Annotated in this window: 49 protein-coding genes and 2 tRNA genes (1 of these 51 only partly in view); 31 read left to right on the forward strand and 20 right to left on the reverse strand. The window is 68.8% G+C overall.

Features of this window, described 5'->3' with window-relative positions:
* The first annotated feature begins 462 nt into the window (after positions 1 to 462).
* Positions 463 to 1,521, forward strand: a complete 1,059-nt coding sequence (locus tag AW271_RS19710; RefSeq protein ID WP_245653110.1) for a M15 family metallopeptidase — start codon at positions 463 to 465, stop codon at positions 1,519 to 1,521.
* A 129-nt stretch (positions 1,522 to 1,650) separates the two neighbouring features.
* On the opposite strand, the gene AW271_RS38010 is transcribed toward AW271_RS19710, so the two are convergent.
* The 5 genes from AW271_RS38010 to AW271_RS19735 form a co-directional block, all read right to left on the reverse strand.
* Positions 1,651 to 2,241, reverse strand: coding sequence for an SAF domain-containing protein (locus tag AW271_RS38010; protein WP_063818054.1), 591 nt, complete (start codon positions 2,239 to 2,241; stop codon positions 1,651 to 1,653).
* A 1,001-nt stretch (positions 2,242 to 3,242) separates the two neighbouring features.
* Positions 3,243 to 4,049 (reverse strand): S-methyl-5'-thioadenosine phosphorylase, encoded by an 807-nt coding sequence (locus AW271_RS19720; RefSeq protein WP_062338856.1) that lies wholly within the window; start codon positions 4,047 to 4,049, stop codon positions 3,243 to 3,245.
* A gap of 78 nt (positions 4,050 to 4,127) precedes the next feature.
* Positions 4,128 to 4,418: an FmdB family zinc ribbon protein gene (locus AW271_RS19725; protein WP_062338857.1), complete on the reverse strand. Its 291-nt coding sequence runs from the start codon at positions 4,416 to 4,418 to the stop codon at positions 4,128 to 4,130.
* 88 nt (positions 4,419 to 4,506) lie between these two features.
* Entirely contained in the window at positions 4,507 to 6,015 is a 1,509-nt protein-coding gene (locus tag AW271_RS19730) for a potassium/proton antiporter (RefSeq protein ID WP_369408443.1), read from the reverse strand.
* Between the two features lie 18 nt (positions 6,016 to 6,033).
* Positions 6,034 to 6,618, reverse strand: a complete 585-nt coding sequence (locus AW271_RS19735) for a 5-formyltetrahydrofolate cyclo-ligase (protein WP_062338858.1) — start codon at positions 6,616 to 6,618, stop codon at positions 6,034 to 6,036.
* Positions 6,619 to 6,642: 24 nt separating this feature from the next.
* On the opposite strand from AW271_RS19735, the gene galU reads away from it, so the two are divergent.
* From galU to AW271_RS19785, 10 genes are all read left to right on the forward strand, one after another.
* Positions 6,643 to 7,551: a UTP--glucose-1-phosphate uridylyltransferase GalU gene (galU, locus tag AW271_RS19740; RefSeq protein WP_062338859.1), complete on the forward strand. Its 909-nt coding sequence runs from the start codon at positions 6,643 to 6,645 to the stop codon at positions 7,549 to 7,551.
* A complete protein-coding gene (glp, locus tag AW271_RS19745) occupies positions 7,535 to 8,740 on the forward strand; it encodes a molybdotransferase-like divisome protein Glp (RefSeq protein ID WP_062338860.1) in 1,206 nt (401 codons plus the stop codon). The genes galU and glp overlap by 17 nt, the downstream gene beginning before the upstream one ends.
* Entirely contained in the window at positions 8,737 to 9,204 is a 468-nt protein-coding gene (moaC, locus tag AW271_RS19750; RefSeq protein ID WP_062338861.1) for a cyclic pyranopterin monophosphate synthase MoaC, read from the forward strand. Before glp ends, moaC begins: the two co-directional genes overlap by 4 nt.
* Positions 9,201 to 9,677 carry a MogA/MoaB family molybdenum cofactor biosynthesis protein gene (locus tag AW271_RS19755; RefSeq protein WP_245653112.1) on the forward strand — a complete coding sequence of 159 codons (477 nt, stop codon included), beginning with the start codon at positions 9,201 to 9,203 and terminating at the stop codon, positions 9,675 to 9,677. Before moaC ends, AW271_RS19755 begins: the two co-directional genes overlap by 4 nt.
* Before the next feature lie 36 nt (positions 9,678 to 9,713).
* Complete coding sequence (locus AW271_RS19760; RefSeq protein ID WP_083976888.1) at positions 9,714 to 10,352, forward strand: GNAT family N-acetyltransferase; 639 nt, start codon at positions 9,714 to 9,716, stop codon at positions 10,350 to 10,352.
* 122 nt (positions 10,353 to 10,474) lie between these two features.
* Positions 10,475 to 11,068: a divisome protein SepX/GlpR gene (sepX, locus tag AW271_RS19765; RefSeq protein WP_062338863.1), complete on the forward strand. Its 594-nt coding sequence runs from the start codon at positions 10,475 to 10,477 to the stop codon at positions 11,066 to 11,068.
* Between the two features lie 53 nt (positions 11,069 to 11,121).
* Positions 11,122 to 11,195, forward strand: a tRNA-Ala gene (locus AW271_RS19770).
* Positions 11,196 to 12,737: 1,542 nt separating this feature from the next.
* The gene (locus AW271_RS19775; RefSeq protein ID WP_062338864.1) at positions 12,738 to 13,139 is read left to right on the forward strand and encodes a hypothetical protein; all 402 of its coding nucleotides are present in this window, start codon (positions 12,738 to 12,740) and stop codon (positions 13,137 to 13,139) included.
* A gap of 660 nt (positions 13,140 to 13,799) precedes the next feature.
* A complete protein-coding gene (locus tag AW271_RS19780; protein ID WP_157554407.1) occupies positions 13,800 to 18,374 on the forward strand; it encodes a hypothetical protein in 4,575 nt (1,524 codons plus the stop codon).
* Between the two features lie 5 nt (positions 18,375 to 18,379).
* A complete protein-coding gene (locus AW271_RS19785; protein ID WP_157554409.1) occupies positions 18,380 to 18,985 on the forward strand; it encodes a hypothetical protein in 606 nt (201 codons plus the stop codon).
* A 51-nt stretch (positions 18,986 to 19,036) separates the two neighbouring features.
* On the opposite strand, the gene AW271_RS41110 is transcribed toward AW271_RS19785, so the two are convergent.
* The gene (locus tag AW271_RS41110) at positions 19,037 to 19,342 is read right to left on the reverse strand and encodes a hypothetical protein (RefSeq protein ID WP_062338867.1); all 306 of its coding nucleotides are present in this window, start codon (positions 19,340 to 19,342) and stop codon (positions 19,037 to 19,039) included.
* Positions 19,343 to 19,555: 213 nt separating this feature from the next.
* Between AW271_RS41110 and AW271_RS19795 the strand changes: the two genes are divergently transcribed.
* Positions 19,556 to 20,614, forward strand: a complete 1,059-nt coding sequence (locus tag AW271_RS19795) for a calcium:cation antiporter (RefSeq protein ID WP_218008104.1) — start codon at positions 19,556 to 19,558, stop codon at positions 20,612 to 20,614.
* Between the two features lie 4 nt (positions 20,615 to 20,618).
* Here the strand turns inward: AW271_RS19795 and AW271_RS19800 are convergent, their stop codons facing one another.
* The 4 genes from AW271_RS19800 to AW271_RS19815 all read right to left on the reverse strand — a co-directional run bounded on the left by AW271_RS19800 (position 20,619) and on the right by AW271_RS19815 (position 25,273).
* A complete protein-coding gene (locus AW271_RS19800) occupies positions 20,619 to 21,692 on the reverse strand; it encodes a hypothetical protein (protein ID WP_062338868.1) in 1,074 nt (357 codons plus the stop codon).
* Positions 21,689 to 22,186 (reverse strand): sigma-70 family RNA polymerase sigma factor, encoded by a 498-nt coding sequence (locus AW271_RS19805; RefSeq protein WP_245653113.1) that lies wholly within the window; start codon positions 22,184 to 22,186, stop codon positions 21,689 to 21,691. Before AW271_RS19805 ends, AW271_RS19800 begins: the two co-directional genes overlap by 4 nt.
* A 53-nt stretch (positions 22,187 to 22,239) precedes the next feature.
* Positions 22,240 to 23,568, reverse strand: a complete 1,329-nt coding sequence (locus AW271_RS19810; protein ID WP_062338869.1) for a hypothetical protein — start codon at positions 23,566 to 23,568, stop codon at positions 22,240 to 22,242.
* Positions 23,569 to 23,668: 100 nt separating this feature from the next.
* A complete protein-coding gene (locus AW271_RS19815; protein ID WP_062338870.1) occupies positions 23,669 to 25,273 on the reverse strand; it encodes a dolichyl-phosphate-mannose--protein mannosyltransferase in 1,605 nt (534 codons plus the stop codon).
* Between the two features lie 297 nt (positions 25,274 to 25,570).
* Here AW271_RS19815 and rsmI point away from each other — a divergent pair, with 297 nt between their 5' ends.
* Positions 25,571 to 26,398 carry a 16S rRNA (cytidine(1402)-2'-O)-methyltransferase gene (gene rsmI / locus AW271_RS19820; RefSeq protein WP_083976892.1) on the forward strand — a complete coding sequence of 276 codons (828 nt, stop codon included), beginning with the start codon at positions 25,571 to 25,573 and terminating at the stop codon, positions 26,396 to 26,398.
* Here the strand turns inward: rsmI and AW271_RS19825 are convergent.
* Positions 26,395 to 27,888: a hypothetical protein gene (locus tag AW271_RS19825; protein WP_062338871.1), complete on the reverse strand. Its 1,494-nt coding sequence runs from the start codon at positions 27,886 to 27,888 to the stop codon at positions 26,395 to 26,397. The two genes, rsmI and AW271_RS19825, sit on opposite strands and share 4 nt — an antisense overlap.
* A 113-nt stretch (positions 27,889 to 28,001) precedes the next feature.
* Here AW271_RS19825 and AW271_RS19830 point away from each other — a divergent pair, with 113 nt between their 5' ends.
* The 4 genes from AW271_RS19830 to AW271_RS19845 are packed head-to-tail and all read left to right on the forward strand — an operon-like array spanning position 28,002 to position 32,876.
* A complete protein-coding gene (locus AW271_RS19830) occupies positions 28,002 to 29,219 on the forward strand; it encodes a glycosyltransferase (protein ID WP_063818037.1) in 1,218 nt (405 codons plus the stop codon).
* A gap of 24 nt (positions 29,220 to 29,243) precedes the next feature.
* Positions 29,244 to 31,025 carry a methionine--tRNA ligase gene (metG, locus tag AW271_RS19835; protein WP_062338873.1) on the forward strand — a complete coding sequence of 594 codons (1,782 nt, stop codon included), beginning with the start codon at positions 29,244 to 29,246 and terminating at the stop codon, positions 31,023 to 31,025.
* Positions 31,025 to 31,873, forward strand: a complete 849-nt coding sequence (locus AW271_RS19840; RefSeq protein WP_062338874.1) for a TatD family hydrolase — start codon at positions 31,025 to 31,027, stop codon at positions 31,871 to 31,873. The genes metG and AW271_RS19840 overlap by 1 nt, the downstream gene beginning before the upstream one ends.
* 55 nt (positions 31,874 to 31,928) lie before the next feature.
* A complete protein-coding gene (locus AW271_RS19845) occupies positions 31,929 to 32,876 on the forward strand; it encodes a ubiquitin-like domain-containing protein (RefSeq protein ID WP_083976894.1) in 948 nt (315 codons plus the stop codon).
* Positions 32,877 to 32,880: 4 nt separating this feature from the next.
* Here the strand turns inward: AW271_RS19845 and AW271_RS19850 are convergent, their stop codons facing one another.
* Together AW271_RS19850 and AW271_RS43165 are read right to left on the reverse strand one after the other, a co-directional pair.
* A complete protein-coding gene (locus AW271_RS19850; protein ID WP_062338876.1) occupies positions 32,881 to 34,053 on the reverse strand; it encodes an FG-GAP repeat protein in 1,173 nt (390 codons plus the stop codon).
* Positions 34,050 to 35,522 (reverse strand): serine/threonine-protein kinase, encoded by a 1,473-nt coding sequence (locus AW271_RS43165; protein ID WP_062338877.1) that lies wholly within the window; start codon positions 35,520 to 35,522, stop codon positions 34,050 to 34,052. The genes AW271_RS19850 and AW271_RS43165 overlap by 4 nt, the downstream gene beginning before the upstream one ends.
* A gap of 121 nt (positions 35,523 to 35,643) precedes the next feature.
* Between AW271_RS43165 and rsmA the strand changes: the two genes are divergently transcribed.
* From rsmA to AW271_RS19870, 3 genes are read left to right on the forward strand one after another with little or no spacing between them, the layout of a single operon-like run.
* Positions 35,644 to 36,486: a 16S rRNA (adenine(1518)-N(6)/adenine(1519)-N(6))-dimethyltransferase RsmA gene (gene rsmA, locus AW271_RS19860; RefSeq protein WP_157554411.1), complete on the forward strand. Its 843-nt coding sequence runs from the start codon at positions 35,644 to 35,646 to the stop codon at positions 36,484 to 36,486.
* 14 nt (positions 36,487 to 36,500) lie between these two features.
* Positions 36,501 to 37,364: a 4-(cytidine 5'-diphospho)-2-C-methyl-D-erythritol kinase gene (locus AW271_RS19865; protein ID WP_062339121.1), complete on the forward strand. Its 864-nt coding sequence runs from the start codon at positions 36,501 to 36,503 to the stop codon at positions 37,362 to 37,364.
* Between the two features lie 16 nt (positions 37,365 to 37,380).
* The gene (locus tag AW271_RS19870; RefSeq protein WP_062338879.1) at positions 37,381 to 39,171 is read left to right on the forward strand and encodes an ABC-F family ATP-binding cassette domain-containing protein; all 1,791 of its coding nucleotides are present in this window, start codon (positions 37,381 to 37,383) and stop codon (positions 39,169 to 39,171) included.
* A 105-nt stretch (positions 39,172 to 39,276) separates the two neighbouring features.
* Here the strand turns inward: AW271_RS19870 and AW271_RS38015 are convergent, their stop codons facing one another.
* Positions 39,277 to 40,785 (reverse strand): trypsin-like serine peptidase, encoded by a 1,509-nt coding sequence (locus AW271_RS38015; protein ID WP_063818038.1) that lies wholly within the window; start codon positions 40,783 to 40,785, stop codon positions 39,277 to 39,279.
* 302 nt (positions 40,786 to 41,087) lie between these two features.
* Positions 41,088 to 41,597 (reverse strand): MarR family winged helix-turn-helix transcriptional regulator, encoded by a 510-nt coding sequence (locus tag AW271_RS19880; protein WP_062338880.1) that lies wholly within the window; start codon positions 41,595 to 41,597, stop codon positions 41,088 to 41,090.
* 140 nt (positions 41,598 to 41,737) lie between these two features.
* Here AW271_RS19880 and AW271_RS19885 point away from each other — a divergent pair, with 140 nt between their 5' ends.
* The 3 genes from AW271_RS19885 to AW271_RS19895 are packed head-to-tail and all read left to right on the forward strand — an operon-like array spanning position 41,738 to position 44,355.
* Entirely contained in the window at positions 41,738 to 42,493 is a 756-nt protein-coding gene (locus AW271_RS19885) for a trans-aconitate 2-methyltransferase (RefSeq protein WP_062338881.1), read from the forward strand.
* Positions 42,490 to 42,843 (forward strand): VOC family protein, encoded by a 354-nt coding sequence (locus tag AW271_RS19890; protein WP_062338882.1) that lies wholly within the window; start codon positions 42,490 to 42,492, stop codon positions 42,841 to 42,843. Before AW271_RS19885 ends, AW271_RS19890 begins: the two co-directional genes overlap by 4 nt.
* 27 nt (positions 42,844 to 42,870) lie before the next feature.
* On the forward strand, positions 42,871 to 44,355 hold the full coding sequence (locus tag AW271_RS19895; protein WP_063818039.1) for a CYTH and CHAD domain-containing protein: 1,485 nt from the start codon (positions 42,871 to 42,873) through the stop codon (positions 44,353 to 44,355).
* Here AW271_RS19895 and AW271_RS19900 read toward each other — a convergent pair.
* From AW271_RS19900 to AW271_RS19915, 4 genes are all read right to left on the reverse strand, one after another.
* Positions 44,348 to 45,199 carry an NUDIX hydrolase gene (locus AW271_RS19900; protein WP_062338883.1) on the reverse strand — a complete coding sequence of 284 codons (852 nt, stop codon included), beginning with the start codon at positions 45,197 to 45,199 and terminating at the stop codon, positions 44,348 to 44,350. The genes AW271_RS19895 and AW271_RS19900 overlap by 8 nt on opposite strands.
* Complete coding sequence (locus tag AW271_RS19905; protein WP_062338884.1) at positions 45,196 to 47,283, reverse strand: RNA degradosome polyphosphate kinase; 2,088 nt, start codon at positions 47,281 to 47,283, stop codon at positions 45,196 to 45,198. The genes AW271_RS19900 and AW271_RS19905 overlap by 4 nt, the downstream gene beginning before the upstream one ends.
* A 63-nt stretch (positions 47,284 to 47,346) precedes the next feature.
* On the reverse strand, positions 47,347 to 48,192 hold the full coding sequence (locus tag AW271_RS19910) for a TetR/AcrR family transcriptional regulator (RefSeq protein WP_245653114.1): 846 nt from the start codon (positions 48,190 to 48,192) through the stop codon (positions 47,347 to 47,349).
* 66 nt (positions 48,193 to 48,258) lie between these two features.
* Positions 48,259 to 49,203, reverse strand: coding sequence for an acyl-CoA desaturase (locus AW271_RS19915; RefSeq protein WP_062338886.1), 945 nt, complete (start codon positions 49,201 to 49,203; stop codon positions 48,259 to 48,261).
* A 234-nt stretch (positions 49,204 to 49,437) separates the two neighbouring features.
* Between AW271_RS19915 and AW271_RS19920 the strand changes: the two genes are divergently transcribed.
* From AW271_RS19920 to pth, 8 genes are all read left to right on the forward strand, one after another.
* Positions 49,438 to 49,513, forward strand: a tRNA-Gln gene (locus AW271_RS19920).
* A 95-nt stretch (positions 49,514 to 49,608) separates the two neighbouring features.
* Positions 49,609 to 51,042 (forward strand): bifunctional UDP-N-acetylglucosamine diphosphorylase/glucosamine-1-phosphate N-acetyltransferase GlmU, encoded by a 1,434-nt coding sequence (glmU, locus tag AW271_RS19925; protein ID WP_062338887.1) that lies wholly within the window; start codon positions 49,609 to 49,611, stop codon positions 51,040 to 51,042.
* A 65-nt stretch (positions 51,043 to 51,107) separates the two neighbouring features.
* Positions 51,108 to 52,085, forward strand: a complete 978-nt coding sequence (locus AW271_RS19930) for a ribose-phosphate diphosphokinase (protein WP_062338888.1) — start codon at positions 51,108 to 51,110, stop codon at positions 52,083 to 52,085.
* Positions 52,086 to 52,226: 141 nt separating this feature from the next.
* Complete coding sequence (locus tag AW271_RS19935; RefSeq protein WP_062338889.1) at positions 52,227 to 53,348, forward strand: DUF262 domain-containing protein; 1,122 nt, start codon at positions 52,227 to 52,229, stop codon at positions 53,346 to 53,348.
* Positions 53,345 to 54,445 (forward strand): DUF3696 domain-containing protein, encoded by a 1,101-nt coding sequence (locus tag AW271_RS19940; RefSeq protein ID WP_062338890.1) that lies wholly within the window; start codon positions 53,345 to 53,347, stop codon positions 54,443 to 54,445. The genes AW271_RS19935 and AW271_RS19940 overlap by 4 nt, the downstream gene beginning before the upstream one ends.
* Positions 54,426 to 55,382, forward strand: coding sequence for a hypothetical protein (locus tag AW271_RS19945; protein WP_062338891.1), 957 nt, complete (start codon positions 54,426 to 54,428; stop codon positions 55,380 to 55,382). The genes AW271_RS19940 and AW271_RS19945 overlap by 20 nt, the downstream gene beginning before the upstream one ends.
* A 105-nt stretch (positions 55,383 to 55,487) precedes the next feature.
* Positions 55,488 to 56,117 carry a 50S ribosomal protein L25/general stress protein Ctc gene (locus AW271_RS19950; RefSeq protein ID WP_062338892.1) on the forward strand — a complete coding sequence of 210 codons (630 nt, stop codon included), beginning with the start codon at positions 55,488 to 55,490 and terminating at the stop codon, positions 56,115 to 56,117.
* A 66-nt stretch (positions 56,118 to 56,183) separates the two neighbouring features.
* Positions 56,184 to 56,774 carry an aminoacyl-tRNA hydrolase gene (gene pth, locus AW271_RS19955; protein ID WP_062338893.1) on the forward strand — a complete coding sequence of 197 codons (591 nt, stop codon included), beginning with the start codon at positions 56,184 to 56,186 and terminating at the stop codon, positions 56,772 to 56,774.
* Here the strand turns inward: pth and AW271_RS19960 are convergent.
* Positions 56,758 to 57,671, reverse strand: the 3' portion of a protein-coding gene (locus AW271_RS19960; RefSeq protein ID WP_062338894.1) for a LysR family transcriptional regulator. It continues 10 nt past the right edge of the window; 914 of the gene's 924 nt are visible here — the last part of the coding sequence; its start codon lies off the right edge, out of view; it ends in the stop codon at positions 56,758 to 56,760. The two genes, pth and AW271_RS19960, sit on opposite strands and share 17 nt — an antisense overlap.

Raw genomic sequence — 57,671 nt, forward strand, 5'->3', positions numbered from 1 at the left:
CCCCGGTCCTCATGGCCCCCACCCAGCTGCCCCGCCCGGCCACCCCGGACCGCCTCTACGAAGGCCGCATCCCCGCCCCAGCAAAGAAGCACCGCCCCAAGCCCGCGCAGCCCCCCATCCAGGCAGCAGCAGCAGACACCACCACAGCTCAAAAGCAAGAGCCCAGAACCACCCCGACAAGACAAGCCACCCCCCCAAGGCCGCACCCGAGACCAGTCAGTAGGCAGCCCTGCCCCGACGAATGGACCGACACGTGGCTCTGGGAGATGTGCCAGGAGGAAGCGCGCAAGCCGGCCTGAAAACCTCGCGCCAACCCATGCGAACGGTCCACAAGGCACACATGGAACAAGACACGCCAATCGGTATGTAACGGCTCCTACGACTCGGCCACGACCACGCATCCTGCTGTAGTAACGTGCGTCCCTGACCGAGGTCACGAATTCGCAAACGGAGGAGTCGAGCGTGCGATCAGCGGGACTGGTCGCGGCCGTCATGCTGGTGCTCTCAATGGCTGCGCCAGCACAGGCCGCGCCGGCACGGACCTCGCCGGCGCAGCAGACCACTCCGAAGAAAGATCCGGCCACGCTGACCGAGCTCCGGCGGGATGCCGAGGAGGCGGCCAAGGGGATCGAGGCCGCCACGAAGGCGCTCGTCGCGCGGCAGAAGGAGTTCGACTCCTCCAACAAGCAGCTCGAGGCCAAGCTCACCCAGCTTCGCGCCGCCGACCAGGAGCTCGCGAAGATCCGGCAGCCGCTGTCCGACCTGATCGAGGTCATGTACCAGAATCCGGCCAGCCGGAACATGGCGTCCATGCTGACCAGCTCGAACGGCGAGGCGTCGCTGCGGGCGATGAGCGACGCCAACCAGCTGATCGCCGGGCGCAACATCGTGGTCGTCGACGCCACCCGCCTCTTTCAGGACCGCGAGCAGCTCGCCGCGGAGGCGCAGGAACTGAGGGCCACCAAGCTCCTCCAAGAGGCCCAGCTCACGTTCGAGATCGACACGCTGCGCAAGCAGTCGCAGAAGACGGTCAAATCCCTCACCACCGCGCTCGCCAAACTCGGCGTGAAGCGCGGCGGTGGCGCGTGCGACCCGACGCGGGTCGTGCTCGCGGAGGAGTACGCCAACGGCCTGCTGCCCACGAACGTGCTCTGCCCGCTGCCCTTCAAGGGTGAGGAACTCCGCGCCGACGCCGCGATCGCCTTCGCCGACCTCAACCTGGCGTACAAGAAACGCTTCGGCCAGCCCCTCTGCGTCGTCGACAGCTACCGCAGCCTCCGCGACCAGCAGATCGTCTACTACCAGCGCCCCGGCCTCGCGGCCATCCCCGGCCGCAGCAACCACGGCCTCGGCCTGGCGATCGACTTCTGCGGCCCGATCCGCGTGTACAAATCAACCGAATTCGTCTGGCTCGAACAGAACGGCAAGAGATTCGGCTGGATCCACCCCGACTGGGCCTACGTGAGCCCCTTCGAACCCTGGCACTGGGAATACGACCCCAAGATCGGCTCCCTGCTCTAAAAACCTTTCTCCGTTACGGCTCCGCCCACCCCGGCCCCGCCCGCTGTCGGGCCAAAGCGCCGTCCCCGGCGCCAACCGGCCGCGCCAACCCCGCCCCGCAACGCCGTGAACCGCCCCAGAACCGGGCGTCTAGCGTGGATGAATGGTGATCGACAACCGTGCCCCGGCCTGCGCCCGAGCCAGCGAGGTGGCCTGACCAGTCGTCGTGGCCAACACGAGCAACCCACCCTCCTCCGACTGCGCCCTGGTCAACACGGTCACCCGCTCGGCCGCGGTCTCCGCATGCGTCTCATAAGCGGCCAGAACATCGATCACATCCCCGGCCGTTACGAGCCCGGCCGCATCGGCATCCTCAACCCGCACCGGCGTGGCCACCACTCCGCGCGCATCCGAGCCGAGCAACCCACCTCCAAGCAACCGGGCATCGGTGAGCACCTCCCCTCGCCGTGCAGGCGCGGTCAACACCCTCCCAACCACGGCGGATCCGGCCGCCAGATACCCGTCAGGCAACACCGACGAAGGCACCCGAACCGTCGAGACATCCCCGGCCGCAAGACGCCCGCCAGAAAGATCGCGCTCCGCCACGAGCACGGCCACACCAGACGGAGACCGTACAGAAACCAGAACCCCGGCCACCGCCAGCCCGAGCAGAACAGCCGAGATCACCCGCCGCCGCCGGGCAAGCACACGAGCCCACCGCGCCGACACCACAAGCCGCATGACAGAACTCCAGGCAAAGAGAAGAAGCAGCACTCGACGCCGAGCACGCTCCACAGAAACGGACCGCCCGCCACCGCAGGCCGAACACCAAAGAACAAGGTCAGGCACAATCACGCCGAACCTGTCCCGGGGGGTAGATGGCGGCAACACATGTCGTCAATCAGGTGAGACCCGCCCAGGGGAAGGCGGTAAGCCATCGATCACACAGGACCTGCCGTGGATGACGGTGACTGAGCCATCGGCTTGCAGGGCCCGCCAGCGGAAGTCGGTGGCCGAGCAGATCGCCCAGGACCGACCCCGGGACGTGGTGGATGAGTCATCGACCAAGGTCAGGCACAATCACGCCGAACCTGTCCCGGGGGGGTAGATGGCGGCAACGCATGTCGTCAATCAGGTGAGACCCGCCCAGGGGAAGGCGGTAAGCCATCGATCACACAGGACCTGCCGTGGATGACGGTGACTGAGCCATCGGCTTGCAGGGCCCGCCAGCGGAAGTCGGTGGCCGAGCAGATCGCCCAGGACCGACCCCGGGGACGTGGTGGATGAGTCATCGACCATGGAGAAGCTGCCCCGGGAAGGCCGTGGCTGAGCCGTCGATCTTCTGGGACCGGCCGTGGAAGGTGGCGGCTGAGTCTGTGGGAAGGCCGTGGCCGAGCCATTGATCACCTAGGACCCACCCGGAAGACGGCGGCCAGGTCATCGATTACGCAGGACATCCACCCAGGGGAGGCGGCGGCCAGGTCATCGATTACGCAGGACATCCACCCAGGGGAGGCGGCGGCCAAGTCATCGATTACGCAGGACCGGCCCCGTGGAGGCGGTGGCTGGGCCATCGATCGCGCAGGGTCCGCACAGGGGAAGGCGGTGACAAGGCAAGTCATCGATCAGGCAGGACCTCGCTCCTCAAGGTGGTCGCTGACTCATCGATCACCTAGGACCCACCTTGGGAAGGCGGCGGCTGATTTGATCAAGGGAAACCCGCCGCCCGCCCACACCGCCGATCAGGGCAGTTCGAACGGCAGCTTGATCCCGTCCAGCGCGTCCCCGCAAGCACAAGCCCGCTCTTCGGGAAGCGCCTCCACGACCCGCCCCACCAGCGTCCGCATCCGCTCCACGTTCGCCGCGAAGAAGGCCATCACCTCTTCATGGGTGACCCCTTCGCCGGCCTCGACCCCCGCGTCGTGGTCCGTCACCAGCGACATCGACGTGTAGCAGAGGGCCAGTTCCCGAGCCAGCACCGACTCGGGGAACCCCGTCATGCCGACGATCGAGCACCCCATGCTCGCGAACCACTTCGACTCGGCCCGGGTCGAGAACCGGGGGCCCTCGATCACCACCAGGGTGCCGCCGTCGGACACGTCCCAGCCCGAGGCGCTCGCGACCGACACGGCGGCGGTCCGACCGTCAGGGCAGTAGGGGTCGGCGAAGGAGACATGGACGGCGCCGCCCGCGTCGTAGAAGGTCTGGACGCGGCCGGAGGTGCGGTCGATGAGCTGGTCGGGGACGACCAGGGCGCCGGGGCCGAGTTCGGCGCGGAGGGAGCCGACGGCGCTGGGGGCCAGCACCTGGCGCACGCCGAGGGAACGCAGCGCCCACAGGTTGGCCCGGTAGGGGATGCGGTGGGGCGGGAAGCCGTGGTCCCGTCCGTGGCGGGGGATGAAGGCGACGGTCCGGCCGCCGATGCGCCCGACCGTCACCTTGTCGCTGGGAGTCCCGTAGGGGGTCGCGACATCGATCTCCTCGGCGTCGTCGAGCAGGGAGTAGAACCCTGAACCGCCGATGACACCGACGTCTGCACGATTGACCATGGCGCCGACACTAGCGCCCCCGGCCCGACCCGGTGAGGCCCTATACGCCTTCCTGTGGACAACCCGCTTCGTCGCAGGTCAGGCCGCTGGAGTGCTCGCAGGGGCCGGGCTCGCGGGGGTGCTCGTCTCGGCCGGCTTGCTCTCGGTGGCCGGCTTGGACGCCGACGTCGAGGTCGTGGACGACGACGTGGACGAGCGGTTGTCGGTCCGGTAGAAGCCGGAGCCCTTGAACACGATGCCCACCGCGTTGAAGACCTTGCGGAGGCGGCCCTGGCACGCGGGGCACTCGGTCAGGGCGTCGTCGGTGAACTTCTGGACGACTTCGAGCTGCTCACCACAATTGGTGCAGGCGTACTGGTAGGTGGGCACGCGGTCCTCCTCAGTGACTTGGCACTCGACCCAAGTGACTGCTAAATGATAAGGCAATCGGCAAGCTGCAACGTTGCCGTGGGGGAGTTTAGTCCCCTGTCTCCCCATACCAACCTGCGAGTTTGCCTCTGCGAGAGACCGCGCGCAGGCGCTTTTCGACGGTGCGGCGCTGGGCGGCCGTGGTCACGACGAGCAGCTGGTCGTCGCGGCGCAGGCGGGTGCTGGCGTCGGGGACGAACGAGTGGCCGTCCCTGACGACCATGGTGACGGCGGCGTCGGAGGGCAGGCGGAGCTCGAAGACCTCGACGCCGTGCAGCTTGGAGGCGGGCGGGATCCGCACCTGGAGCAGGTCGGCGTTCAGCTCCTCCAGCGGGGCGGCCTCGACGTCGAGGTCGCGGGCCTCGCCGTCGTTCGACAGGCCCAGCACGCGGGCCAGGAACGGCAGGGTGGGGCCCTGGATCAGGGTGAAGACCACCACGATCACGAAGACCTCGTTGAACAGCTCCTTGGCGCCGGGCACCCCGGCCGCCCAGGGGATGGTCGCCAGCACGATGGGGACCGCGCCGCGCAGCCCGGCCCACGACAGGAAGACCTGTTCTCGCCAGCTGACCCGGTCGACGCGCGTCACCCGTACCGCGAAGGACGACAGGACCACCGAGATCGGGCGGGCCAGCAGCACCAGTGCCAGGCCGGCGACCAGGCCGGGGATGATCTGGCCCGGCAGCTCGCCGGGGCTGACGAGGAGGCCGAGGATGACGAAAAGGCCGATCTGGGCCAGCCAGGCCGCCCCTTCGGCGAAGCCTCTCGTCGCGGCCCGGTGGGGGAGCTGGCTGTTGCCGATGATGAGCGCGGCGAGATAGACCGACAGGAAGCCGGAGGCGTGCAGCAGGACCGCGCCGCTGTAGGCGATGAACGACACCGCCAGGACCGCGATCGGATAGAGGCCCGAGGCGGGCAGCGCGACCCGGCGCAGCGCGTAGGCGGAGATCGGGCCCACGGCGCAGCCGACCGCCGCGCCCGCGGCCAGTTCCCACAGGGCGGTGCCCAGAACGTTCCACCCCGACGGCATGGGCGCGCTGACCTGGCTCAGCATCACGACGACGATCACCGTGGGGGCGTCGTTGAAGCCCGACTCGGCCTCCAGGGTGCCGGCCAGGCGGGGCGGCAGCGGGAGTCGGCGCAACACGCTGAAGACCGCCGCGGCGTCGGTCGAGGCGAGGATCGCGCCCAGCAGCATGGCCATGCGCCAGTCCATGCCGAGGAAGCCGAACACGGCCAGGGCCAGCACGATGATGCTGATCGCGACGCCCAGCGTCGCCAGCACCATCGCTGTCGGCACGGCCTTGCGCACGTGTTCCCAATTGGTGGTCAGGCCGCCTTCGGCCAGAATGATCGCGAGCGCGATCAGGCCGATCTGCTTGGCCAGTTCGGCGTCCTCGAAGTGGATGCCGAGGCCCGACTCGCCGAGGGCGACGCCCAGGGCGAGGTAGAGGAGCAGTGAGGGCAGACCGGTGCGGTGGGCGACTCTGACCGACACCACGGCCGCCAGGACGATCACGGCGGACAGGAGGAGCCATCCGTCGATGTCCAGGCGCACCAGGTCCCCTTTCGTGATTTATGTAGATTCTTTCACAGGAATAACACGGATCCCGGACGGCAACGCCGCGTACCTGACACGCTGATCATGCGGTTCGGCGGGCACGCCCGGACGCAGTTCCCCCTCGTTGAGGAGGGCCACGGTCGGGACGTTCGGGCCCACTCTCGCCAGGGCTCGGTCGTAGGAGCCGCCGCCTCGCCCCAGGCGTACACCCGAATGAGGATCGACGGCGAGCGCCGGCACGATGACCAGCGCGGCGGTTCTGATCGTGTCGACGCCGCGCCTGGTGTCGACCGGTTCCATGATCCCGTGGCGGCCGGGCGCGAGGGTGTCGGGACCGTCGTAGACGGCCCAGTCGAGGTCGTCGTCGTCGCGCAGCACCGGCAGGATCACGGTCGCGCCGTGTTTCCACAGGGCGAAGATCAGGCCCTCGGTGGCGGGTTCGGTTCCGGTCGACCAATAACAGGCGACGAGGCCGGCCATCTGGACCCATGGCTGGTCAAGCAGGGTCTCGCGGACCCGGCGAGCGCTCTCACGGCGATCGTCGGCGTCCATGATGGAACGTTCACGCAGAATTTCACGCCTCAGCTCGAACTTGTCCAAAGAGCCCTCCACTAGCCTTCATCCATGGGTGCTGACTTCGACTCCGTAACCAAAGCCGTTGTCCCCGCCGCCGGTCTCGGGACGCGATTCCTGCCCGCGACCAAGGCCACTCCGAAGGAGATGCTGCCGATCGTCGACAAACCGGCGATCCAGTATGTCGTCGAGGAGGCAGTCTCCGCGGGGCTGCTCGACGTGCTGATGGTCACCGGGCGCAACAAACGATCGATTGAAGACCACTTCGACGTGGCCGCGGAGCTGGAGGGCGCCCTCAGGGCGAAGGGCGACGAGAAGCGCCTCTCGCAGATTCAGGAACCCGTCGACCTTGCGACCATGCACTACGTCCGCCAGGGCGAGCCGAAGGGCCTCGGCCACGCCGTGCTCTGCGCCAAGCAGCACGTCGGCCACGAGCCGTTCGCCTGCCTCCTCGGCGACGACATCATCGACCCCAACGACCCGCTGCTCAAGCGCATGATCGAGGTCCGCCAGCAGCGCGGCGGCAGCGTCATCGCGCTGATGGAGGTGCCCGAGGAGCAGGTCAGCCAGTACGGCTGCGCCGCCATCGAGGCGACCGACGAGGACGACGTCGTGCGGATCACCGACCTGGTGGAGAAGCCCCCGAAAGAGGAGGCGCCGTCCAACTGGGCCATCATCGGGCGATACGTGATCGACCCGGCCGTCTTCGAGGTGCTGGAGAAGACCCCGCCCGGCCGCGGCGGCGAGATCCAGCTCACCGACGCGCTGCGCACGCTCGCGTCGAGCACCCCCGAGGAGGGCGGCCCGGTCTACGGCGTGTTGTTCCGGGGCCGCCGCTTCGACACCGGAGACAAGCTGCAGTACCTGCAGACCGTGGTGGAGTTCGCGGCGCGGCGGCAGGACCTCGCGCCCGAGTTCCTGCCCTGGCTGCGAGAATTCCTGGATGAGGCACAGCCCTAGCGATCTCAAACCGGTCGATCGGCACCTCGCCGACATCCTGGCGACCGTCCGCCCTCTCGCGCCGCTCGAGCTCGATCTCGAACGGGCGCTGGGGGCGGTGCTCGCCGAAGACGTGACCGCGCCGGTCGACCTGCCGCCCTTCGACAACTCGGCGATGGACGGCTACGCGGTGGTCGCCGCCGACCTCGCCGGCGCGCCGGTCACGCTGCCGGTGACCGAGGACGTCGCGGCGGGGGACCCGTCGGTGCACGCGATCGGGCCGGGCCTCACCGCACGCATCATGACCGGGGCGCCGCTGCCGGCGGGCGCCGACGCGGTCGTGCCGGTCGAGTACACCGACGGCGGCACCGCCCGCGTGGTTGTCCACAAGCCGGTCGAGCGCGGCAACGCGATCCGCCGCGCGGGCGAGGATGTGCGCGTGGGAGACGTGGTCCTGGCCGCGGGCGCGCGCATCGGCGCGGCCCAGATCGGCATCCTGGCCGGGGTCGGGCGGCGGCGCGTGCTGGTGCGGCCGGTGCCCCGGGTGGCCGTGCTCTCGACCGGCGCCGAACTCGCCGAGCCCGGCACCCCGCTCGGCTACGGCCAGATCTGGGAGTCCAACAGCTTCATGCTGGCCGCCGCGGTCCGCGAGGCCGGCGGCGAGGCGTTCCGTGTGGGCTCGGTGACCGACGACCCGCGCGTCTTCATGGAGACCCTCGACGCGCAGCTCGTCCGGGCCGACGCCGTGATCACCAGCGGCGGCGTCTCGATGGGCGCCTACGAGCCGGTGAAAGAGGGCCTGAGCCCGCTCGGCACGGTCAGGTTCGAGAAGGTCGCCATGCAACCCGGCATGCCCCAGGGCTTCGGCGTGGTCGGCGACGACCAGATCCCGATCTTCACCCTGCCGGGCAACCCCGTCTCGTCGTATGTCTCCTTCGTCCTGTTCGTGCGCCCGGCCCTCCGGCAGTTGCAGGGCCTGCCGGTCACGCCGCCGGCGTCCGTGCGGGCCGTGTGCACCGACCGGCTGCGCTCACCCCAGGGCCGCCGCTCCTACCTGCGCGCCGTGCTGGCCGGCGACCGGGTCACCCCCGCGCGCGGCCAGGGCTCCCACCAGCTCGCCGCGCTGGCCGCCGCCGACGCGCTGATCGTCGTGCCCGAAGACGTGACCGAGGTCCCGGAAGGGACGACTGTTGAGGTGATCCCGCTGTGAATCTCACCCATCTCGACGAATCGGGCCAGGCCCGCATGGTCGACGTGTCAGAAAAGCCCGTTTCTGCCCGTACGTCCACCGCCTCCGGTCGTGTGCTGCTGTCCGAGGAGGCCGTGGCGATCCTGAGGTCGGGCGACACCCCGAAGGGCGACGCGCTCGGGGTGGCCCGCATCGCCGGGATCATGGGCGCCAAGAAGACGCCCGACCTGATCCCGCTCTGCCACCCCATCGCCCTGCACGGGGTGAAGGTGGAGCTCACGGTGGTGGACGAAGGCGTCGAGATCAGGGCCGTCGTCAAGACGGCCGACAAGACGGGCGTCGAGATGGAGGCCCTCACCGCCGTGACCGTGGCCGCCCTCGGCCTGATCGACATGATCAAGGCCGTCGACCCCGCCGCCGTCATCACCGACGTGCGGGTCGAGGAGAAGACCGGCGGCAAGACCGGCGACTGGCGGCGGCCGTGATCCGCGCCCTGGTCGTCACCGCCTCCAACCGCGCCGCCGAGGGGGTGTACGAAGACCGTTCCGGCCGCGTCCTCCGTGCCCTCCTGGAGGAGCACGGCTGCACCGTCGACGGCCCCGTGGTGGTCCGCGACGGTGAACCGGTGTATGAAGCGTTGGTGAAGGGGCTCGAGTCGGCGTACCAGGTCATCGTCACCACCGGCGGGACCGGGCTGACCCCCACCGACCTGACCCCCGAGATGACCCGGCGCGTCCTCGACCGGGAGATCCCCGGCATCGCCGAGGCGATCAGGCAGGTCAACCGGGAGAAGGTGCCCACCTCGGTGCTCTCGCGCGGCCTGTCGGGCCAGGCGGGCTCGACCCTGGTCGTCAACCTGCCCGGCTCGACCGGCGGCGTACGCGACGGAATGGCCGTCCTGGGCCCCATCCTCGGACACGTGGTCGACCAGATCCGCGGCGGTGACCATCGCGTCTGATGGCGCGATTCGGTGAACAAGAGGGATGATTGACAAGTGGATCGACTTCGCGGCTGGCCCGCGACCCTGGCGGAGGGCCCAGTAGGCCTCCGGCCGCTCCGGCTCCGCGACGTGCGCGTCTGGCGGGAGACCCGCCTGCGCAACGCCGACTGGCTGCGCCCCTGGGAACCCAGCAATCCCGAGACGCCCCTGTTCCGCACCGGCCTCAGCCCCTACGTCTCCATGGTCGGCACCCTCCGCCGCGAGGCCAGACAGGGCCTGGCCCTGCCGTGGGTCGTGACGTACAACGGCGCCTTCGCCGGCCAGCTCACCGTCGGCGCGATCGTCTGGGGCTCGGCCCGCTCCGCCCAGGTCGGCTACTGGGTCGACGGCGCCCTCGCCGGCCAGGGCATCACCCCCACCGCCCTGGCCATGGCCGTCGACCACTGCTTCTTCACCACCGGCCTCCACCGCCTCGAAGCCAACATCCGCCCCGAGAACCACGCCAGCCGCCGAGTCGTCGAGAAACTCGGCTTCCGCGAGGAGGGCGTACGCCGACGGCAACTTCACATCGACGGAGCGTGGCGAGACCACATCTGCTATGCGCTGACCGTGGAGGACGTGCCGAGAGGCCTGCTCGTCCAGTGGCGCCGCGCCCGAGACTCGTCGGCCGCACGTCACGGCGAGTCCCCGTAGGAGACAACAGCTTCGACGATCTCGCGACACACCGGACCGAATGCTCGTCAATCAGTGACACGCCGCCTTACGGTGCGTGACGTGAGCATGCAGGCGGGCGGAGACCGGGAGGAGAGCAGCCGATGAGCAGCGTCCTCCTATATCTGGCCATCGTCGCAATGTGGCTCGGCGTCCTCGTTCCGATGTGGCTACGCCGCGACCGCTATGTCCTAATGGACGAAGACAAGGACAACACCGAGGGCGACACCTTGATCGAAACCCCCGATCAAGCGACGCCCTCACCCGCGACTTCGGAAACGCCGGAAGAGGAGGCCTCGGTGTCCGAACCCGCAGCCGCCTCCTCCGACCCCCAGTTCGCCACCAACCGCCGCCGGGCCCGCATCCGGGTTCGCCGCCGGCGCACCCTGCTGTGGTGCATGGCCATGGTGCTCGTTTCCTCCGTCGCCGCCTTCCTCGGCGCGGTGCCGTGGTGGGGCGTTGTGCCGGCCGCCCTTCTGCTCGGGCTGTACGTGACGTTGTTGCGGGTGGCGTCCAAGCTGGAACACGAACAGCAGGACCTGGCGGCCCGCGTCCGGGCCGACCGAGTACGGCGGGCCCGGCAGGAGGCCCGGCGAGTGGCCGCGGCGGCGCTCGAGGCCGAGATCATCGAGCTGGAGAAGAAACGCGGCGGCGTGTTCGACCAGTACGCGGATCACCGGCGAGCGGTGGGGGACTAGGGCGCGGATGGCGCGAAGGGGTGCTGGAGTTTGGTAGCCTAGATCTCGTTCACGGGGCTATAGCGCAGTCCGGTAGCGCACTTCGTTCGCATCGAAGGGGTCTGGGGTTCAAATCCCCATAGCTCCACTCTCGGGACGGCTCGTGGTTGACACCCCTTCGGGGTGGCTGCCACGGGCCGTTCCTCGTTTACCCCGGGGGGCGACCCCCGGACCCCCGATACGAGAGGGCTTCGCCCCCTCGCGCTCCCCCTGGCCGCTATCGCGCCCCTGCGTCGCTTCGCTCCGGGTCGCTGCGCTCCTGGCGAAGGGCTCCGCCCCTCGCGCTCCCTGGACAGGCCTCGCTTCGCTCGGGTGGAGCTCGCTTCGCTCGAATGATGGCTTCCAAGCCGCGCCGCAGAGCGGCTGACGTGCCGTTCGAAGCTTCCGAGTGACTAACTGAGTGACTACGCCCGGGGAGATGGATGCGATGTCTTGCTCTGCGAGCTTTCGAACCAAACCGTGGGGCATCGCTGCGAATGGCGGAGAAGGGGCTGCCTGCGCATCGGGCGATGGAACGACTGGGCTGGCCGTATCGTGGCCGGCACTGGTTATGACCTTCTTCACGGGTTCAAGCCGCCGCCCTGCGGGCGTCGGCGGCGCGGGGCGGGGCATGCGCCCTCTTCGGGCCGACCCGTCCTCGTCACTTTCCCGCGCCCGATTCAGGGACGGCGGCTTTGATCGCGTAGCCGGGTGAGAACCAGCTCCGGGCGGAACTACGGCGGCATGTCGAGATTGGCTCGCCTCTTAAGCCGTTTTGTCCATGCCTCGACGCCATCTCTGAACAGGGCTTCTTCGGCCTCATCAATAGATGAGAATTCCATGATTTGCTGTAGCGTGAAATTATTTTCCGCTCTTCGAGTGCGGCTTTTGGCCCTGAGTACTTCGCGTGCGAGTGTTCCAAGGAAGATATCGAACGTTGAGACTATAGAAGTCAGCAGCGCCCTTCGGGGCAATTCATTCTTTGGTGCGTCACGTGATACCGAGTACTTCACCCTTCCTGAGGCCGAGAACCAGAATCAGGACGTACGCCGCGTATAGAAGGTCTCCTACGTCGCGAGCGTTCTCCAGGAATCGGCGTGCTTCCGCCACGCTCCACGGTTTTGCCTTTCGCCTCTACGGGTCCGTGGGATACGAAGCCCTGCGGCCACGTTCTTAGAACCCAGATCGTCCGCTGCGCGGAATCGCCAGGGCATCGCGAACGGTGCGCCCTGAGGAAATCCCCTCACAGGAAGGCAGACCAGGGCGGACGGGCCGGATGCCGCTACCTGCAGAGGTCCCGCCAGTTCAGGGGGAACGGCATCGGTAGCGCAGCCGCTACCGGTAGTGGGTCTGCCGCTCCACGATCGCCCTCCTGTAGACGGTCCGCCGGCGGGGGGTGTGGGGGTCCCACGTGGGAGGCCCCGGGGAGGGGGTGTGGGGTTCTCGGCACGGAAAACCGGGGGTAGGACCCCCACGACCCGCACAGAGATGCCGTTTCGGCTGGCGTGGGCCGTTGTGGGGGTCCCACGTGGAACCCCCACGGGCACCGACCACCTGTGGGACCCCACGTGGGCCAAAGCCTTACGCGAGGTCGAAAACGGACACGCGAAAGGCAAGATCGTCATTACCGCGTGAGCCTATTGTGGGACGTATGCCGTTATGGGGAAGACGTCTGCTGGTCGCCCTGGCGATCTACACCGCCGCGATCGGTTTTTACCTCTGGTCGCCGTACGGTGACTTCTTCGGCGACGGGGTGTTGATCGTGCTGGCGCCACTCGTGCTCGGCATGATCCTCGGCGCCGCCGCGCGACTGCCGAACTGGTGGCCCGTCGGGTGGGCGGCGTTCCCCGCCGGCGCCTTCCTGCTGTTCGGCCTGTGGGGCTGGCTGGAAATCCTCGGCATCGGGTTTCTCCCGGCGCCCATCATGATCGCCGTGCCGGCGGCCGGCTACGCGATGGTGTCGTGGCTCGCTTCACCCGGGTTCACCTGGCCGAAAGTCGGCGCGGGGGTGCTCGCCCTCGCCACGATCGTGCCGGTCTTCCTGAACGCCTGACCGACGTCTCCGAGGCGAGCTCGGCGGACATTCCGGGCGTCCAGTGCCGTCCCGACACCGGCGCAGAAGTCGAGGCCGTGATCTCGCCGGAGTTGCCCGGCTTCGAGTTGCTGGGCGGCCTGTGCGGCCCGGTGCTGCTTGAGGGCGGTGGCCGCCTGGTCGGAGAGTTCCCGTGAACGCCGTGACTTGAGGGTCTTCGTTCCACCTCCAACGCGATCGGCACGCCACACGTAGATGGCGAACCGCTTGTGAGTGAACCCCGCTTCAAGGAGCTGCTCGGCATGGGCCTCGGCGCGGGCATGCCAATACGACGGCATCACCGATCGTCGGCGCAGGGAGCATTCCTCACCGAACACGCCATCACCCGCCAGGCCCGGCGCGTCGCGGCAAAAGGCTAAATATCGCCAACATCCAGGCGGGGGGCGATTCCCAACTGCCGTCCGTATTCGCCCCTGCGTGCCACATTGCACGGGTTTACCAAACGCGCACTTTTCGGCGAACAATGCGTAGCTGGGGCCGGGGGTTGATGCGGATAGAACGGTATCTGCCTAATCGGAAGTCTCGGGTCAATCGTGCGGCGTTACCGACCGCCGCCTCTGGTCGTGTCCAGTTTCCACGCCTTCCGAGGGGATCGAACCATGGTCATTAGTAGGAGGACGCGTGTCCGCGCTGTACACCGATATAAGCCCTCTCCTCATACTCGCCGTCGCTGTGGCTGTCCTGCTGACGCGCCGGTCCCGCGGCCGGCCCTGGCCGCTCAGGTTGCTTTTGGTCACCGGTGCGGGCCTGTGGATAGCCGGCGTCGGGGGGTCGATGTGGATGATGGGCGACGCGATCGCCGAACGGGTGCCTGACCGTCGAGAAGCCCGAGTCCATCCGTGTGTCGGGAAAACGCCCAGGACCTTCGACGTCTCCCTGATCAACGTGCCGCTGTTCCTCAACCGCTTCGGTGACGTTGTGCCGGAGGGGCGTATGTACGTCCTGAACCAGAACATCGCGGCGGTACGCGCCAACTACGCGCACGCCGCGGACCCGGCCAGAGCGGATGAGACGGATCTGATCGAGCCGTTGGCCCTGCGGGCCAACCGGGGCGACTGTATCGAGGTGCGGTTCACCAACCGGCTCAACGAGCCGGCGCCGCCCCTGAACAAGTACGTGCGCAACGCCGCGATCTTCACACTGCCGGGCGAGATCCTGAAGCCGCCCGGCACGGTGACGCGCATCCCGCGGCAGTTCGCTCCCGCTCTCACCGTTCCGGACAACGACTTCGACCCGGCGAAGGCCCCGAACGCCTCCATGCACTTCGACGGCCTCGTCTACGACGTCAAGGACTCGGACGGCACCGTCGTCGGAAACAACCCCGACTCCACCGCCGGGCCCGGCCAGACCATCACCTACCGCCTCTTCGCCAACACCGAGGGGGAGTTCCAGTTCAAGGACGGAGCGGACTTCACCTCCCAGCAGACCCGGCCGGTGGACGCCAACGGCGATGTGCGCTTCATCGGCTCACACGCTTTCGGGGCGTTCGGCGCGTTCGTCATCGAGGCACCCGGGGCGACCTGGGTGGACTCCCGCACCGGCCAGCCACTGGCTTCGGGGACCCGGGCCATCATCGAGCGGCCGGACGGCGTGGACTTCCGGGAGCACGTGCTGTTCATGCACGATGAGGTGGAAGCGGAGCCGGGCATCCTCACCCGCTTCTGCCGCAGCCGAGCCGAGATGATGGCGGCCGGCAGCGAGTGCGTGAAGCCCACGAGATACCAGCTCAAACTGCTGACCCAGGGCACGCTCCCCGGCCTCGGCGGTGGCGATGCGGACGCCCTGGTGCAGGGCGAGACTCCGATCAAGCTTGAGTGGTTCGCCTTCAACTACCGCTCCGAGCTCGGGGCCAACCGCGAGGAGGTGGGTTGTCCGGCAGCCAGGCGCAACGCTCAGGGATTCAACGCGGAGCGCTGCATCGGTGAGGAGACTTCACTCTCCTCGTGGGCATACGGCGACCCCGGCGGTGGGGATCTGGTGTACGCGAACTACCGCGGCGAGCCGACCCAGGTGCGGCTGCTGCACCCCGCCGAGTTCGAAACCCATACCTTCCACTGGCACGTCAACCGCTGGATGTTCGACCCGGCGGACGAGGGCGGCATCGACCAGATCAGCAAGCCCACCCATCGGACGAGGACGACCAACATCCTCGACGTGCAGTCGGTATCCCCGGGTAGCCACTACGGCCTGATCGTCCAGGGCGGCGCGGGGTCGGCGAGAAACGGCAAACCCGCGACCTTCGGCGACATCATCTTCCACTGCCACCTCTATCCGCACTTCGCCAGCGGCATGTGGGGCCTCAACCGCACCCTGGACAAGCTGGCGGACGGAGCGCAGAAGAACCCGGACGGCACGCCCGTGCCGCGGCTGGAGCCGCTGGCGGACCACGACTACCGGCTGAATGTCCCCGGTGTCAATCCACCTCCTTCGCCCGCTCCGGCCACACCCGGCTTTCCGTTCTTCATCCCGGGGAAGTTCGGCTTCAAGGCGCCGAAGCCGCCGCTCGGGGTCGCCGAGCGATCGGCAAACGGAGTCTTCCCGCCGACCTTCCTGGAAAGGAGAGCGGCCGACCCGGGCGCGCAAGTGCCGGGGGGCTTCTTCCAAAACCCGTGCCCCGCTGGCCGCCCCACCAAGACGTACAACGTCGCGGCCATCCAGATCCGGCAGATGTACAACCCGGAGCTGAAGTGGACCAACCCACAGGCACGCGTCTACGTGTCGCAGTCTGACAAACACGCGGTGCGGGCCGGCCGAAAACCGGAGCCCTTCGCGCCCATCCTCAACGTCGGCGATTGCGTGGTCTACAAACTGACCAACGAGCTGCCCCGGAGGTTTGGCGGCAACGTCTTCGACCATGCGCAGGAGACCAACGAGGTCGGCATCCACCAGCACATGGTGCAGTTCGACGTGCTGACGTCGGACGGAGCCTCCAATGGGTGGAACTACGACCAGGGCGCCCAACCGGGCCAGACGATCATCTACCGCGACTTCGTGCACGAGAACACGGCGACGAACTCATTCCACGACCACTTCTTCCCGAACGTCCATCAGAAGAACGGGCTCTTTGGCGGCTCCACCATCCACCCGGCCGGGTGTGTGCCGGTACTGCCGAACAAGCCCAGGTTCGAAGCGTTCCGGGCGCCTATCGGGACCATCTTCGACCTGCACTGCAAGCCTGCGGTCGATATCAACGGCCTGCGCACCGACGGCCGTGACTACCGCAACTTCTCCCTCTTCATCGAGGACCATGTGCCGCTGTTCCAGCCGCCCAAGAGAGGAGACAGGTTCGTCACCAAATTCGGGGTGCCGATCTTCCCGGCCAAGTTCCCGTCGAGCAACGACGACCAGGGCGGCATGGGGGTCAACTACCGGCTGGAGCCGTTCGAGGCCCGTAGGGACGCCGACCCGGCGAAGCTGTTCGACTCGAGGGTCCATGGGGATCCGTTCACGCCGATCCTCAAGGCGTACCGGGGTGACCCGGTGAAGGTCCGGCTCTTCCAGCTCTCTCAGGAGGAGTCACACGGATTCAACCTCGACCGGTTCCGGTGGAGATTCGAGCCCCGGGACCCTGAATCGAACGTCATCTCGGCGCAGCACATCGGCATGCTCGAATATTTCGACGTGTCCATCCCGCCGGATGAACTGCCGTCGAGATCGCCGGACATGATGAAGATGGACTTCCAGTACAACTACGCCGGTGCCGATGACTGGTTCCTCGGAGCCTGGGGGCCGCTGCGACTCTTCTCGTGCTCCAATCCGATGCGCGGGAAGAGACCGATCGCGGAGTTGCCGGACTTCCCGCGGAACACCTGCACGCACGACGAGAGGCCGTCCAGTCGGACGCCGGAGAGGTGGCATGGCTGGCCGAGCACCATGACAAGCTGCCCGACCGGTACGGCCCGGACCTTCGACATCGTCGCCATGAACAGGGACATCACCTACAACAAGGCCGGCGATCACGATCCGCACGGTCTGATGTACGCGCTGGCGGCCGACGAGCAGGCGCTGCGGGCCGGCCTGAAGCAGCCCGAACCACTGGTGATCCGCGCGAACGCGGGCGACTGCCTGAAGATCAACTTCACCAACAAGCTCGACCCGAGGAAGATGAGACCGCACTGCCACGAAGCGCTGGAACCGGGGCAGCTCGGATTCAAGGAGGAGGAGCTGCGCTTCCCGCAGTGCATTGACCAGCCGCCCAAAAACGAGCACAACATCCCGGGCTTCAAGCCCTTTCCGGTGAGTGCGAAGGCGTCGATCAGCGCTCAACTCGTCCAGTCGACGCCACCTCAGGCGGTGGCACCCGGGCGGAGCACGCAGTACTACTGGGAGCTGCCCCGGGACGTCACCGGAATGGCGCTGCTGCGGGACCTCGCCGACGTGCAGAACCATCTGCACCACGGCCTGTATGGGGCGCTGATCATCGAGCCGCCCGGCTCCGACTTCCGGGACCCGGTGACCGGTCTACCGCTGAGCAGCGGCACCAGCGCACTGATCACCCACCCGACGCAGCCGGACTTCCGGGAGAACATCGTCCTGATGAACAGCGACCTGGCACTGTTCCGCAAAAACGGTCAGCCCGTGCCGGACAACCTCGACCTGGTGCTCCAGCCGAGCCGGGAGGTCGACGATCCGGAGGACCAGGGAGAGCTCTCCATCAACTACCGCAACGAACCCTGGTCACACCGGTACGCCGTGGACCAGAACATCACCAACATCTTCAGTTCCCAGGTGCACGGCGACCCGGCGACGCCGCTGTTCCAGGCGTACATCGGTGACAAGACGGTCTTCCGGGTCGGGCAGGCCGTCGGCAACCCACGCTCCACGAGCTTCGCCCTGCACGGCCACACCTGGCGCCGTTCACCCAATGACCCGCAGTCCCAGATCGCGGCCACCCAGGGCCAGTTCAACCCGGGCGTCACCTACAACATCGTTCTCGACCCGAGGGTCACCGGTGGGGCCGGCGGGTTCCGCGCCACACCGGGCGACTACCTCTACCGCTCGTCCACGCTGCCCCGTCATCTCATCGGTGGACAGTGGGGGTTGTTCCGGGTGAACTCCACCGTCCGGCCGGACCTGACGCCGATCAACGAGACTCCGTTGCGGATGCCGGCACCCGCCGACCCGCAGGAGCCCATCGCGCGACTCGGCGCGATGGCTCAGAGCGGCCGGGCCAGTCACGGGCGGAGGGCGCGGTGAGCCTGATGAGCAAGCTCAAGTCGCCGGACGAGACGCGCGACAGGCCGGCACCGTCACGCCGGCAGGCCGGGCCCGGCGGACGCCGTCCGCGGAAATCCACCGGGCTGAGCCCGTTCGGCCACGGTTTGGTCCTCGGAGTCTGCGTCGGGATGACGTCCGCCCTGATCATTGGGGTGGTCGGCTTCCTCGTCACCTGGCCGACGGGGGCGGCACCCACGGTCGCCGCTCCGGCAGCCGACGGGCAACCGGCGGCGGACCGGGGAGCTCAAGCGGCGACGGGAGCCAAGGAGCAGCCTGCGGCGTCGATCGATGTGACCGCCGCCCACCTCGGTGAGCTGCAGGTGCGGATCGAGGCCCGGGTGAGTACGCCCGGCTCCTACAACCCGATCACCAAGGGGCAGGTCGTGGCCTATACGGACATGGTCTCCATGCCGATGGCCCATCGGCAGGGGCCCATCGTCATGACCGAGGTGTCCGGGCAACCCGGCACTTATCAGGCGGTCACGCGGGTGCCGATGGTCGGGGAGTACAACGTCACCGTCGAGATTCAGCAGCCGATGGCGTCCCGGGCCGACAAGCGGGTTGACGTGCAGGGGGTAAGCAAGGGCTGAAGCCCATACCGCAGCAGTGGCCGGCTCCGCTCGGAGTCGGCCACGGCGCCATCAGTAGGGGGCGCTGCAGAAGCGGTGGCGGTTACCTGAGGGGCCCGCGCTTGAGCGCGGGCCCCTTTCGTGGTTCGTGGTGGTCGCGGGCGGGCGCACGTCCGGCGGATGCGTTGGCGGTTCTCGGTCACCGTCGTCAACGCGCCGGGCCAGCGCGATGACCCGGGCGTCACCCTCATCGTGGGTGGGGTGGGGCTGGCCGTCCTGGGGGTCGCGCTCATCGTCCTCGTGCTGCGGATGCTGCTCGTCCAGGATCGTGACATCACCCTCGAAGATCGACGCGTTCAGGGCGATGGGGGTCACCACGGACCGCTCCGGCGACCTGCCGTCCGCCGATGCCGGCGCGTGGCGACTCGTCGTGGTGAAGAAGCGGCCGGTGGAAATCGGTGGCCGCGCCGCGATCGGGGACCGCCTGTGGGCGGTGTCGGTTTCCTATGCTGAAATGGTGACTATCCGTGTTCGTGTGGGCCGACCCGCTCACTCTCCGCAGCCGAAGTGGGGGCCTTGGTGAACGCCCACGTGAGGCTGGCTGCGTCGATCACCCCGGCCGTCGCCGTGCTGGCGCTCGTCGCCGTCTGGGGGCGGGGGCTGCCCGCGATCGTCGAAGTCGTGGTGGTGTTGCTGCTGGCCGGGTGTGTGCTGGCCGCCGTCCACCACGCCGAGGTGGTCGCGCATCGGGTGGGGGAGCCGTTCGGGTCGCTGATCCTGGCGGTCGCGGTCACCGTCATCGAGGTCGGGTTGATCGTCACGCTGATGATCTCGGGCGGTCCGGGGGTGGCCACGCTGGCCCGCGACACCGTCTTCGCCGCGGTGATGATCACCTGCAACGGCATCGTCGGCCTGTCGCTGCTGGTCTCGGCGCTGAAGCGGGGGACCGCGCCGTTCAGGGCCGAGGGGACCGCCGGGGCGCTGGCCACCGTCATCACGCTGGCGACGTTGTCGCTGGTGCTGCCGACGTTCACGACCAGCAACCCCGGGCCCGAGTTCTCGGGGCCGCAGCTCGTCTTCGCCGCCGTGGTGTCCTTCGGGCTGTACGTCCTGTTCGTCTTCGTCCAGAGCGTCCGGCATCGGGACTACTTCGTGCCCGAGGGCGACGACGACTTCCACCCCTACGTCCCATCTGGGAAGACCGCCCTGACCAGTCTCGGGCTGCTGGTCCTGGCGCTGGTCGCGGTCGTCGGGCTGGCGAAGGTCGAGTCGAAGAGCATCGAGGACGCCGTCTTCGCCGCCGGGCTGCCCCCGTCGGTGGTCGGGGTGGTCATCGCGCTGCTGGTGCTGCTGCCCGAGACCCTCGCGGCCGCCCGCAACGCGCGGCGCGACCGCACGCAGATCAGCTTCAACCTCGCGCTCGGGTCGGCCATGGCCAGCATCGGGCTGACCATCCCGACGATCGCGGTGGCCTCGATCTGGCTCTCCGGGCCGCTCATGCTCGGGCTGGGCGCGGTGCACATCGTGCTGCTGATGCTCACCGCCGTCGTCAGCACGCTGACCGTCCTGCTGGGGCGGGCGACGCTGCTGCAGGCGGGGGTGCACCTCGCGCTGTGCGGCAGCTACCTGTTCCTGGCCGCGGTGCCCTGAGCGGTCAGCGCAGGGCGTCCATGTCGATGACGGTCACCGTGTCGCCCTGCCGGTAGTAGGTCGCCCGGTCGCCGAGCACCAGGCTCGGGACGCCGCCGCTCGGGCCGGGATGGAGCATGATGTGCCCGGCCTTACCGCTGGCCAGGTCGTAGAGGGCCGAGCCGCGTTCGCCGTTCGGGTCGGGCTGGAGGAGGTGGACGACGTGCCAGCCCCACAGCCGGGCCGACGGCCGGCCGGGGAACGGCCGGGCGGCCGTGCCGTCGCGCCGCCACGCCTCCAGCAGGTCGGCGCACCATTCGGGGCCGCAGCCGAACCAGACCGTCCGCTCGGGCGGCACGGACGCCGTCGGCCGGGAACCGTCGCGGAGGTTGAGCAGTTCGTCGCGTCCCCGGCTCGCCCACGGCCACTCCATCAGGACGTATCCCGTCGAGCCCGGCACCTCGCTGACGCCGCCCCCGGACAGCGGGACCTGCTGGACGGGCGAGTCGACCGTCGACCAGACCACCATGCCGTTGGCGATGCCGAGCCCGGTGAGCGACGACGGCGACGGCTCCAGGGCGGCCAGCCTCAGGGGTTCGCCGCCGGTCAGCGGCACCGACCACAGGGCGCCCCCGCTCCACCAGACGGCGTGCCCCTGGCCCGCGATCAGATTCGTCGTGTACGCGTTCACGGTCGCCAGCACGCTGAAGGCGCGGCGCGTCAGGTCGTACAGGAGGATCGTCTCCTGCTCGCCCTTGCCGACGACCAGGTCGCCGACGACGTCGGCGGGGGTGAACGCGAGCCCGCCGGGGCCGTCGGCCGGAATCTGGTGGACGGCCTGCGGCCACACCTGCTCGATCGGGGCGGCGGGCGGGGCGGCGTACGGCCCGGCGGGTGCGGGCCGGTCGGCGAGGCCGCGTACCGCGAACATGATGCCGCTCGCCACGACGACGAGGCAGACCGCGACGGCGACCGGCGCGAGCCAGCGCAGTGAGAACGACCGGTGGGGCGGCGGCACGGGATGGGTGTGGCCGTCGTCGGCTACGGTGGCGGCCTTCGCGGCGAAGGCGTCTTTCAGCAGGTCTTCGATGTCGCTCATCCCGGCGCCCTCAGCTCCCGTTCGAGGCGGTTCAGCGCCCGCATGACAGTCGAGCGGACCGTGCTCTGGCGCAGGCCGGTCACGTCCGCGATCTCGGCGTCGGACAGGTCGAGGTAGTAGCGCAGCACCAGCGTCTCCCGCTGCCGGGCGGGCAGCCGGGTCACCGCGGTCAGGACCTCCTGGCGGGTCTCGCCCAGCAGCGCGGCGGCCTCGGCCGACTCGGCCGGGACCAGCGCCGCGGGCGGTTTGTGCAGGGCCACCCTGCGGCGGCGTAACGCCGAACGCGCCCCGTTGAGCACGCTCGATCGCACATAGGCCAGGGTCAGCACGTCGGGCCGGCGGCCGTGCAGCCGGGCGAACACGTCCTGGACGATGTCTTCGGCGGTCTCCCGGTCGCCCACCAGCAGCAGGGCCAGCCGGATGAGTTCGAGCCGGTTCTCCCGATAGAGGGTGACGAGAACATCGCCCGACTCCTGGAGCATGTCACCCGTCATGTCTATAGAACGCCCGGCCCCCCGCATCCGCTGCGCGGGGCCGGTGACTCATTTCAGCCGAGCCCCGCGTACTGCCGGGGCCGCAGGGCCTGGGTGCGCAGCGCCGACAGCGCCGCCGCCTGACCGACCGGGGTGAGCTGCCAGGTCGACCGCCAGTCACACGACACGCGCAGGTCGAGCGCGTCGAGGCGGCGCTGGAACTCGCCCATCGGGCCGCCCAGGTCGCGGGCGCTCACCTGCGCGCCGGCGGCCGAGCGCCAGCCCTCGCCGTTGACCACCTCGGCGACGCGTTCGCACAGGTCGGGATAGCTGTACGCGGCCCCGTCGGCCAGCAGCATCAGCGCCGACTCGCGGATGGACACCTCGAAGTCGTGCTCGCCCTTGGCCGGGGTCAGCAGGGTCGCCGTGACGGCGGTCCACAGGACGTCGGGGTTGTCGGCCAGCTTGCGGCCGGCCGAGGTCAGCACGAGTTTGCGGCCGGTCCGCCGGACCGCCTTCAGCTCGCCCATCACGATCTCGCGCAGCATCGTCAGGGTCGGCACGTCGGCCTCGCCCCGCACGGTTCCCGACGTCAGCGTGTCCCAGCCGAACAGCTCGACCGACTCGATCACCAGGGCGCGGGCGACGTTGAACTTCTGGGTCAGCGGCACCCCGCCGGTCTCGGCCCAGTCGAGCAGCCACCACAACGAGGCCAGATGGGGCTCGTCGGGCGCCGGGACGGGCGCGTGCAGCCGCACCTCGAACGGCTGGGCGAGCTCCCGCCGGGGACGGCCCCGGCCGAGCACCCACCGGTTGAGGCGTTCGCCGTGCACGCGGTGGAGCCAGCAGTCGCCGCCGAGCTCGGGGCGCGGGCTGGTCAGCCAGCGCCGGGTGAGGTCGAGGCGGCCCTTCAGGAACGCCTTCGCGCCGGGTTGCGGCAACTCGCCCGACACCAGGGCCAGTTCGAGGGCGGCCGCGCAGGCCACGTGGGCGCCCAGTTCCTCCGGACCCATGATGGAGCTCCAACTGAGCTCCGGGACGTCCGGAGGGAGCACTCCGGTCGCCTCCACGGCGTCCTGGTAGGCGGCGGTGCCGGCCTCCTCGCCGTCACGGGCGTAGACGCGCAGGATGCGGGTGGTCGTGGGCGAGTCGCAGAGGGCGGCATAACGCTCCATGCCGCCCAGCTCGAACAGGCGCCCGAGGGCGCGGGCGATCCCGTGGCGGTCGCCCGTCACCTTGATCGGAAGGGCGTACCAGAGGAACTCGCAGACGTCGAGCTGGCTGATCGTCTCAAGGGCCTCGCCGCCGGTGAGCCACTCCACGGCGACACGAGCCGAGTCGGCGACATCCGGCTCGGCTCGCTCCAGCTCGGCGAGGAGGGCCGCCACGTCAGGTGCGGGCATGACCCGCAGTCTGCCGTATGGCACCCACCGTTGACGACGACCGAGAGACACTCGGGACCACCCCCCTAGTGACTCACGATACGGACCGCCCCGCCAGAGGTCAGATCCAGCCCTTCTTGAACAGCATCCGGTCATACCAGTCCTGGTACGGCAGCAGCTCCGCCGACAACACCGGATAGAGCCACCAGAAGTTCAGCAGCGACAGCAGGGCGAACACGCCGACCGCGATGGCGCCGGCGCGCCGCCGCTGCAGCGGAGCCGACGCCGGGCCGATCAACAGGCCCGCCGCCAGCGCGATGCCCAGGATCATGAAGGGCACCATCGGGATGGCGTAGAAGAGGAACATCGTGCGGTTGTCGGCCCAGGCGAAGTAGAACCAGGGCAACCAGCCCGCCGCGTAGCCCAGCAGGACCGCCCCGGCCCGCCAGTCGCGGGTGGCGACGTACCAGGCGATCATGGCGATGAGGGCGGCGAGACCGGCGTACCAGATGATCGGGGTGCCGGTGCCGAGCACGGCCCACGAGCAGCTGTCGGCGCCGCAGCCCGAGGGCGACTCGTAGAAGAACGCCACCGGGCGGGTGAGCAGCGGCCACTGCCACGGTTGCGACTGGTAGGGGTGGGTGGTCTCCAGGCCGGTGTGGAACGACAGGATCTGGGTCTGGTAGTCGATCCACGATCTGACCGAGCTGAACACGAAGTTCTGCCAGCCGCCCGAGGTGGCCTCGGCCCAGTTGCGGCCGTAGCCGCGGTCGCCCGCGAACCAGCCGACGAACGAGACGGCGTACACGACCAGGGACGTGATCGCCACCCAGGCGAAGGCGAGCGGCACGTCGAGCTTCAGCGTCGCCAGCAGCGGGCGGCGCAGCCCGACCGCGCGGCGGGCGCCCAGGTCCCACAGGACGGTCATGATCCCGAACGCGGCGATGAACAGGATGCCGGTCCACTTGGTGGCCAGCGCGGCACCCAGGCACAACCCGGCGGCCAGCCGCCACGGACGCAGGCCCAACCGGGGGCCCAGGTCGCTGATGGGGGAGTTCTCGTACCAGTCGGCCAGCCGTTCGCGGGACTTGTCGCGGTCGACGACCAGGCAGGCGAACCCGGCCAGCAGCCAGAACATCAGGAAGATGTCGAGCAGGGCGGTGCGCGACAGAACGAAGTGCAGGCCGTCGACGGCGAGCAGGAAGCCGGCCAGGCAGCCCAGCACGGTCGAGCGGGTCATCCGGCGGGCCAGCCGGGCCAGCAGGAAGATCGAGATCGTGCCGACCAGCGCGGCGGCGAACCGCCAGCCGAACGGGTTCAGCCCGAACATCCACTCGCCGAGGGCGATCATCCACTTGCCGAGTGGCGGGTGGACGACGTAGGAGCCGCAGTCGGCGACGTTCTGACAGACCTTGAAGATGTTGTCGTCGCCGCGCAACATCGCCTGGTTGGCGGCGTCGCCGTCGAGGAACTGGGTCTCCACGCCGTACTTCAGCGTCGACCAGGCGTCCTTGGCGTAGTAGGTCTCGTCGAAGACCACCGCCTTGGGCACCTCAAGGCGGTCGAACCGCAGGAATCCGCCGAACAGGGCGATGAGCGCGGGGCCGAGCCAGGCCCACAACCCGTCACCCGGCATCGGCGGCAGCAGCCGCTCGCGTACCGAGAGCACGCGCTCCTCCGGGTCGGGCTGTTCGGGCGCCTTGTCAGCGAAATCTGTCACGGCCACGGCGACACACTACTGGCGACACGCCGTCACGAACACGACGTACACCCCGATTCCTGACGCCATCGCGCGTCGGCACCCGGACGGACGGACCGCCGGGAGCGCGGCCTCTGAATTCACCGCCACGCCGGGAAATGCGGCGAAACGCGGAACGCCGCAGCGCGCCGACGCCTGGACTGACGGAGCGCCGGGAGCGCAGCGACCAGAGCGGAGGAGGGAAGGCGTCGGGTAGGAGCGCGAGGACCGCCGTGCCGGAGGCGCGGCAGTGAGACAGGTACCTGAAGCTTTCATACTTGGGGGGTGACGGACTACGGAATCCTCGTGCTGGCCGGGGCCCCCATCGGGCAGCCGGGCGACGCCTCGCCGCGGTTGCGGGCCGCCCTGGAGAGCGCCGACGTGATCGCCGCCGAGGACACCCGGCGGCTGCGCCGCCTGGCCGCCGACCTCGAAGCCGAGATCACCGGCCGGATCGTCTCCTACTACGACCAGAACGAGGCCGCCCGCGCCCGCGAGCTGCTCGGCCACCTGCTCGACGGGCAGAAGGTGCTGGTCATCACCGACGCGGGCATGCCGGGCGTGTCCGACCCCGGCTACCGGCTGACCCGGCTCGCGGTCGAGGCCGGGGTGCGGGTGACCGCCCTCGCGGGCCCGTCGGCCGTGACCACGGCGCTGGCGATCTCGGGGCTGGCCAGCGACCGCTTCTGCTTCGAGGGGTTCCTGCCCCGCAAGGCCGGTGACCGGAGCCGGCGGCTGGAGAAGCTGGCCGACGAGGAGCGCACGATGGTGTTCTTCGAGGCGCCGCACCGGCTGGAGGCCGCGCTGCTGGCGATGGCCGAGGCCTTCGGCGCCGACCGTGCGGCGGCCGTGTGCCGGGAGCTGACGAAGACCTATGAAGAGGTGCGGCGCGGCGGTCTGGCCGAACTCGCCGCCTGGGCCCCCGAGGCCAAGGGCGAGATCACGATCGTGGTGGCCGGCGCGGTCCCCCGGGAGGTCTCGGTGGACGACCTGCTCGGCGAGGTCGCCCGGCTGGAGGCGACCGGGGTCACCCGCAAGCAGGCCATCGCCGACGTGGCCCGCGACGCGGGCGTCTCGAAGCGAGACCTCTACAACGCGGTGCACTCCGGCTAGGACACGACCGGTTCGGCCGCCACCGGCTCTTCGGCGCGTTTCCTGGTGAAGCGCACCTGCCGCAGCGCGATGGCCGCCGCCAGGCAGGCCAGCGGCACGGCCGGGAGCAGATAGCGGTAGTCGAACTCGGCGGTGGCCGCCGGGGCCAGCACGAGACCGGCCGCCCCGAGGAACGGCAGCAACACCGGGCCGCCCAGTGTGCGCCAGCGCTGCACCACGCCCACCAGCCCGGCCAGCAGCAGCAGGCCCAGGATCGTGCCCGGGAGCCGCACCACCGACTGGTAGCTCATCATGAACGTCGAGAAGGGGGCGACCTTGACAGTGGCGGCCTCGCCGTTCTCGTAGCGGGTGGCGTCGCCGTTGGTGGTGCCCCGGTAGGAGCTCCACTGGGGGAGCTTCGTGGTGGTGTTGTTGCTGAACTCGTAGAGGCCGAAGGTCTTGTTGTCGGGGAAGACCGGGCGGCCCCACTGGAAGGCGCGGAAGAAGTCCTTGGCGACGGCGGCCAGGTAGTCGAGCGGCTGGGCGGTGATCGCGCGTTTGGCGAACTCGCTGGCGATCTGGTTGGTCTCGGCGTCGAACTTGCGGCCCGCGCCGAAGACGTGGAGCTGGTTCTCGTTGTCCCACCAGAGATAGGCCTGCGCCGACTTCTCGCGCTCGGCCACCGGCGTGTTGATGCACAGCAGCGCCAGGTCGAGGTCTTCGCGCGGGTCGAGGCCCATCTTGTCGCAGTCGGCGAACAGGGCGGTGCGCATGTAGAGGATCACGCCGTCGCTCTGGGTCATCGCGAAAGGGCCGTTGACCGCCTTGAACCAGCCCATGTAGCCGATGACCGGGATCACGCAGGCCACCAGCATGGCCACGATCGGCTTCCAGCCGACCCGCTTGATCAGCATGAACGCCACCACGAGCGCCAGGATCGGCAGGCCGATGCTGCGGGTCAGCGCGGTCAGCGCGAGCAGCCCGCCGACCGCCGCGCCGACCTTCCAGGTCATCGACCGGTGCCAGAGCACCAGCACGATCACCCCGGTCACCAGCAGGGTGAACATGGCGTCGCTCATGATCAGCTGCTCGAGCTGGATCTGGTAGGCGTCGAACAGCACCGGCACCGTGGCCAGGGTGGCGGCCCACCCGGCCATGGCGAACCTTTTGACCAGCAGCGCGTAGATCAGCCCGGCCGTCGCCAGGCCCATCAGGTGTTGCGTGAGGACAACGAGGCCGAAGCTGTGAAAGGGTCGCAGGAGCAGCAGCCAGAAGGCGTAGCCATCCGGTCTGATCGGGTGGGGCCTCGGGTGGAGCGCGACCGACACGTAGTCGTAGGAGTCGTTGAACCACATCGCCGGGCCGAAGCCGAGCATCGTGACGAGCCGCAGAAGCGCGCCGACCGCGAGCGCGGCGGCGAACCAGCGATGATTGCGCAGCGTGACGACGAGACGCTCCTTCCAGGTGACCTGGGGGGCGCCTGTGACGGCGGGTTCCGCGACCGCGACCATGGTTACAGAATGCCAGGGGTTTTCGGGACTTGACCCGCCCCCCTTGGGGCAGACGGCATCATGGTCTGACTAATGACCGGCGATCACAGGTGTAAACGGCAGGGGTAACGAACGTGGAACTGACAGTGGTCATGCCGTGCCTCAACGAGGCGGAGACCGTGGAGGTGTGCGTGACGAAGGCCCTGGCCTGCATGCGCGAGCACGGGATCGACGGCGAGGTGGTGATCGCCGACAACGGCAGCACCGACGGCTCGCAGCAGCTCGCCCGCGACGCCGGCGCCCGGGTCGTGCACATCGACCAGAAGGGCTACGGCAACGCCCTCATCGGCGGCATCCGCGCCGCCCGCGGCAAGTACGTGATCATGGGCGACGCCGACGACTCCTACGACTTCACCAACTTGATGCCGTTCGTCGAGGAGCTGCGCAAGGGCGGCGAGCTCGTCATGGGCAACCGCTTCAAGGGCGGCATCGCCCCCGGCGCCATGCCCCCGCTCCACCGCTACCTAGGCAACCCGGTGTTGTCGTTCGTGGGCCGCCTGTTCTTCCCGAGCGCCATCCAGGACTTCCACTGCGGGCTGCGCGGCTTCCGCCGTGACTCGATCCTCAAGCTGGGCCTGCAGACCGGCGGCATGGAGTTCGCCTCCGAGATGGTCGTGAAGGCCACCCTCCAGGGCCTCGACGTGCGCGAGGTGCCGACCACGCTGGCCCCCGACGGCCGCTCCCGCCCGCCGCACCTGCGCTCCTGGCGCGACGGCTGGCGCCACCTGCGCTTCCTGCTCCTCTACAGCCCCCGCTGGTTGTTCTTCATCCCGGGCCTGGCCCTGATGATCTTCGGCTTGATCGTCGGCACGGCGCTGACCTTCGGCCCGGTCTACATCGGCCAGCTCGCCTTCGACGTCGACACCCTCGTGGGCGCCTCGGCGATGGTGGTGATCGGCTTCCAAGCGGTGCTGTTCGCCCTGTTCACCAAGGTGTACGCCGCCGAGGAGGGCTTCCTGCCCGAGTCGCCGCGGATCAGGAAACTGATCGACATCGTCACCCTCGAACGCGGCCTCATCATCGGCGGCCTGCTGGCCCTGGCCGGTCTGGTCGGCCTGGTGGCCTCGCTGGCCCACTGGGGCGGCAAGGGCTTCGGCGAGCTGATCCCGGCCGAGTCGCTGCGTCTGGTCGTGCCGTCGGCGACCGCCTTCATCATGAGCTTCCAGACGATCTTCGCCTCGCTCTTCATCTCGATCCTGGGCATCCGCCGCTCGCGTGAGACCCCGGCCGACATCGCCGCCTCCGCCGCCGAGGAGGCCGCCGAGGCGGTGAATAAGCAGCCGACGCTGTAGTCGGATGCCTCTAGGCTTGGATGCATGTCTCAGCACATCTTGACCGCCGTCGCGTGGCCCTATGCCAACGGGCCACGCCACATCGGGCACGTCTCCGGGTTCGGCGTGCCGTCCGACGTCTTCAGCCGCTACCAGCGGATGGCGGGCAACAAGGTGCTGATGGTGTCCGGCACCGACGAGCACGGCACGCCGATCCAGGTCCAGGCCGACAAGGAAGGCGTCTCCGCCCGGGAGCTCGCCGACCGTTACAACCGGGTCATCGCCGAAGACCTGACGGCCCTCGGTCTCTCCTACGACCTGTTCACCCGGACCACCACGCTCAACCACTACGCCGTCGCCCAGGAGATCTTCCTCGGGCTGCACAAGAACGGCTACATCTTCCCCAAGACCACGATGGGCGCGGTCTCCCCGTCCACCGGGCGCACCCTGCCCGACCGCTACATCGAGGGCACCTGCCCGATCTGCGGTTACGACGGCGCGCGGGGCGACCAGTGCGACAACTGCGGCAACCAGCTCGACCCGATAGACCTGATCAACCCCAAGTCGAAGATCAACGGCGAGACGCCGAAGTTCATCGAGACCGAGCACTTCATGCTCGACCTGCCGGCCTTCGCCGACGCGCTCGGCACCTGGTTGCAGGGCAAGCAGGGCGAGTGGCGGCCCAACGTGCTGAAGTTCTCGCTCAACCTGCTGGGCGACCTGCAGCCGCGCGCGATCAGCCGTGACCTCGACTGGGGCGTGCCGATCCCGCTCGACGGGTGGAGCGACCGCAACGACAAGCGTCTCTACGTCTGGTTCGACGCGGTCATCGGCTACCTGAGCGCCTCGGTCGAGTGGGCCCGCCGGTCGGGCGACCCCGACGCGTGGCGGGCCTGGTGGCAGAACCCCGACGCCCGGGGTTACTACTTCATGGGCAAGGACAACATCGTCTTCCACTCCGAGATCTGGCCGGCGATGTTGCTCGGCTACAACGGAGAGGGCGCCCGGGGCGGTGCGGCCGGGTCGCTGGGGCGGCTCGACCTGCCCTCCGAGGTGGTGTCGAGCGAGTTCCTGACCATGGAGGGGCGCAAGTTCTCCTCCTCGCGGTCGGTCGTCATCTACGTCCGCGACTTCCTGGAGCGCTACTCGGCCGACGCGCTGCGCTACTACATCGCGGTCGCCGGCCCCGAGAACCAGGACACCGACTTCACCTGGTCGGAGTTCCTCAACCGCAACAACGGCGAGCTCGTCGCGGCGTGGGGCAACCTGGTCAACCGGTCGATCTCGATGGCGTCCAAGAACTTCGGCACGATCCCCGACGCGGTCGACCTGACCGACGCCGACCGGGCACTCCTGGCGCGGTCGAAGTCGGCCTTCCCGGCGGTCGGCGCGGAGCTCGGGCGGTCGCGGTTCAAGAACGCGGTCACCGAGGCGTTCGACGTGGTCCGCGACGCCAACCGCTACCTGGCCGAGCAGGAGCCCTGGAAGATCAAGGACGACCCGGTCCGCCAGGGCAGCATCCTCCACGTGGCGCTCCAGGTCGTCGACGACGCCAAGACGCTGCTCACCCCGTTCCTGCCGAACTCGTCCAACAAGATCCACGAGATGCTCGGCGGCCAGGGCGTCTGGTCCGGCATGCCGGAGATCCGCGAGGTCGACGAGCAGGGCGGCCGCTCCTACCCGGTGATCACCGGTGACTACAACGGCGCGGCGAAGTGGGAGCACACGCCGATCCAGTCGGGCACTCCGCTGGCCGCGCCGAAGCCGCTGTTCGCCAAGCTCGACGCGAAGATCGTCGACGAAGAACTGGCCAGACTGGAAAACTGATGTCCGTTCCGCTCCCCGAGGCGCTCGGCGCCGAGGTGTTCGACAGTCACTGCCACCTCGACATCATGGTCGGGGAGCGCAAGGCGTCGTCCGGCGATCCCGTCGCCCTGGCCGCCCAGGCGGCCGGGGCGAGCGTCGACCGCATCCTCGACGAGGCCCGGTCGGTCGGGGTGAGCCGCCTGGTCACGATCGGCTACGACCTGCGCTCCTCCGAGTGGGGCGCCGAGATCGCCCGTGACCACGAGGGCGTCTACGCCGGCGTGGCGATCCACCCCAACGAGGCCCACGCGGCCACCCCCGAGGTGCTCGACCGCATCGAGGCGCTGGCCCGGCTCGACCACGTGCGGGCCGTCGGCGAGACCGGCCTCGACTTCTACCGCGACTGGGCGTCCAAGGACGATCAGCACGCCTCGTTCCGGGCGCACATCGAGATCGCCAAGCGCACCGGCAAGGCGCTGGTGATCCACGACCGCGACGCCCACGACGCCGTCCTCGACGTGCTCTCCGACCAAGGCGCTCCCGACGTCGTCGTCTTCCACAGTTATTCGGGCGACGCCGAGATGGCCAAGCGGTGCGTCGAGGCGGGTTACTACCTGTCGTTCTCGGGCCCGGTCACCTACAAGAACGCCGCCTACCTGCGGGAGGCCGCGAAGGTCGCCCCGGCCGAGCTGATCCTGGTCGAGACCGACGCGCCCTATCTGCCGCCGACGCCCCACCGGGGCAAGCCCAACGCGCCCTACCTGATCCCGCTGACCCTGCGCTGCCTCGCGGAGGTGAAGGGCACGACGCCGGAGGCGCTCGCGGAGATCATCAATGTGAACGGTCCGCGCGTTTTCGGTGATTGGTAATGGGATGTCACGGTACGGTGTGAGTTGACCATGGCGCTTCCGGAAGGACGCATCCGTGTATTCCCCGACGTTGGAGAGCCCCGCGCGCGACACGGGCAGCCAATTGTCGGGCTGGGAACATCCGGTCGAGAAACCCGCTGAGACGCCGTCGCGATTGCGGGCGCTGGTCCGTCCGTGGCTGGCCGTGGTGTGCGCCGCCGCGCTGGGGGCCTCGGTCGGCGTGGTCACCGGGGTCGGGCTGGCCCGCGAGATCACCCTCGACGTCGACGGAAAACTGACCACCCACCGGTCGTTCGCGGCCGACGTGCGCGGCGTGCTGAAGGCCGCCGGGGTGCCCTACGAGAAGGGCGACATGGTCTCGCCCCCGCCGGCGGCCGAGATCGGCGACGACATGACGATCGTGGTCAGGCACGCCCGGCCGCTGACGCTCACCCTCGACGGCACCTCCAGCACCCATCTGACCACGGCTCTCAACGTCCAGGACGCGCTCGAAGAGCTCAAGATGAACCCCAACAAGCTGCAGTTGTCGACGACCCGGCTGCGGCAGATCCCGGTCGAGGGGTTCCAGCTGAACGCGCGGTCGCACCGCAAGGTGACGATCGTGGCCGGCAGCATGCGCATCGAGACCACGACGATCGGCCGGACCGTCGAAGAGGTCCTGGAGGAGGCGGGCGTCGAACTCGGCGAGGGCGACAAGGTGTCGCCCGGCCTGTCGACCTTCCCGCCCGAGGACACGGTGATCCGGGTGACCCCCGGCCTGCCGCCCCACACGATCCCGATCTCGGCCGACGTGGCCGCGCTGAACTGGGACGCCCTGGCGCGGTGCGTGTCGGGCCCCGGCGGGCTCTACGGGTTCGGGCTGAAGATGTGGCGCGCGGTCGGCGGGGAGAAGCGGCCGACTGACTGGCCGAAGGCCGAGCAGACCTACCGGGCCCAGCTGCTCTACCAGCGGTTGGCCGGCGACTGGAAACGCGCCTGGCCGGAGTGCGGCGACCGCCTCTGAGCCCCTAGTCGACGGCATGGCCGTAGTCGACCGAGCCGGTCGGCGCCGGGGTCGCCGCCGAGGTGAAGACCGCGCCGACGCCGTTGCGGTCGGGCGCGCCGATCAGCAGCCCCGACGCCCCGTCGGCCGCCAGTGCCCAGCCGTACCGCTGGCCCGGCTGGGGCGGGACCGGCAGCGCGGTCACCCGTCCGTCGACCGTGCTGGTGTGGACGCCGCCCGTCGCCCCCTTCGTGTAGGGGTGGCCCATGGCGAGCCGCCCGTCGCCGGTGAACGCCAGGGCCCAGCCGAGGCCCGTCGTGCCCGGCACGGTGACGGCCCTGACGGGTTCGAGGTCGGCCCACAGCTGCACCATCCCGGCGTCGCGCGGCCCGGCGAGGGGCGCGCCTGCGGCCAGGTAGTCGGTGCCGCCTATCCGGGTGGCGGCCAGCGTCCAGCCGAAGCGGTTGCCTTTCTCTTCCGGCACGTCCTTGGTCGCCTGCCCGAGGTCCCATTTCCTGGTCGTGTAGGGCGCCCCCGACAACACGTCCCGGATGACGACGACGGTCCCCGCGTCGACGATGCCGCTGGCGACCTGCACGCCGGTGCCGTCGTTGTCCTCGTAGGGCACGCCGACCGCCAGGTCGGGCCGGGCCGGGTCGCCGTGGAAGGCCAGCGACCAGCCCCACATGTCGCCGACCTCGCCGTTGCCGATCATGCCGTCGGACTCCTGGTTCAGCCGCACCCGCCCCTGCGGCGAGAGCAGGTGGACGGCCCCGGCGTCGGTCAGCGGGTCGTCGGCGTGCGGTTCGCCGACGGCCAGCACCGCGCCGCCCGGCAGGTCGGCCGCCGCGAGCGACCAGCCGAAGTGGGCGTCCTTCTCCGGGTCCTCAGCGGTCACGGTCCGCACGCCGCCCGCGCCGAACACGTAGACCGCGCCCTCGTCGCCGGCCCCGGCGTAGGGGGCGCCGACGACGACGTCGAGGCAGCGGTCGCCGTCGACGTGGGCGGTGGCCACGGCCCAGCCGAAGCCGGTGCCGGTCTCGCCGCCGGGGGCCTTGAGGGTCCGGCCGCCGAAGGTGACGGTCTCGGCGAAGGGGTCGCCGACGGCGTGGGCCGTGTCCGCGCAGGACGCGGCGGTGGCCGTACCGGACGGGAAGAGGGCGGCGCCGAGCACGAGGGCGGCGAGCAGCCGGGTCACAGGGCCACCTCCAGGCCGCCGCCGAACTGGAGCCGGGCGGGGACGCGGTCGTCGGGGAGGTCGAACACGAGCATGCCGTCGGAGCGGCCGCCGGGCCGCAGCCCGCTGGGCAGCGGCGTGGAGAGGCGGTGGGCCTGGTAGGTGGTGCCCGCGTCGTCGAGCAGCACCGGCGTGGCCGCGATCGAGACCAGTTCGCCGCCGGTGTTGACCATGCTCCACGGGATCACGCAGAACGCGCCCCGCGCCGCCGCGACCCCCTCGAAGTCACGCAGGCCGCAGCGCGGGTCCTTGGTGACGACCAGGTCGACGCCGAACCCGGCCCCGACGGTGATCCGCCGGCCGACGTCGCCGTCGGCGGCCTCCTGCGCGGCGATCTGCACGGCGGTGCGCGGTTCGTTGTCACCCGACACGACCAGCACCCCGACGCTGACCACGAAGGCGACGAAGATCACCACGGCCGCGATGAGCCACCGGTCGGACCGGGATCGGGGTGGCTTGATCGGTGGCGCGACCGTGGTGTCCGGCTCGGCGACCGGCTCCGCCGCCTGGGCGGGTTCTGGGAGGCTCTGCTGGAGGGTCCGGTTCAGCTCCTCCACGGGCACCAGAGGCTCGGCCTGCCGGACCTCGGGGTCGCGCGCCGAGACCGTCGGCAGGGCGCCGCCGACCAGGGCGATCAGCAGGTCCTGGGCGGTCGGGCGGCGGGTCGGGTCGGGGTCGGTGGCCAGGCGGACCAGCTCGTTCAGCGGCTCGGGGAGCGCGCCCAGGTCGGGGCGGCTGTTCAGGACGCGGGCCGCCAGGGTCACCATGTTGCCCTGGCCGTAGGGGTGGCGGCCGGTGCCGGCGTAGGCCACCAGGCAGCCCCAGGCGAAGACGTCGGTCCACGGGCTGACCGGCTCGCCGCGCACCTGCTCGGGCGCCCACCAGCCGGGGCTGCCGAGGAGCTCCCCGGCCTGGGTGAAGTCGTGGGAGGCGTCGAGCGCGCGGGCGATGCCGAAGTCGATCACACGCGGGCCCGACAACGACAGGATCACGTTGGCCGGCTTCAGGTCGCGGTGCACCAGGCCCGCCACGTGGATGGCCGCCAGCGCCGCCGCCACGCCCAGGGCCACGCCGTGGAGCGGTCCGGGTTCGAGCGGGCCCTCCTGGGCGATCTGCCGGTTGAGCGGGGTGCCGGCGATGTACTCGGTCACCATGTAGGGCCGTCCGTCGGCGGTGTTGCCGTTGTCGAGCACCTGCGCGGTGCAGAACGAGGCCACCTTGCGGGCGTTCTCGACCTCGCCGTGGAAACGGGCCGCGAAGGCGTCGTCGGCGAGCTGGGAGCGGACCACTTTGAGCGCGACCAGGCGGCCCTCGGTGACGGCCAGGTAGACCGTGCCCATGCCGCCCTCGCCCAGGCGGCCCAGAAGCCGGTAGGTCCCGATCGTGGCGGGATCGTCGGGGCGGAGCGGCTCGGCGCCGGTCGGTTCCATCTGAGGGCTCTCCTAGGGCCTGTGCGCGTTCATGGGGGATTCGGGGCAATCGCCAGCATGGATTGCCTGCGGGGGTCGCGAACAGGTAAATCGACGCGTTCGCATGCCCGACACTGGTTGCATGAGTCTGCTCGGGCCCGTCGAGGTGCGCACGCTAGCCGAGAAGTTGAACATCCGGCCCACCAAGAAGCTCGGGCAGAACTTCGTGATCGACGGCGGCACCGTCCGCAAGATCGTCAGGGTCGCCGAGGTGGCGGCCGACGACGTGGTCATCGAGGTCGGGCCGGGGCTCGGGTCGCTGACGCTGGCGTTGTTGTCGGAGGTCGCCGAGGTCGTCGCGGTCGAGATCGATCCGGTGCTGGCGCGGCAGCTCCCCGAGACGGTCACGGTCATGCTTCCTGACTACGCCGACCGGCTGCGGGTCGTCCAGGCCGACGCCTTGCGCATCGTTCCGGATGACCTGCCGAGCCGCCCGACCGCGCTGGTCGCCAACCTGCCCTACAACGTGTCGGTCCCGGTCGTGCTGCACCTGCTGCAGATCCTGCCCGAGCTGCGCCGGGGCCTGGTGATGGTGCAGTCGGAGGTCGCCGACCGGCTGGCCGCCCGTCCCGGCTCCCGCGTCTACGGGGTGCCGTCGGTCAAGGCCGCCTGGTACGCCGACGTCCGCCGCGCGGGCCCGGTCGGGCGCAACGTCTTCTGGCCGGCCCCCAACGTCGACTCCGGCCTGGTCTCTCTTGTACGACGTGAGCCTCCGGCGACCACCGCCACCAGAGAAGAGGTGTTCGCCGCGATCGACGCCGCGTTCGCCCAGCGGCGCAAGACCCTGCGCGCCGCCCTGGCGGGCTGGGCGGGCTCCCCGGTGCTGGCCGAGGAGGCGCTGGTGAAGGCGGGCGTCGACCCGCAGGCCCGGGGCGAACAGCTCGACGTGGCCGACTTCGCCCGGATCGCCGAACACCGCCGCTAGGCTCCCGTCACGTGATTACCGTGCGTGTGCCCGCCAAGGTCAATCTTCAGCTCTCCGTCGGCCCCATCCGCGACGACGGCTTTCACGACCTCGTCAACGTCTTCCAGGCCGTCTCCCTGTTCGACGAGGTCACCGCGTCGGAGTCAGACCGGGTCGAGGTCGTCTGTGACCACGCCGACGTGCCGCTCGGGGCCGACAACCTGGCCGCCCGGGCCGCCCACGCGCTCGCGCCCGGCCGGGGCGTCCGGCTGGAGATCAAGAAGACCATCCCCGTCGCGGGCGGCATGGCCGGGGGCAGCGCCGACGCCGCCGCCGCGCTCGTCGCGTGCGACGCCCTGTGGAACCTCGGCAAGACCCGCGAAGAACTGATGGAGATCGGCGGCACGCTCGGCAGCGACGTGCCGTTCGCGCTGCTCGGCGGCACCGCCGTCGGCACCGGCAAGGGCGAGGTCCTGACGCCGATGGAGGTCTCGGGCGTCTTCCACTGGGTGTTCGCGCTGGCCGACGGCGGCCTGTCGACGCCGCAGGTCTACGGCGAGTGCGACCGCATCAGGGAGGCCACCGGCGAACACGCCGCCTGGCCGGTTCTGAGCGACGCGCTGACCGAGGCCCTGGCGAACGGCGACGCCGCGGCGCTCGGGCCCGCGCTCGTCAACGACCTCCAGCCCGCCGCCATCATGTTGCGCCGCTCCCTCCACCGCACCCTCGACGAAGGACGCGAGCTGGGCGCCCTCGGCGCGCTCGTGTCGGGCTCCGGGCCGACCTGCGCGTTCCTGGCCGCCGACGAGATGCACGCGCGGGAACTGGCCGTCGCGCTCACCAGTTGCCGTGAGGCGGTCGTCGCCTCCGGACCCGTGCCGGGAGCCGCGATCGTCTAGATAGGCTTGGCGGGCGATGAATCTGGTCAATCTCGAATCCGTCTCCCATGCCTTCGGCCCGAAGGCGCTGCTCACCGGGGTGTCGCTCGGGGTCGAAGCGGGCGAGCGCATCGGTGTCGTCGGGCGTAACGGTGGCGGCAAGACCACCCTCGTCTCGATCATCGCCGGTGAGCTCACCCCCGACAGCGGGCGGGTCACCCACACGCGCAACCTGCGCGTCGGGGTGCTCGCCCAGCGCGACCTCTTCGACCCCGACGCGCCGATCCGCGACATCGTGCTCGGCGAGAAGGCCGAACACGAGTGGGCCGGCGACGCCCAGGTCCGCGAGATCCTCGCCAACCTGCTCGGCGACCTCGACCTGTCGGCCCACGCGGGCGCCCTGTCCGGCGGCGAACGCCGCCGCACGGCGCTGGCGAAGCTGCTCATCGGCGACCACGACCTGATCGTGCTCGACGAGCCCACCAACCACCTCGACATCGAGGCCATCGCCTGGCTCGCCGGCCACCTGTCGGCGCGCAAGTCGGCCCTCCTCGTCGTCACCCACGACCGCTGGTTCCTCGACGCCGTCTCGACCCGCACCTGGGAGGTCGTCGACGGTTCCGTCGAGCGCTACGAGGGCGGCTACGCCGCGTTCGTGCTGGCCAAGGCCGAACGGGCGCGCATCGCCCAGGCGGCCGAAGACCGGCGGCAGAACCTCATGCGGAAAGAGATCGCCTGGTTGCGGCGCGGCCCGCCCGCCCGCACGTCCAAGCCGAAGTTCCGCATCAACGCCGCCGAGGCGCTCATCGCCGACGTGCCGCCGGCCCGCGAGACCGTCGAACTGCTCAGGTTCGCGACCGCGCGCCTCGGCAAGACGGTGTACGACCTGGAGAATGTCACCCTCCACGCCGGTGGCCCGAACACGGGCCCGCTCGTGCTCGACCACTGCACCTGGCAGTTCGGCCCCGGCGACCGCATCGGCCTGATCGGCGTCAACGGCTCGGGCAAGTCGACCGTGCTGCGCCTGCTGTCGGGCACGGTCACGCCCGACGAGGGGAAGCTGGTCCAGGGCCGCACGGTCAAGCTGGCCCACCTGTCGCAGGAGCTCGCCGAGCTCGACCCCACCCGGCGCGTGCTGGAGACGGTCGAGGAGATCCGCAAGTACATCACCGTCGGCAAGAAGGAATGGACCGCCTCCCAGCTGCTCGAACGCCTCGGCTTCAAGGGCGAGGCGCAGTGGAAGGTCGTCGGCGACCTGTCGGGCGGCGAGCGGCGGCGGCTCCAGCTGCTGCGGCTCATCATGGACGAACCCAACGTCCTGCTGCTCGACGAGCCGACCAACGACCTCGACATCGAGACGCTGACCGAGCTCGAAGACCTGCTCGACGGCTGGCCAGGCACCCTCGTCGTGGTCAGCCACGACCGCTACTTCCTGGAGCGGGTCTCCGACCGCACGGTCGCGCTGCTGGGCGACGGCCGGTTGTCGATGTTGCCCGGCGGGGTCGACGAATACCTGGAGCGCCGCGCCGCCGGCACGGCCCTGTCGGCCCGTGCGGCCTCAGCGGAGCCCGTGGCGGTCGTCGCGGAGCCCGCGGAGAAGAAGGTCTCCCAGAAGGAGCTGCGGGAGCTGCAGAAGGAACTGAGCCGGCTGGAGCGGCAGCTCGACAAGTTGTCGGAGCGCGAGGCGAAGGTGCACGCGCAGATGGCCGAGGCGGCCAGCGACTTCGAGAAGCTCGGGAAGCTCGACGCCGAGCTGCGCGACCTCGGGGCCCAGAAGGAGACCACCGAGCTCGAGTGGATGGAGCTCGCGGAGCGCATCGGCGAGTAGGCGGAAATCAGAAGGAGCCCGGTTGGCCGACCGGGCTCCTTCTTTCAGCTTCAGATGACTTGGGGCACCTTCCGAGTCATCTCAGCACTACGAGTTGGTGGAAGATCAGACGATCTTGCCGGACCAGAGAGCCGCCGCCACCTTGTAGACGCCGTAGGTCTCACCGTCGAAGTACGGGGAAACCGAGGTGTCGTAACGGTTGTTCTTGTCGGTGTCAGCGACACCGATGGTCACACCGTTCAGGTAGCCGAGGCGACGGGCGCTCTTGTACTGCGCCAGCCACGACGAACCGAGCGAGCCCTCGCCCGTGAAGGACGACTTGACCCCGATGATCTCCTCAGCCTTGATGTCCGAGGCCTTGGCCGCGAACGTCTTGCCGTAGGTCCACTTCAGGGTGTGCCCGGTGAAGGCGTGGTTGCCGTCCGGGTGCTTGCCGCTCGGGTAGCCGAAGACGTAGACCGACTGGCCGACCTTCTGGTTGTACGCCAGACCCTGGCCACCGACGTTGTCACCGAGGCGACCGACGTCCTTGAGGCCGATCGACAGGACGATGCCCTTGACCTTGTAGTCCAGGTCGTAGTTGATCCAGAAGGTCCGCTTGAAGTACTTCCACGAACCGCTGATCTTCTTCGAGTAGACGTAGGTGCTGTCGTTCAGCCAGTAGTCGTCACCGTCGTCCTGCACGCCCTGCGGCGCGCGGAACTCGGCCTGGCTGATCGCGGTCTCGTTGAACCCGGTGCCCGGCTTGTACGACGGACCCTGGGGGTTCGTGGCGTTGCCGTAGTTGGCAGCCTTGAACGTGCTCCACTTGACGTCGACCTTCTTGCTCTCCGGCGAGCCGACCGGAACGATCTTCCAGTGGTCGATGTACTCGATGATCTCGAGCTTGGAGTAGCCGGTCTCCTTCTTCGCCTCCAGCTCAGCCTTGGCCTTCTCGGCCAGGGCCTTGGTGGGGTAAGGCTTGGAGACCCAGTCGACGTCGGTGCCGCCGGCGACGGGGAGCACACCGTTGTACACGTTCACGAACGCGTAGTTGCGGTCGCCGTCCTCGTAGACGTCGAAGTCGTAGTGCGTGAAGGCCTGCTTGCCGACGTAGATGCCCCACGGGGTCTTGCCCTGGTAGTAACCGGGGATGAAGACCCACTTGTCGAGGGTGGCCTTGTTGGACGCCGTGTCGTAGACACAGTGACCAGCGGTGGCGACGAGGTTCTTGTAGCTGCTCTGGAGCGAGGTGCCGGTGCACCAGTGCGGCTTGCCGTCAGCGCCGATGAAGAACACCTTGCCCGAGGTCTTGGGCAGGTTGACGTTCTTCGAGACGCTGGTGGTCTTCTTCTCGTCACCGATGGCCGGAACGATGCCGGGCTTGGTGTCGGCGGTGGGGCCACCGGTCGACACGTGCTTGCCGACGACCTGAGTCTCGACGTTGTAAGGCGTGGCGCCGATCAGGTTGGCCTTCATCTCGCCGTACCAGAAGGCAGCGACCTGCTGGGCAGCGAGGTTGGTGTTGGCCAGGCTGTCGGAGGCGACGTCGCCAGCAGCCTGCGCCGGAGCGGCCACGACCGCGGAGGCAAGCAGCCCCGCGCTCAGACCGCCCAGAATGAGCGTGCGCTTCATGTGGAACTCCCAGGTCTGTCGTGGGACGTCACTTGCGCCCCATGCGTCAGGAAAGGAACGTTCAAGAAGCTATAAGACGGAAAGGGGGTGTGAAAGCAAAAAGACCAACAGCCGGGGGCGGCTGGGATGGGGAAAGTTGCTGTAAACCTGTGGGGTTCCTGTGAAGATTCCGTTATTTCCGCTGATCGCGGGGCATGTCGATCTGTCACTCCATGGATCGATCCAGCTCAGGCGTGTGACGTAAATCACACTGCTCTGAAGGGAACCGGATCGTGGGTTGAGACCGTCTTAGTCCGTCACGACTACGCAGTGTCGGACGTGTCGAACGGAACGAGAAGGGTGCGCAGCAGCCCGGAGAGATCTTGCTGCTGCTGCCGGCCGAGGGCCGCGAGCAGGTCTTGTTCCCGCCTGAGCAGGTCGGCGAAGGCTGAGTCGACGCGTTCGAGCCCCTTGACGGTCAGCCGCACCAGCACGCCGCGCCGGTCGTCGGGATCGGGGTTGCGGGTGACGAGCCCGGCGGCGGCCAGGCGGTCGATGCGGTTGGTCATGGTCCCGGACGTCACCAGAGTGGCCCGTAGCAGCGAACCCGGGCTCATCTCGTAGGGGGAGCCGGCCCGGCGCAGGGCCGTGAGGACATCGAACTCCCAGGGCTCCAGCCCGTGCTCGGCGAAGGCGGCCCGCCTGGCCCGCTCCAGATGACGGCTCAGCCGCGACACGCGGCTCAGCACCTGGAGAGGCGTCACGTCGAGGTCGGGGCGCTCCTGCCGCCAGGCCGCGACGAGCCGGTCGACTTCATCCTCGGCTGAGCTCATGGATGACGAGTCTAGCTTTTCTTGACGTCAAGACATCTCTCTTGATATCAAGTATCTTTATGTCGAGAGAAATGCCGCAGCGCGCCGATGTCCGTACTGACGGAGATGAGCGCGAGGACCGCCGTGCCGGAGGCGCGGCGATGACACAGTGGGATCCTGCTGTCTACGGGCGCTACGCCGACGAGCGTTCGCGGCCCTTCTATGAGCTCACCGGGCGGATCAGGGCCGAAGATCCTGCTCACGTCGTCGATCTGGGGTGCGGCACCGGTGACCTGACCGTGTCGTTGACCACCCGCTGGCCCGACGCGCGGGTTCACGGGGTCGACTCCTCGCCCGAGATGATCGCCAAGGCGCCCGAGGGCGCCACGTTCGAGGTCGCCGACGTGCGTGACTGGCGGCCGGCCGAGCCGGTCGACGTGATCGTGTCGAACGCGCTGCTCCAGTGGGTGCCCGAGCACCGGGAACTGCTCGTGCGGTGGGCGCGGGAGCTGAACCCGGGCGGGTGGTTAGCCTTCCAGGTGCCGGGGAACTTCGCCGCGCCCAGTCACCAGGTCGTGCGGGAGCTCTGCCAGAGCGCCGAGTGGGCCGCCGAACTGGCCGACCTCGCCTGGCGCGACCCGGTCGACTCGGCCGCCGGCTATCTGGAGCTGCTGGCGGGCGAGGGCCTGACCGTGGACGCCTGGGAGACCACCTACATCCACGTGCTCCAGGGCGACGACGCGGTGCTGCGCTGGGTCACCGGCACGGCGCTGCGGCCCATGCTGACCCGCCTCGGCCCCGAGCGCCGCGAACGGTTCCTCGCCGACGCCGGCCGGGCGCTCGCCGAGGCCTATCCGCGCCGCGCCTACGGAACTCCGTTCGAGTTTCGCCGCATATTCACCGTGGCGCACAAATGATCACCGGCATTCACCACGTGCAACTCGCCGCCCCGCCCGGCCGTGAGGACGATTTGCGGGCCTTCTACTCCGGCCGCCTCGGCATGATCGAGATCCCCAAGCCGCCCGATTTGGCCGGACGGGGCGGGGTTTGGTTCCGCAGCGGCGGGGCCGAGCTGCACCTTGGGGTCGAGGAGGGCTTCCGGGCCGCGAGGAAGGCCCATCCCGCCCTGCTGGTCGACGATCTCGATGAGGTGCTCGCGCAATTTCCCCAATCGGAGCTCGACCGGAAAATCCCTGGATATGTGCGGCTATACGTCCATGATCCGGTTGGAAATCGTCTAGAACTTCTCCAGCCCGTGTCTCGATAGGCGATTTGTTCACCTTCAGGTGGCATCATGGCCGCAATTCGGCCGTGTCACGTTTACCTGGAGGTGCTGGTGGCGATCGAGATCGAGGACAAGTTCGATGTCCCAGACGAGTTCGTGGTGCCGGATCTGCTCGGCGTCAAAGGCGTCGAAGCGGAGTCCGGGCCCAAATCCCACCAGCTCGTGGCCGTCTACTTCGACACCCCCGATCTGCGGCTCGCCACCCGAGGCATCACCCTGCGGCGGCGGCGCGGCGGCGACGACTCCGGCTGGCACCTGAAGCTGCCCAAGGCCGCCGGGGTGCGGCAGGAGATCCAGCTGCCGCTCACCCGCAGCGCCAAGATCGTGCCGCCCGAGCTGGCCGCCCAGGTGCTCGTCTACACGCGCGGCCACGCGCTCGTGCCGGTCGCCGAGCTGGCCACGAAGCGGTCGGTGACCCGGCTGCTCGACGGCGACGAGCAGGTGCTGGCCGAGGTCGCCGACGACCGCGTCAAGGGCACCGTCTACGGTGAGCCGCCGCGGATCGAGCGGTGGCGGGAGGTCGAGGTCGAGCTCGTCAAGGGCGACGAGGCGCTGCTGAAGCGGGTGGGCAAGCGGGTGCTCAAGGCGGGGGCTGCCACCGGCGGCTCCGCCAACAAACTGGGGCGGCTGCTGGGCGAAGCCGTACAGAAACTGCCGCAGTCGCCGGCCGAGGGGACGGTCGGCGCCGCGGTGTTCGCCTACCTGCGGAGCCAGACCGACGCGCTGATCGCGCAGGACGGCCGGGTGCGGCGGCAGGAGGAGGACGCCGTGCACAAGGCGCGCGTGGCGTGCCGGCGGATGCGCAGCGCGTTCCGGGCCTTCTCCTCGATCGTCACCGAGTCGGACGCGCTCCAGGAGGAGCTGCGCTGGCTCGGCGAGGTGCTCGGCGAGGTGCGCGACCTGGAGGTCATCCAGGCCCGCTTCGGCAAGGAGCTCGACGGGCTCGACGACCACCTGATCGTCGGGCCGGTCCGGGCGCGGCTGCTCGACGACCTGAAGCTCCAGGAGCAGGAGGGCTACGAGCGGGCCCGCGAGGCCATGAACGGCGAACGCTACTTCGCCCTGCTCGACGCGCTCGACGAGCCCTACGTCTTCACCGGCCGGGCCACCCGCGAGGCCGGGCCCGCGCTGGCCAAGATCGTGGCCAAGGAGTGGAAGCGGGTCCACAAGAAGCACGACATCGCCCAGGCCATGGACGACCCGCACGAGCGTGAGATCGCCATGCACGACGTGCGCAAGGCGGCCAAGCGCGCCCGCTACACCGCCGAGGCGGCCGGGATGGGCGACGAGGCCGCCCGCGCCGAGGCGATCCAGGAGGCCCTGGGCACCTACCAGGACGGCGTGGTGGCCCAGGAGACCCTGGAGAAGGAGGCCGCCAAGGCCCGCGCGGCCGGCGAGGACACCTTCACCTACGGCGTGCTGGCCGGCCTGGAGCGCGCCGCCGCCGAACGCGCCCGCGACAAGTTCCCGAAGCTCTGGAACAAGCTCACGTGACGTAACGGTCGACGCTGACCAGTTCGCCCTCCGCGTGGTGGAGGACGGCGAACCCGCCCTTTCGTAGATGGGTGTCGCCGATCCGCCCCTCGCAGAGGGCGCCCAGCAGGTCGGGCAGGACCTTGCCGTGGCTGCAGACCGCGGTCGGTTCGGTCAGCTTGCGGACCAGCCGCAGGGTGTCCTTGGCGTCGTAGCCGGGCTCGGAGAGCAGCTTCTCCTTGCGGATCGACAGGCCCGCGGCGGTGGCGTAGGGCTTGAGGGTCTGGGTGCACCGGCGGCTCGGCGAGCTGACCAGGTTGCCCGGGGCGTAGGCGGCCAGGGCCGCGGCGACCACCTCGGCCTGGGCCAGGCCGTCGGCGTCGAGCGGACGCCGGTCGTCGTGGCCCTTCCAGTCGGAGCGGCTGCCCGCCAGCCCGTGCCTGACCAGGATCAGCGGCACCGTCACCAGCGGGGCCGCCGTCAGCGCCCGCAGCAGGCCCGCGTCCCACTCGTAGGTGAGCCGGTCGCGGGCCTCGGCCAGTGACATCCAGACGACCTCGTCGACCTCGTCGACCGCCGTCAGGTCGTTCTCGGCGCTGACCCGCGCGGCCCAGTAGTCGACCCGCTTGAGGCGGCCGTCCTTCAGATAGTGGACGGGCGGCAGCGAGCGGCCCAGCACGACCGACAGGCCGGTCTCCTCCCGGACCTCGCGCAGCGCCCCGGCGATGACGTGCTCGCCCGCCTTGAGCTTGCCCTTGGGGAACGACCAGTCGTCGTACTTGGGCCGGTGTACGAGCGCGACCTCGGGGGAGGTCTCGTCGCCGCGCCAGATCACGGCGCCGGCGGCGTGGATCACGTCGGTCATTTGCCGTCGTCCACGGTCCGCCAGCGTCGCGTGCCGATGAGATGTTGCTGCAGATCGGCGCCGCCGTTTTGGCGAAGCCAACGGCCATCTGAGGTGAGCCACCATGTGTCCGTCCCGTCGGAGAACGCGCGGTCGAGCAGGTCGGCGATGTAGGACCGGTGTTGTGCTCCGGTCACCTTCACCAGGGCCTCCACCCTTCGGTCGAGGTTGCGTCGCATCAGGTCGGCGCTGCCGATCCACATCTCGGGCCGCCGTCCGCCGCCGAACTCGTAGATGCGGGAGTGCTCCAGGAAGCGCCCAAGAAGGCTTCTGACCCTGATCGTCTCGGACAAACCCGGCACGCCCGGCCGGAGGGTGCAGATGCCGCGCACCCACAGGTCGATGGGCACGCCGGCCTGCGAGGCCCGGTAGAGGGCGTCGATCACGGGTTCGTCGACGAGCGAGTTGGTCTTGATCCGGATGCGGGCCGCGCGGCCCGCCTTGTGGTGGGCGATCTCCCGGTCGATGCGGGCCAGCAGGCCGTGCCGCAGCGAGTGGGGCGCGACCAGCAGCCGCCGGTAGGCCGAGTGGTTGGAGTAGCCGGTGAGGTGCATGAACAGGTCGGTGACGTCCTCGCCGACGAGCGGGTCGGAGGTGAGCAGGCCGAAGTCCTCGTACATGCGGGCGGTCTTCGGGTTGTAGTTGCCGGTGCCGATGTGGCAGTAGCGGCGCAGTTCGCCGTTCTGTTCCTGGCGCACGACCAGGGCCAGCTTGCAGTGGGTCTTCAGGCCGAGCACGCCGTAGACGACGTGGCAGCCGGCCTTCTCCAGTTTCCTGGCCCACGAGATGTTGGCGTGCTCGTCGAACCTGGCCTTGATCTCGACCACCACGACGACCTGCTTGCCCGCCTCGGCCGCGTCGATCAGGGAGTCCACGATCGGCGAGTTGCCGGAGGTCCGGTAGAGCGTCTGCTTGATCGCCAGCACCGCCGGGTCGGCCGCCGCCTGCTCGATGAACCGGCCCACGCTGGTGGAGAAGCTGTCGTAGGGGTGGTGCAGCAGGATGTCCTTCTCGCGCAGCATCGAGAAGATGTCGTCGTCGGCGTGGATCACCTCAGACGGCACGAACGGCCGGTAGCTGAGCTCGCCCCGGTTGTGGGTCGGCCCCAGGTCGGCGATCGTGTGCAGGCCCGACAGGTCGAGCGGGCCGGGCACCCGGTAGATCTCGTGGTCGTGGACGCCCAGCTCCTCGACCAGCAGGTCGAGCACCTCGGGCGTGATGGTGTCCTCGACCTCGATGCGGACCGGCGAGCCGAACCGGCGGCGGCGCAGTTCGCGTTCGAGGGCCTGCATCAGGTTCTCGGTGACGTCCTCGTCGACGTCGAGGTCCTCGTTGCGGGTGACCCGGAAGACGTGGTTCTGGACGATCTCCATGCCCTTGAACAACTGGCCGAGGTGGGCCGCGATGACGTCCTCAAGAGGCACGAACCGGTCTTTGGCCACCTTCACGAACCGGGGCAGCTGCGGGGGCACCTTCACCCGCGCGAAGACCGTGTTGCCGTTGACGGGGTTGCGGACCGTGACCGCCAGGTTCAGCGACAACCCCGAGATGTTGGGAAACGGGTGGGCCGGGTCGACGGCCAGCGGCGTCAGCACCGGCCGGATCCGCTCCCGGAACAACTTCCGCATCACCGTGCGCTCGTCGCGCCCGAGGTCGGCCCAGCGCACGATCTCGATGCCCTCGGCCACCAGCTCGGGCACGATCGCCTTGTGGAAGAGCGCCGCGTGGCGCTGCACGAGGACGTTGGCGATCCCGTTGATACGCTCCAGCTCTTCGCTGGGTTTCAGCCCGCTCTGCGCCCTGAGCAGGAGTCCGGTGGCCATCCGCCGTTTCAGGCCCGCGACCCGCACCATGAAGAACTCGTCGAGGTTGCTCGCGAAGATCGCCAGGAACCGCACCCGTTCGAGAAGGGGGAGCTGGGGATCTTCGGCCAGTTCGAGCACACGTTCGTTGAACTGAAGCCAGCTCTCCTCTCGGTTGAGGAATCGCTCGTGAGGGAGGGGAAGCTCCTCCGGGGAGATGGGCACGGAAATTTCGGCGGACATGTCCTGAATATGCCCGAGTTTGTTGAACGACGTGTTAACTTCCCCGCAACGAAATCGCCAGTCTCAGGCCTCGGTCTCCCGGGCACGTGCGAGCTTCTCGTTCTCCCTGGCCTCGCGGGCGCGGACCTTCTCCTGCTCCCTCCGGAGCTTCTCGGCCTCCTTGGCCTCACGCTCGCGCGACTTCTCGGCCTCGCGCCAGAGTTTCTCCTGCTCCTTGCGCTGCCGGCTGAGCTCTTTGGGGTCGGTCAGCGGGCCGGGCGGCAGCGGCGGCGCCAGCACCAGCCCACGGGAGGCGTTGGTCAGCGCCGGGACCGGGTCGAGGTCGCTCAGCCCGTTCCAGCACAGGTTCACCAGGTGGGCGGCGACCGCCTCGCGGCTGGGCTTGCGCACGTCGAGCCACCACTGGCCGGTGAGGGCGACCATGCCGACGAGCATCTGGGCGTACATGGGGGCGTTCTTGGGGTCGTAGCCCCGGCCGGCGAACTCGTCGGCCAGCACGTCTTCGACCTGGCTGGCGATGTCGCTGATCAGGCTCGCGAAGGTGCCGGTGCCGGACGCCGCGTGGGAGTCGCGGACCAGGATCCGGAAGCCCTCGCTGCTCTCCTCGATGTACTGGAGCAGCGCCAGGGCGGCCCGCTCCAGCTTCACTCGCGCGTGGGTCGCCGACAGCGCCTGGGTGACGAGGACCAGCAGGCGCTGCATCTCGCGGTCGATGACCACGGCGTAGATGCCTTCCTTGCCGCCGAAGTGCTCGTACACGACGGGCTTCGACACGCTGGCGTGTGCGGCGATCTCCTCCACCGAAGTGCCGTCGAAGCCCTTCTCCGCGAAGAGGGAGCGACCGATCTGGATCAGCTGCTCGCGCCGTTCCGCGCCCGTCATTCGCCTGCGGGATCTGGATTCGGTCACGGCACCATAATGGCGGGCCGTGAGAGTGACGGCACAGGCACGCCCTCACACGGCCCTCGGTATGGGCTAGGCAATGCGCTTCGCCGCCAGCCGCTCGGGATTGGGCCACCGCACGTCATAGGCCCAGCCGAAGCGCTCGAAGATCTTGATCAGGCCGGCGCTCAGATCGATCTGACCTTTCAGCACACCATGCCGCGCGCAGGTCGGGTCGGAGTGGTGGAGGTTGTGCCACGACTCGCCGAAGGAGGGCAGCGCCAGCCACCAGACGTTGCGGGACTTGTCCCGCGACTCGAACGCCTCGTCGCCGAAGACGTGGCAGATCGAGTTGATCGCCCAGGTGACGTGGTGGAGCAGGCCGATGCGGACCAGGGTGCCCCAGAAGAAGGCCGTCGCGGCGCCCTGCCACGACCAGGTGATCAGACCGCCGAGGATGCCCGGCAGCACCAGCGAGGTGATCGCCAGCACCGGGAACATCTTGTGGAACTTCACGATGTCGGGGTCTTTGACCAGGTCGGGGGCGTACTTCTCGCGGTTGGCGCGCTCGGCTTCGAACAACCAGCCCATGTGGGCGTACAGGAGGCCCTTGGTGACCGCCCAGAACGAGGTGCCGAAGCGCCACGGCGAGTGGGGGTCGCCCTCCTTGTCGGAGAACTTGTGGTGCTTGCGGTGGGTGGCGACCCAGTCGAGGACCGACATCTCCAGCGACATGCTGCCCGCGACGCCCAGCGCGATCTTCAGCCCCCGCTTGGCCTTGAAGGAGCCGTGGGTGAAGTAGCGGTGCAGGCCCACCGTCACACCGAGACCGGTGAACATGTAGAAGACGAACGCGATGATGACGTCGACCCAGCTCAACCAGCCCCAGGCCCAGGCCACCGGCACCGCGAGCGCCAGTGCCACCAGGGGCAGGCCCACCACGACCCCGAAGGTGATGATCTCGGGAGTGGTCTTCCTCTCGGGGTCCATGTCAGGTTTGGGCTGCTTGGGCCCCGGGCGCTCCGAGACTACGGTCATGAAGTACCTCACGATCTGTGGTAGGTAGAGCCGGTTACGCCACCGTAACCTACGCCATCGTAAGTTAGGAAGTCCTAAGTCGAGAATGGGGAGAAGGTGTATCGTGGGCGGCCATCTCATGGCGCGAAACTGTCTTGCCGACAAAGCCCCTGGTCTGCTATGGCGTGGCACGTTCCGGAAGTGACGCTTAACCACCATCCTTTCCGTGGGTGTGCCCGGTAAGCTTGGGGGCGATCCGGCGTTGGGTAATTGGCAGCCCGCCAACCTTTGGAGTTGGTTTGTCCTGGTTCGAGTCCAGGCGCCGGAACCAATTTGCGTCTCAGGTAAGCTCACGTTGTCGAGCGGGTGACCGTGCGGCATCCGTCAGCTGACCGTTTCGTTCGCGGATCCGAGGGAGCTCCCACAGTGAGTGCGCCGCGCCCGGCCGCCGTCATCGTCCTCGCCGCCGGTGAGGGCACCCGGATGAAGTCCGCCACCCCCAAGGTCCTCCACGAGGTCTGCGGCCGCACGCTCGTCGGCCACATGCTCCACGCCTCCCGGGAACTCGGGCCCGAGCGGCTGATCGTGGTGGTGGGACACGCCCGGGAGCAGGTCTCGGCCCATCTGTCGGCCGACTTCCCCGACGTGACGCCGGTCGTCCAGGAACAGCAGAACGGCACCGGCCACGCCGTCCGGATGGTGCTCGAGAACGTCGGCGTGATCGAGGGAACGGTCCTGGTCGTGTACGGCGACACGCCCCTCCTGCGCGGATCGACGCTGGCCGGCCTGCTCGGCGAACACTCCGCCAGGGGCAACGCGGTCACCGTGCTCACGGCCCACGTGCCCGACCCGACCGGCTACGGCCGCATCGTCCGCGGCGACGACGGCGCGGTGCTCGCGATCGTCGAGCACAAGGACGCCACGCCCGAGCAGCTGGCGATCGACGAGATGAACTCCGGCGTCTACGCCTTCGACGGCGCCCTCCTGGCCGATGCCGTCAAGCGCGTGTCGACCGCCAACTCCCAGGGCGAGGAGTACCTGACCGACGTGTTGTCGATCCTCCGCGAGGACGGCCACCGCGTCGGCGCCCACGTCGCCGCCGACCACGTCGAGGTCGAGGGCGTCAACAACAAGGCCCAGCTCGCGTTCGTCCGGCGGGTCCTCAACGACCGCATCCTCCACGAGCACATGATCAACGGCGTGACGATCGTCGATCCGGCCTCGACCTGGATCGACGCCGATGTCAGGCTGGAAGCCGACGCCGTCGTCCATCCGAACACCCAGCTGCACGGAGTCTGCACGGTCGGCACGGGGGCGGAGATCGGCCCCGGGTGCACGTTGACCGACACCGTCGTCGGCGCGGACGCCGTCGTCCGCAACGCCGTCTGCGACTCGGCCGAGATCGGCCCCGGCGCGTCGGTGGGCCCCTTCGCCTACCTGCGCCCGGGCACCCGGCTGGGCGCGAAGGGCAAGATCGGAACCTACGTCGAGACCAAGAACGCCGTCATCGGCGCCGGCTCCAAGGTGCCTCACCTGAGCTACGTCGGCGACGCGACGATCGGCGAGGGCGCCAACATCGGCGCCGCGACCGTCTTCGTCAACTACGACGGAGTAGACAAGCACCACACCACCGTGGGCGACCACGCCCGCGTGGGCAGCGACACCATGCTCGTCGCGCCGCTGACGATCGGCGAGGGGGCCTACACGGCCGCCGGCTCGGTGATCGTCAACGACGTCCCCCCCGGCGCGATGGCCGTGGCACGCGGCCGCCAGCGCAACGTCGAGGGCTGGGTGATCCGCCGCAGGTCCGGCACCAAGTCGGCCGAGGCGGCCCAGCGGGCCCTCGAAGAAGGTTCATAACAGTTCAAGGCGCGGGTAGACCCGCGTATCACTCGGTTTCCCCGGGGCCAGGAGGAGCAAGTCGCATGAGCGGGATCCAGACCATGGGCCAGAAGAACCTGATGTTCTTCTCGGGCCGGGCATACCCACAGCTTGCCGAGGAGGTCGCGCGCAACCTGGGGGTGGAGATCACCCCGACCTCCCTGCGTGACTTCGCCAACGGAGAGATCTACGTCCGCTACCTCGAATCGGTCCGGGGCTGCGACGCGTTCGTGATCCAGAGCCACACGGCTCCCATCAACCAGTGGATCATGGAACAGTTGATCATGGTGGACGCCCTGAAGCGGGCCTCGGCCAAACGCGTGACGGTCATCATGCCCTTCTTCGGGTACGCCCGGCAGGACAAGAAGGGCCGCGGCCGCGAACCCATCACGGCCCGGCTGATGGCCGACCTGTTCAAGCAGGCCGGCGCCGACCGGCTGATGTCGATCGACCTGCACACCTCGCAGATCCAGGGCTTCTTCGACGGCCCGGTCGACCACCTGTTCGCCATGCCGATCCTGATCGACTACCTCCGCGACAAGATCGACCCGGCGACGACCACGATCGTCTCGCCCGACACCGGCCGCGTGCGGCTGGCCGAGCGGTGGTCCGACGCCCTGGGCACTCCGGTGGCGTTCATCCACAAGCGGCGCGACCTCGACGTGGCGAACCAGGTGAAGGTGAACGAGGTCGTCGGCAAGGTGCGCGGCCGCACCTGCGTGCTCATCGACGACATGATCGACACGGGCGGGTCGATCTGCAAGGCGGCCGACGCGCTCTATGACCACGGGGCGACCAACGTGATCGTGGCGGCGACGCACGCGGTGTTCTCCGACCCGGCTGTCGATCGGCTGAAGAACTCGGCGATCTCCGAGGTCATCGTGACGAACACGCTGCCGATCTCGGAGGAGCAGCGCTTCGACAAGCTGACGGTGTTGTCGATCGCCCCGCTGATCGCGCGAGCGATCACCGAGGTGTTCACCGACGGGTCGGTGACGAGCCTGTTCGAGGGCGACTCGTAGACCTTTGGTTCTGACGGGCCGATCGGTGACTCACCGGTCGGCCTGCTTGTCTTCATGCGGGATGCCAAGTGATCGATTCGGAGAAATCTGTCGGCTCTGTCCGTAGGATGACCTGGGTTATCAGTAGATTGGCAGGATTCGATGACAGATCCCGGACGGCCACAGGACGTCGTTGAGGAACACTTCCTTGACAAACCGCTGGACGTCGAGGCCGAAGTTGACGACGGCGGTCAGGAGCAAGGTCTCCCCTGGCAGCCCGATGACATCAGGGTGAGCTCGCGGAATTTCTCACTGCGAAACGTTCTGGACATGATCGACGATGAGGAGTTGGAGCTCGCCCCCGACTTTCAGCGAAATCAGGTCTGGAAGCTCCCGCAGAAGTCGGGCCTCATCGAGTCTATTCTTCTCCAGATACCTCTTCCCGCCTTCTACTTTGCCCAGGACAAAGACGGAAGAATGAAGGTCATCGACGGCCTTCAGCGGCTGTCGACAGCTTATGGGTTCGCCCGTGAAGAGCAGTTCGCGCTCGGCCATCTCGAATACCTCGACCTGTCCGGACAGCGATATTCCCAGCTTTCTCCGGTGTGGCGGCGGCGGTTCAACCAGACTCAGCTTGTGGTGCATGTCATCGACCCGCAGACTCCGGCACAGGTTAGATATGACATCTTCAAGCGCATCAACACCGGCGGCACGCCACTCAATGCCCAGGAGATCCGTCACTGCCTAACGAGCAACCGCTGTCGAGAGTTCCTCAAGCGATGTGCCGCCAGCGCCGAATTCCTCGAGGCCGTGGGGTCAAGCTTCCGTGACCACGTCCGAATGGCTGATCGTGAACTCGTTCTTCGGTTCTGTGCTTTCTCGGTGATCGGCCTTCAAGCTTATCAGGGGGCAATGGACCCTTTCCTGGACGAAGCTGCGGCCCTGATAGACGATCCGGCTAAGCTTTCCGACGAACAGCTTTCCGGTCTCGAAGAGGAATTTCGTCGCACCATGGTTCTGGCGGTGCAGGCGTTCGGTGGCCGAGCCTTCCGCAAAAGCCCCAGCTCGCCGCTCAACCGGCCCATGTTCGAGAGTCTGGCGGTTACGCTTGCCAAATCCTCCGATCGGGGGATTGCGCTCGATTTCCCTCAAATGGCGAGCCGTCTCCACAGACTGATCTCCAGTGACCGTGACTATTACGAGGCCATCAGCTCGTCGACGGGGAGCAGGTACAAAGTCGCCTACCGTTTCGCGAAGGCGGTAGAAGTGGTGCTCGGGGGATGATCACGAAACTCGGGATCCGGAACTTCAAACGCTTTCTCACCCTCTCTCTGCGGCTGCGACCGCTGACGGTACTCACCGGGCTCAACGGCGCGGGTAAAAGCACGCTGGTCCAGTCGTTGCTGCTTGCCCGGCAGGCCGCTTACCGGACCGAACTCGACGTGGTTGCTCTCAACGGTGTTCTCGGTCTCGCGCTGGGCGAGGCCGAAGACGTCTTCCACCCTGAAGCGGAGGAGTCGGCCCAGATAGAAGTCTTGCTCGAAACCGATGACGCTCTGCCGGTGACGTTCGGCTTCCGGTCGTCGGGCGGGCGTGCACTGAACCTCGCCGTGGCCGAACCCCGCCCTGACGGGCCCGCCATCCTGAAAGGCCACGGCACGGCATTCACGTACCTCTGCGCCGAGCGGCTCGGTCCGCGCGACCAACTGGAGGTCACCGCAGAGGACGTCGCACACCTGGGGGTCGGAGAGAAGGGGCAGTTCTGCGGTCAACTCCTCGCCGTCCACGAAAATCAGGAGGTTCGGCCGTCGCTGCGGCATCCCCGTACCGCCGAGCATGGCGTGACCACCGTGCGGGCGCAGGTCGAAGACTGGGCCAGCGACATCATCCGGCCGGTCCGTATCACCGCTCAGTGGCCGCCGGGGATCGCCGCCAGCGTCATCCGCTTCTCCGAACCAGGTTCGCTGCTGGATGGAATCCGCCCGCCGAACATGGGGTTCGGGGTGTCCTACGCGCTACCCGTCATCGTCGCCGGACTGCTGGCCACGGAGAGGGCCATATTCATCGTCGAGAATCCCGAGGCCCATCTCCACCCCGCCGGCCAGAGCAGAATCGGGCGGTTCCTGGGCAGACTCGCCGGTAGCGGGGTACAAGTCATCGTGGAAACCCATAGTGACCATGTGCTGAACGGGATAAGGCTGGCGGCTGCCGATGATCAGACCGTCTCTCCCTCGGATGTCATCGTCCACTATTTCGACGGGGAAGGTCTGGTCACCATTGAGATGACCGAGCGCGGCAGCCTCTCGAGTTGGCCCAGTGGCTTCTTTGACCAGCTCGAAAACGACCTGGGAGGATTGGCTCGTGCGCAGCGACGCCGATGACGCGCCGAGATTCGTTGTGGACGAGACCAGCTTTGATTTCCACGGTGTCGTCGGCGCGAGAATCACTGATTCTTTGGACCGTTTCAACGAGACATTTGCCCGTTTACGCAAAGATGGCCACACGCCCGCGAAGCCCCCCTACTTCGAGAACACACTGTGTGAATCCGAGACGGAGCTGTTCGAATACCTCGCTTCCGAGTCCGGTGCAGAAGTCGACCGGGATGTGAAATTTCGCTTCTACAGCCTGATTCAGAAGTGCTCCGAATGGGATGACTCTATCCCGTTGGCCGATCAGGTGGCGGTCGCCGGAGCGGAGCCACGAGAGGCCTGGTCGATCGCTTACGCAACGACGATGGCCGTCCGTGATCGTGGCGTCGCATGTCTGGCGCTGGACCTGTGCGACCGAGCCGGTCTGTTACCCGTCCGGGTCGGCTCTGCGCAGATAACAATCTATTTTCTTTCCGGCTGTGAAGAAATCCCCGGTTACTGGCGCACTCTCTTCGCATTGGAGAACGTCGCCGAAGCGGACTTCTTCGTTCTGGCGGCCCAGGCGTTCCCGCGTCTTGTATTTCATGAAAGCCTGACCTTTCGCCGATTCCAGGGTGACTACCGCGACCTGCGAGAGCCGGTCGTCGTCCACCTGTCCGTCCTCAACGATCTATTCCTCGATGTCTATGCGGCTCACAAGGCCAACCCTCGGGCCGTACGGATGGCTCTGGCCGAGCAGGGTTGCGAGGGCGTTTCGCCAGACAGCCCAAAAACTCACGCCAACAGCGCGGCCATGCGCCGCCGAGACGTTGAGTACGCCGGTCGGACCTACCGCTGTGAATGGCATATGAAGATCCGTCCGAACGTCGAACGCATTCATTTCGCGTTCGGGGGAGATCTGGGCGATCGAATCCTGGTCGGCGTTTTCGTCGACCACCTGCCGACCTGAGGCATGGGAGATCTCCGGTACGCTAGGAGGAGTGCCTGTAACGCCTTCCGCTAGGGCGGGTGAGGGGTGGCGCTAAATCCGAATCGAGATCCCTAGGAGATCGTCGTGTCCGAAGTCAAGATCGCTTCCGAGCTGCGTGACCAGTTCGGCAAGGGCGCCGCTCGCAAGATCCGCCGCGCCAACCAGGTGCCCGTCGTCCTCTACGGCCACGGCACCGAGCCGCGTCACCTCACCATGCCCGGGCACGACCTGCTCCTCGCGCTCCGCACGCCCAACGTCCTCATCCGCATCGAGGGCGCGGTCAACGAGCTCGCTCTGCCCAAGGGCGTGCAGCGTGACCCGATCAAGGGCTTCCTGGAGCACGTCGACCTGATCCTCGTCCGCCGGGGCGAGAAGGTCACCGTCGAACTGCCGGTCACCACCACCGGTGACGTCGTCAACGGCGCCATCCTCGACCAGCAGCTCGTCGCCGTCTCGGTCGAGGCCGAGGCGACCAACATCCCGAGCGGCGTCGAGATCGACGTCGACGGCAAGGACGTCGGCTTCACCGTCAACGCCGGTGACCTCGACCTGCCGAAGGGCACCACCCTCGCGGTCGAGCCCGACACGCTCGTGCTCCACGTCATCGCCGCGCCGACGGTCGAGCTGCCCGAAGAGGGCGAGGCCGCCGAGGCGCCCGCCGCCGAGGCCGGCGACGAGGCCGCCGAGGGCGAGCCGGCCGCTGCCGCCGAATAAGGCGTTTCTGTAAGGTCCCCCACAGGGAGATCCTGTGGGGGACCTTTCCGTGTGAGGAGACATGCAGTGGACCGCTGGCTGATCGCCGGGCTGGGCAATCCCGGGCCCGAGTACGCCGGGAACCGGCACAACGCGGGCTTCATGGTGGCCGACGAACTGGCCGCGCGGGCCGGCGGGCGGTTCAAGGCCCACCGGTCGCGCGCGGAGGTGCTCGAAGGGCGGCTGGCCGGGGTGCCGGTGGTGCTGGCGAAGCCCATGACGTACATGAATCTGTCGGGCGGGCCGGTGAAGGCGCTGGCCGACTTCTACAAGACCGGGCTGAACCTCATCGTCGTCCACGACGAGCTCGACGTGCCCTACGGCGCGTTGCGCGCCAAGAAGGGCGGCGGCGACAACGGGCACAACGGGCTGAAGTCGATCACCAAGGCGATGACCCCCGAATACCTGCGGTTGCGGTTCGGGATCGGGCGGCCGCCGGGGCGCATGGACACCGCCGTCTACGTGCTGAAGGACTTCGCCACCGTCGAGCGCAAGGACCTGCCGTTCCTGGTCGACCGGGCGGCCGACATGGTCGAGGCGCTGATGGTCGACGGGCTCGAATCGACCCAGAACAAGTTCCACGCCGCCGACCTCAACCCGGTCAAGCCGCCTCGGTAGCCCATTCGGGCGTCCACGTGCCCGTTCCCTGCTTCACGGCGCCCAGATGCTCGCGCAGGTCGCCGAGCGCGGCGTGCGGGTTGCCGCGCCGCCAGATCAGCGAGTGGGGGTAGACCGGGGTCGGGTCGTGTACGGCAATACGACGCAACCCCTGCTCGGAGGGCCAGACCAGCCGGGTCAGCTCGCCCACGAAGGTGGCCAGCGACGGCGACCCGGCGAGCGTGTCGAGCAGCGGGTCGGTGCCGAAGCCGGGCCCGGTGACCTCGATGGTCAGCCCGAACGCGGCGGCAAGGGTCTCATAGTAGGCGGCCCACTCGGTCCCGGCGACGATGCCCGGCATCCAGATCAGGTGCCCGGCCAGGTCGGCCGGGGTGACCGCCGTGGCGTCGGCGAGCGGGTGGCCGGGCCCGGTGAGCAGCTGGACGGGCTCGTCGAACACCCGGACGGCCCCGATGTCACCCGGCAGCCGCGACCGGTCGACGGCGCGGAACGACGCGTCGATCGAGCCCGAGGCGAGCGCCTCGACGGCCGCGCCGGCGTCGAAGAGGGTGACGACGTCGAGCTCGACCTCGGGACGGGCGCGATGGAACCCGCCCAGCACCGACGCGGGCGCGAGCCGCCGCCCGATCACGTCGACCCGCAGCGGACGGCGGCCGGGGCGCACGCTGGCGAGCGCCCGTTCCTCCACTCTGAGCAGGTCGCGGGCGTGGGGGAGGAACGCCTGCCCGTCGACGGTGAGCCGGGCGCCCCGCGCGGTCCGGGTGAACAGCCGCACGCCGAGCGTGCGCTCCAGCGTGGCGATGCGCTTGGACACGGCCTGCTGGGTGATCGAGAGGTCGTCGGCGGCGTCCTGGAAACGGCCCGCGTCGACGACCGCCACGAAGCTGCGCACGACGT

Source organism: Herbidospora sakaeratensis (assembly GCF_001570525.1).
GTDB classification, from domain to species: Bacteria; Actinomycetota; Actinomycetes; order Streptosporangiales; family Streptosporangiaceae; genus Herbidospora; species Herbidospora sakaeratensis.

What these genes read in the sequence shown, in the direction of transcription:
- AW271_RS38010 (WP_063818054.1), bottom strand. Translation starts at nt 2,241, where the DNA reads ATGCGGCTTGTGGTGTCGGCGCGGTGGGCTCGTGTGCTTGCCCGGCGG.
- AW271_RS19720 (WP_062338856.1), bottom strand. Translation starts at nt 4,049, where the DNA reads ATGGTCAATCGTGCAGACGTCGGTGTCATCGGCGGTTCAGGGTTCTAC.
- galU (WP_062338859.1), top strand. Translation starts at nt 6,643, where the DNA reads ATGGGTGCTGACTTCGACTCCGTAACCAAAGCCGTTGTCCCCGCCGCC.
- glp (WP_062338860.1), top strand. Translation starts at nt 7,535, where the DNA reads ATGAGGCACAGCCCTAGCGATCTCAAACCGGTCGATCGGCACCTCGCC.
- sepX (WP_062338863.1), top strand. Translation starts at nt 10,475, where the DNA reads ATGAGCAGCGTCCTCCTATATCTGGCCATCGTCGCAATGTGGCTCGGC.
- AW271_RS19775 (WP_062338864.1), top strand. Translation starts at nt 12,738, where the DNA reads ATGCCGTTATGGGGAAGACGTCTGCTGGTCGCCCTGGCGATCTACACC.
- AW271_RS19785 (WP_157554409.1), top strand. Translation starts at nt 18,380, where the DNA reads ATGAGCAAGCTCAAGTCGCCGGACGAGACGCGCGACAGGCCGGCACCG.
- AW271_RS19800 (WP_062338868.1), bottom strand. Translation starts at nt 21,692, where the DNA reads ATGAGCGACATCGAAGACCTGCTGAAAGACGCCTTCGCCGCGAAGGCC.
- AW271_RS19805 (WP_245653113.1), bottom strand. Translation starts at nt 22,186, where the DNA reads ATGACGGGTGACATGCTCCAGGAGTCGGGCGATGTTCTCGTCACCCTC.
- AW271_RS19810 (WP_062338869.1), bottom strand. Translation starts at nt 23,568, where the DNA reads ATGCCCGCACCTGACGTGGCGGCCCTCCTCGCCGAGCTGGAGCGAGCC.
- AW271_RS19825 (WP_062338871.1), bottom strand. Translation starts at nt 27,888, where the DNA reads ATGGTCGCGGTCGCGGAACCCGCCGTCACAGGCGCCCCCCAGGTCACC.
- metG (WP_062338873.1), top strand. Translation starts at nt 29,244, where the DNA reads ATGTCTCAGCACATCTTGACCGCCGTCGCGTGGCCCTATGCCAACGGG.
- AW271_RS19840 (WP_062338874.1), top strand. Translation starts at nt 31,025, where the DNA reads ATGTCCGTTCCGCTCCCCGAGGCGCTCGGCGCCGAGGTGTTCGACAGT.
- AW271_RS43165 (WP_062338877.1), bottom strand. Translation starts at nt 35,522, where the DNA reads ATGGAACCGACCGGCGCCGAGCCGCTCCGCCCCGACGATCCCGCCACG.
- rsmA (WP_157554411.1), top strand. Translation starts at nt 35,644, where the DNA reads ATGAGTCTGCTCGGGCCCGTCGAGGTGCGCACGCTAGCCGAGAAGTTG.
- AW271_RS19870 (WP_062338879.1), top strand. Translation starts at nt 37,381, where the DNA reads ATGAATCTGGTCAATCTCGAATCCGTCTCCCATGCCTTCGGCCCGAAG.
- AW271_RS38015 (WP_063818038.1), bottom strand. Translation starts at nt 40,785, where the DNA reads ATGAAGCGCACGCTCATTCTGGGCGGTCTGAGCGCGGGGCTGCTTGCC.
- AW271_RS19880 (WP_062338880.1), bottom strand. Translation starts at nt 41,597, where the DNA reads ATGAGCTCAGCCGAGGATGAAGTCGACCGGCTCGTCGCGGCCTGGCGG.
- AW271_RS19885 (WP_062338881.1), top strand. Translation starts at nt 41,738, where the DNA reads ATGACACAGTGGGATCCTGCTGTCTACGGGCGCTACGCCGACGAGCGT.
- AW271_RS19890 (WP_062338882.1), top strand. Translation starts at nt 42,490, where the DNA reads ATGATCACCGGCATTCACCACGTGCAACTCGCCGCCCCGCCCGGCCGT.
- AW271_RS19895 (WP_063818039.1), top strand. Translation starts at nt 42,871, where the DNA reads ATGGCCGCAATTCGGCCGTGTCACGTTTACCTGGAGGTGCTGGTGGCG.
- AW271_RS19900 (WP_062338883.1), bottom strand. Translation starts at nt 45,199, where the DNA reads ATGACCGACGTGATCCACGCCGCCGGCGCCGTGATCTGGCGCGGCGAC.
- AW271_RS19905 (WP_062338884.1), bottom strand. Translation starts at nt 47,283, where the DNA reads ATGTCCGCCGAAATTTCCGTGCCCATCTCCCCGGAGGAGCTTCCCCTC.
- AW271_RS19915 (WP_062338886.1), bottom strand. Translation starts at nt 49,203, where the DNA reads ATGACCGTAGTCTCGGAGCGCCCGGGGCCCAAGCAGCCCAAACCTGAC.
- AW271_RS19930 (WP_062338888.1), top strand. Translation starts at nt 51,108, where the DNA reads ATGAGCGGGATCCAGACCATGGGCCAGAAGAACCTGATGTTCTTCTCG.
- AW271_RS19935 (WP_062338889.1), top strand. Translation starts at nt 52,227, where the DNA reads ATGACAGATCCCGGACGGCCACAGGACGTCGTTGAGGAACACTTCCTT.
- AW271_RS19940 (WP_062338890.1), top strand. Translation starts at nt 53,345, where the DNA reads ATGATCACGAAACTCGGGATCCGGAACTTCAAACGCTTTCTCACCCTC.